Annotated in this window: 54 protein-coding genes and 2 tRNA genes (2 of these 56 only partly in view); 42 read left to right on the plus strand and 14 right to left on the minus strand. The window is 62.4% G+C overall.

Annotated elements, in window-relative coordinates; translation table 11 throughout:
* The 5 genes from rpsA to MacB4_RS10300 form a co-directional block, all read left to right on the plus strand.
* Positions 1-717, plus strand: the final stretch of a protein-coding gene (gene rpsA / locus MacB4_RS10280; protein WP_206863727.1) for a 30S ribosomal protein S1. The gene continues 957 nt to the left of window position 1, outside the view; only the last 717 of its 1,674 coding nucleotides appear in the window; its start codon lies off the left edge, out of view; its stop codon occupies positions 715-717.
* A gap of 168 nt (positions 718-885) precedes the next feature.
* The gene (locus MacB4_RS10285) at positions 886-1,149 is read left to right on the plus strand and encodes a hypothetical protein (RefSeq protein ID WP_206865048.1); all 264 of its coding nucleotides are present in this window, start codon (positions 886-888) and stop codon (positions 1,147-1,149) included.
* Positions 1,150-1,273: 124 nt separating this feature from the next.
* Positions 1,274-1,768 (plus strand): cytochrome c oxidase subunit II, encoded by a 495-nt coding sequence (locus tag MacB4_RS10290; protein WP_206863728.1) that lies wholly within the window; start codon positions 1,274-1,276, stop codon positions 1,766-1,768.
* A 12-nt stretch (positions 1,769-1,780) separates the two neighbouring features.
* Positions 1,781-3,463: a cbb3-type cytochrome c oxidase subunit I gene (locus tag MacB4_RS10295; protein WP_206863729.1), complete on the plus strand. Its 1,683-nt coding sequence runs from the start codon at positions 1,781-1,783 to the stop codon at positions 3,461-3,463.
* A 163-nt stretch (positions 3,464-3,626) separates the two neighbouring features.
* Complete coding sequence (locus MacB4_RS10300) at positions 3,627-4,688, plus strand: hypothetical protein (protein ID WP_206863730.1); 1,062 nt, start codon at positions 3,627-3,629, stop codon at positions 4,686-4,688.
* A 94-nt stretch (positions 4,689-4,782) separates the two neighbouring features.
* On the opposite strand, the gene MacB4_RS10305 is transcribed toward MacB4_RS10300, so the two are convergent.
* The gene (locus MacB4_RS10305; protein ID WP_206863731.1) at positions 4,783-6,069 is read right to left on the minus strand and encodes a sorbosone dehydrogenase family protein; all 1,287 of its coding nucleotides are present in this window, start codon (positions 6,067-6,069) and stop codon (positions 4,783-4,785) included.
* Positions 6,070-6,113: 44 nt separating this feature from the next.
* Positions 6,114-6,560, minus strand: coding sequence for a YbhB/YbcL family Raf kinase inhibitor-like protein (locus MacB4_RS10310; protein WP_206863732.1), 447 nt, complete (start codon positions 6,558-6,560; stop codon positions 6,114-6,116).
* Between the two features lie 563 nt (positions 6,561-7,123).
* Between MacB4_RS10310 and MacB4_RS10315 the strand changes: the two genes are divergently transcribed.
* From MacB4_RS10315 to MacB4_RS10325, 3 genes are all read left to right on the plus strand, one after another.
* On the plus strand, positions 7,124-7,537 hold the full coding sequence (locus tag MacB4_RS10315) for a hypothetical protein (protein WP_206863733.1): 414 nt from the start codon (positions 7,124-7,126) through the stop codon (positions 7,535-7,537).
* A gap of 58 nt (positions 7,538-7,595) precedes the next feature.
* Positions 7,596-8,426, plus strand: a complete 831-nt coding sequence (locus MacB4_RS10320; RefSeq protein WP_206863734.1) for a hypothetical protein — start codon at positions 7,596-7,598, stop codon at positions 8,424-8,426.
* A 247-nt stretch (positions 8,427-8,673) separates the two neighbouring features.
* The gene (locus MacB4_RS10325) at positions 8,674-9,228 is read left to right on the plus strand and encodes a hypothetical protein (protein ID WP_206863735.1); all 555 of its coding nucleotides are present in this window, start codon (positions 8,674-8,676) and stop codon (positions 9,226-9,228) included.
* Here MacB4_RS10325 and MacB4_RS10330 read toward each other — a convergent pair.
* Both MacB4_RS10330 and MacB4_RS10335 read right to left on the minus strand, forming a co-directional pair.
* Positions 9,219-9,512, minus strand: a complete 294-nt coding sequence (locus tag MacB4_RS10330; protein ID WP_206863736.1) for a hypothetical protein — start codon at positions 9,510-9,512, stop codon at positions 9,219-9,221. The two genes, MacB4_RS10325 and MacB4_RS10330, sit on opposite strands and share 10 nt — an antisense overlap.
* 38 nt (positions 9,513-9,550) lie before the next feature.
* The gene (locus tag MacB4_RS10335) at positions 9,551-11,026 is read right to left on the minus strand and encodes a hypothetical protein (RefSeq protein ID WP_206863737.1); all 1,476 of its coding nucleotides are present in this window, start codon (positions 11,024-11,026) and stop codon (positions 9,551-9,553) included.
* On the opposite strand from MacB4_RS10335, the gene MacB4_RS10340 reads away from it, so the two are divergent.
* The 4 genes from MacB4_RS10340 (at position 11,013) to MacB4_RS10355 (ending at position 13,493) form a co-directional block, all read left to right on the plus strand.
* Entirely contained in the window at positions 11,013-11,915 is a 903-nt protein-coding gene (locus MacB4_RS10340; protein ID WP_206863738.1) for an RDD family protein, read from the plus strand. The two genes, MacB4_RS10335 and MacB4_RS10340, sit on opposite strands and share 14 nt — an antisense overlap.
* Positions 11,912-12,256: a hypothetical protein gene (locus MacB4_RS10345; protein ID WP_206863739.1), complete on the plus strand. Its 345-nt coding sequence runs from the start codon at positions 11,912-11,914 to the stop codon at positions 12,254-12,256. The genes MacB4_RS10340 and MacB4_RS10345 overlap by 4 nt, the downstream gene beginning before the upstream one ends.
* A 22-nt stretch (positions 12,257-12,278) precedes the next feature.
* The gene (locus MacB4_RS10350) at positions 12,279-13,061 is read left to right on the plus strand and encodes a hypothetical protein (RefSeq protein WP_206863740.1); all 783 of its coding nucleotides are present in this window, start codon (positions 12,279-12,281) and stop codon (positions 13,059-13,061) included.
* 138 nt (positions 13,062-13,199) lie between these two features.
* Positions 13,200-13,493, plus strand: coding sequence for a hypothetical protein (locus tag MacB4_RS10355; RefSeq protein WP_206863741.1), 294 nt, complete (start codon positions 13,200-13,202; stop codon positions 13,491-13,493).
* Here MacB4_RS10355 and MacB4_RS10360 read toward each other — a convergent pair.
* The gene (locus MacB4_RS10360) at positions 13,465-13,743 is read right to left on the minus strand and encodes a DUF4242 domain-containing protein (protein WP_206863742.1); all 279 of its coding nucleotides are present in this window, start codon (positions 13,741-13,743) and stop codon (positions 13,465-13,467) included. The genes MacB4_RS10355 and MacB4_RS10360 overlap by 29 nt on opposite strands.
* Before the next feature lie 572 nt (positions 13,744-14,315).
* Between MacB4_RS10360 and MacB4_RS10365 the strand changes: the two genes are divergently transcribed.
* The 5 genes from MacB4_RS10365 to MacB4_RS10385 all read left to right on the plus strand — a co-directional run bounded on the left by MacB4_RS10365 (position 14,316) and on the right by MacB4_RS10385 (position 22,112).
* Complete coding sequence (locus MacB4_RS10365) at positions 14,316-15,848, plus strand: ammonium transporter (protein WP_206863743.1); 1,533 nt, start codon at positions 14,316-14,318, stop codon at positions 15,846-15,848.
* A gap of 302 nt (positions 15,849-16,150) precedes the next feature.
* The gene (locus MacB4_RS10370) at positions 16,151-19,006 is read left to right on the plus strand and encodes a ribonucleoside-diphosphate reductase subunit alpha (RefSeq protein ID WP_206863744.1); all 2,856 of its coding nucleotides are present in this window, start codon (positions 16,151-16,153) and stop codon (positions 19,004-19,006) included.
* A 121-nt stretch (positions 19,007-19,127) separates the two neighbouring features.
* Positions 19,128-20,189 (plus strand): ribonucleotide-diphosphate reductase subunit beta, encoded by a 1,062-nt coding sequence (locus tag MacB4_RS10375; protein WP_206863745.1) that lies wholly within the window; start codon positions 19,128-19,130, stop codon positions 20,187-20,189.
* Positions 20,190-20,193: 4 nt separating this feature from the next.
* Positions 20,194-21,582: a diaminopimelate decarboxylase gene (gene lysA / locus MacB4_RS10380; protein WP_206863746.1), complete on the plus strand. Its 1,389-nt coding sequence runs from the start codon at positions 20,194-20,196 to the stop codon at positions 21,580-21,582.
* Positions 21,579-22,112: an isochorismatase family protein gene (locus tag MacB4_RS10385; RefSeq protein ID WP_206863747.1), complete on the plus strand. Its 534-nt coding sequence runs from the start codon at positions 21,579-21,581 to the stop codon at positions 22,110-22,112. Before lysA ends, MacB4_RS10385 begins: the two co-directional genes overlap by 4 nt.
* On the opposite strand, the gene MacB4_RS10390 is transcribed toward MacB4_RS10385, so the two are convergent.
* Entirely contained in the window at positions 22,104-22,544 is a 441-nt protein-coding gene (locus MacB4_RS10390; protein WP_206863748.1) for a P-II family nitrogen regulator, read from the minus strand. The genes MacB4_RS10385 and MacB4_RS10390 overlap by 9 nt on opposite strands.
* A gap of 118 nt (positions 22,545-22,662) precedes the next feature.
* Here MacB4_RS10390 and MacB4_RS10395 point away from each other — a divergent pair, with 118 nt between their 5' ends.
* Positions 22,663-22,893 (plus strand): zinc ribbon domain-containing protein, encoded by a 231-nt coding sequence (locus MacB4_RS10395; RefSeq protein WP_206863749.1) that lies wholly within the window; start codon positions 22,663-22,665, stop codon positions 22,891-22,893.
* An 11-nt stretch (positions 22,894-22,904) separates the two neighbouring features.
* On the opposite strand, the gene MacB4_RS10400 is transcribed toward MacB4_RS10395, so the two are convergent.
* A complete protein-coding gene (locus MacB4_RS10400; RefSeq protein ID WP_206863750.1) occupies positions 22,905-23,354 on the minus strand; it encodes an OsmC family protein in 450 nt (149 codons plus the stop codon).
* Between the two features lie 81 nt (positions 23,355-23,435).
* The gene (locus tag MacB4_RS10405; protein ID WP_206863751.1) at positions 23,436-24,491 is read right to left on the minus strand and encodes a UDP-N-acetylmuramate dehydrogenase; all 1,056 of its coding nucleotides are present in this window, start codon (positions 24,489-24,491) and stop codon (positions 23,436-23,438) included.
* Positions 24,492-24,703: 212 nt separating this feature from the next.
* Between MacB4_RS10405 and MacB4_RS10410 the strand changes: the two genes are divergently transcribed.
* From MacB4_RS10410 to ispD, 4 genes are read left to right on the plus strand one after another with little or no spacing between them, the layout of a single operon-like run.
* Entirely contained in the window at positions 24,704-25,486 is a 783-nt protein-coding gene (locus MacB4_RS10410) for an ABC transporter permease (RefSeq protein WP_206863752.1), read from the plus strand.
* A gap of 50 nt (positions 25,487-25,536) precedes the next feature.
* Positions 25,537-26,235 (plus strand): ABC transporter ATP-binding protein, encoded by a 699-nt coding sequence (locus MacB4_RS10415; protein ID WP_370569369.1) that lies wholly within the window; start codon positions 25,537-25,539, stop codon positions 26,233-26,235.
* A gap of 3 nt (positions 26,236-26,238) precedes the next feature.
* Entirely contained in the window at positions 26,239-27,057 is an 819-nt protein-coding gene (locus tag MacB4_RS10420; protein ID WP_206863754.1) for an MlaD family protein, read from the plus strand.
* Between the two features lie 2 nt (positions 27,058-27,059).
* On the plus strand, positions 27,060-27,779 hold the full coding sequence (gene ispD, locus MacB4_RS10425; protein ID WP_242529240.1) for a 2-C-methyl-D-erythritol 4-phosphate cytidylyltransferase: 720 nt from the start codon (positions 27,060-27,062) through the stop codon (positions 27,777-27,779).
* Positions 27,780-27,823: 44 nt separating this feature from the next.
* Here ispD and rpmG read toward each other — a convergent pair whose 3' ends face one another.
* Positions 27,824-27,991: a 50S ribosomal protein L33 gene (gene rpmG, locus MacB4_RS10430; protein WP_206863755.1), complete on the minus strand. Its 168-nt coding sequence runs from the start codon at positions 27,989-27,991 to the stop codon at positions 27,824-27,826.
* Positions 27,992-28,046: 55 nt separating this feature from the next.
* Between rpmG and MacB4_RS10435 the strand changes: the two genes are divergently transcribed.
* Entirely contained in the window at positions 28,047-28,904 is an 858-nt protein-coding gene (locus MacB4_RS10435; protein WP_206863756.1) for a CHAD domain-containing protein, read from the plus strand.
* A gap of 39 nt (positions 28,905-28,943) precedes the next feature.
* Here the strand turns inward: MacB4_RS10435 and MacB4_RS10440 are convergent, their stop codons facing one another.
* Positions 28,944-30,296: an exo-beta-N-acetylmuramidase NamZ domain-containing protein gene (locus MacB4_RS10440; RefSeq protein WP_206863757.1), complete on the minus strand. Its 1,353-nt coding sequence runs from the start codon at positions 30,294-30,296 to the stop codon at positions 28,944-28,946.
* Positions 30,297-30,506: 210 nt separating this feature from the next.
* On the opposite strand from MacB4_RS10440, the gene glgP reads away from it, so the two are divergent.
* The 17 genes from glgP to rpoC all read left to right on the plus strand — a co-directional run bounded on the left by glgP (position 30,507) and on the right by rpoC (position 50,138).
* Positions 30,507-32,270 (plus strand): alpha-glucan family phosphorylase, encoded by a 1,764-nt coding sequence (gene glgP, locus MacB4_RS10445; RefSeq protein WP_206863758.1) that lies wholly within the window; start codon positions 30,507-30,509, stop codon positions 32,268-32,270.
* A gap of 83 nt (positions 32,271-32,353) precedes the next feature.
* Positions 32,354-33,226, plus strand: a complete 873-nt coding sequence (locus tag MacB4_RS10450; RefSeq protein WP_206863759.1) for a PPK2 family polyphosphate kinase — start codon at positions 32,354-32,356, stop codon at positions 33,224-33,226.
* A gap of 22 nt (positions 33,227-33,248) precedes the next feature.
* On the plus strand, positions 33,249-34,643 hold the full coding sequence (gene fumC, locus MacB4_RS10455) for a class II fumarate hydratase (RefSeq protein WP_206865036.1): 1,395 nt from the start codon (positions 33,249-33,251) through the stop codon (positions 34,641-34,643).
* 2 nt (positions 34,644-34,645) lie between these two features.
* Complete coding sequence (locus MacB4_RS10460; RefSeq protein ID WP_206863760.1) at positions 34,646-35,122, plus strand: adenylyltransferase/cytidyltransferase family protein; 477 nt, start codon at positions 34,646-34,648, stop codon at positions 35,120-35,122.
* Positions 35,119-35,730, plus strand: coding sequence for a phosphoribosylglycinamide formyltransferase (gene purN, locus MacB4_RS10465; protein ID WP_206863761.1), 612 nt, complete (start codon positions 35,119-35,121; stop codon positions 35,728-35,730). The genes MacB4_RS10460 and purN overlap by 4 nt, the downstream gene beginning before the upstream one ends.
* Entirely contained in the window at positions 35,709-37,091 is a 1,383-nt protein-coding gene (xseA, locus tag MacB4_RS10470; protein WP_206863762.1) for an exodeoxyribonuclease VII large subunit, read from the plus strand. The genes purN and xseA overlap by 22 nt, the downstream gene beginning before the upstream one ends.
* Before the next feature lie 112 nt (positions 37,092-37,203).
* Positions 37,204-37,276, plus strand: a tRNA-Thr gene (locus tag MacB4_RS10475).
* Between the two features lie 63 nt (positions 37,277-37,339).
* Positions 37,340-38,524 carry an elongation factor Tu gene (gene tuf / locus MacB4_RS10480; RefSeq protein ID WP_206863763.1) on the plus strand — a complete coding sequence of 395 codons (1,185 nt, stop codon included), beginning with the start codon at positions 37,340-37,342 and terminating at the stop codon, positions 38,522-38,524.
* Between the two features lie 55 nt (positions 38,525-38,579).
* A tRNA-Trp gene (locus MacB4_RS10485) sits at positions 38,580-38,652 on the plus strand.
* A gap of 38 nt (positions 38,653-38,690) precedes the next feature.
* Entirely contained in the window at positions 38,691-38,963 is a 273-nt protein-coding gene (locus tag MacB4_RS10490) for a preprotein translocase subunit SecE (RefSeq protein ID WP_242529241.1), read from the plus strand.
* 8 nt (positions 38,964-38,971) lie between these two features.
* On the plus strand, positions 38,972-39,601 hold the full coding sequence (gene nusG, locus MacB4_RS10495; protein ID WP_206863765.1) for a transcription termination/antitermination protein NusG: 630 nt from the start codon (positions 38,972-38,974) through the stop codon (positions 39,599-39,601).
* A gap of 62 nt (positions 39,602-39,663) precedes the next feature.
* Positions 39,664-40,089: a 50S ribosomal protein L11 gene (rplK, locus tag MacB4_RS10500; protein ID WP_206863766.1), complete on the plus strand. Its 426-nt coding sequence runs from the start codon at positions 39,664-39,666 to the stop codon at positions 40,087-40,089.
* A 51-nt stretch (positions 40,090-40,140) separates the two neighbouring features.
* The gene (gene rplA, locus MacB4_RS10505) at positions 40,141-40,854 is read left to right on the plus strand and encodes a 50S ribosomal protein L1 (RefSeq protein WP_206863767.1); all 714 of its coding nucleotides are present in this window, start codon (positions 40,141-40,143) and stop codon (positions 40,852-40,854) included.
* Between the two features lie 4 nt (positions 40,855-40,858).
* The gene (rplJ, locus tag MacB4_RS10510; RefSeq protein ID WP_206863768.1) at positions 40,859-41,386 is read left to right on the plus strand and encodes a 50S ribosomal protein L10; all 528 of its coding nucleotides are present in this window, start codon (positions 40,859-40,861) and stop codon (positions 41,384-41,386) included.
* Positions 41,387-41,573: 187 nt separating this feature from the next.
* Positions 41,574-41,960, plus strand: coding sequence for a 50S ribosomal protein L7/L12 (gene rplL, locus MacB4_RS10515; protein ID WP_206863769.1), 387 nt, complete (start codon positions 41,574-41,576; stop codon positions 41,958-41,960).
* A gap of 93 nt (positions 41,961-42,053) precedes the next feature.
* Positions 42,054-45,887, plus strand: a complete 3,834-nt coding sequence (gene rpoB / locus MacB4_RS10520) for a DNA-directed RNA polymerase subunit beta (protein WP_206863770.1) — start codon at positions 42,054-42,056, stop codon at positions 45,885-45,887.
* A 66-nt stretch (positions 45,888-45,953) separates the two neighbouring features.
* Positions 45,954-50,138, plus strand: coding sequence for a DNA-directed RNA polymerase subunit beta' (rpoC, locus tag MacB4_RS10525; protein WP_206863771.1), 4,185 nt, complete (start codon positions 45,954-45,956; stop codon positions 50,136-50,138).
* 74 nt (positions 50,139-50,212) lie between these two features.
* On the opposite strand, the gene MacB4_RS10530 is transcribed toward rpoC, so the two are convergent.
* Entirely contained in the window at positions 50,213-51,100 is an 888-nt protein-coding gene (locus tag MacB4_RS10530; RefSeq protein WP_206863772.1) for a bifunctional 5,10-methylenetetrahydrofolate dehydrogenase/5,10-methenyltetrahydrofolate cyclohydrolase, read from the minus strand.
* An 11-nt stretch (positions 51,101-51,111) separates the two neighbouring features.
* Positions 51,112-51,993 (minus strand): NAD-dependent epimerase/dehydratase family protein, encoded by an 882-nt coding sequence (locus MacB4_RS10535; RefSeq protein WP_206863773.1) that lies wholly within the window; start codon positions 51,991-51,993, stop codon positions 51,112-51,114.
* Between the two features lie 241 nt (positions 51,994-52,234).
* On the opposite strand from MacB4_RS10535, the gene proB reads away from it, so the two are divergent.
* Positions 52,235-53,044, plus strand: a complete 810-nt coding sequence (gene proB / locus MacB4_RS10540) for a glutamate 5-kinase (RefSeq protein WP_206863774.1) — start codon at positions 52,235-52,237, stop codon at positions 53,042-53,044.
* Positions 53,041-54,303 carry a glutamate-5-semialdehyde dehydrogenase gene (locus MacB4_RS10545; protein ID WP_206863775.1) on the plus strand — a complete coding sequence of 421 codons (1,263 nt, stop codon included), beginning with the start codon at positions 53,041-53,043 and terminating at the stop codon, positions 54,301-54,303. The genes proB and MacB4_RS10545 overlap by 4 nt, the downstream gene beginning before the upstream one ends.
* 1 nt (position 54,304) lies before the next feature.
* On the opposite strand, the gene MacB4_RS10550 is transcribed toward MacB4_RS10545, so the two are convergent.
* The gene (locus MacB4_RS10550; protein ID WP_206863776.1) at positions 54,305-54,931 is read right to left on the minus strand and encodes a YrhA family protein; all 627 of its coding nucleotides are present in this window, start codon (positions 54,929-54,931) and stop codon (positions 54,305-54,307) included.
* A 129-nt stretch (positions 54,932-55,060) separates the two neighbouring features.
* Positions 55,061-55,684 carry the 3' portion of a hypothetical protein gene (locus MacB4_RS10555; RefSeq protein WP_206863777.1) on the minus strand. It continues 501 nt past the right edge of the window, so only the last 624 of its 1,125 coding nucleotides appear in the window; its start codon lies beyond the right edge, outside the window — the gene reads right to left on this strand; it ends in the stop codon at positions 55,061-55,063.

Raw genomic sequence — 55,684 nt, forward strand, 5'->3', positions numbered from 1 at the left:
GTCGTCGTCCTGGACGTCAATCGGGAGGAGCAGAAGATTTCCTTGAGCCTGCGGGCCTTGGAGACCAATCCCTGGGAGAAGATTGCCGATCAATATCCGGTCGGATCGACGGTGAAGGGGACCGTTCGCACCTTCACGGCGTACGGGATCTTCGTCGAGCTCCAGGAAGGAATCGACGGATTCGTCCATGTCAATGACCTCTCCTGGACGCGAAAGATCAATCACCCTTCCGAGGTCTACAAGAAGGGGGATCCGGTCGAGGCGAAGGTGCTGGAGATCGACTGGCCGAATCAAAAGATCCTTCTCGGGGTCAAGCAGCTCTCCGAAGATCCCTGGAAGAGCCTCGCCTCCCGATACAAGGTCGGGGAGGTCGTCACCGGAAAGGTGAGCAAGATCGCCAGCTTTGGCGCTTTCGTCCAATTGGATGGCGAGATCGACGGCCTGGTTCACATTTCGCAGATCAGCAACGACCGGATCGCCAAGGTGAAGGATGTCCTGAAGGTGGGGCAGGAGGTCCAGGCCCGCATCATCAAGATCGAGCAGGAGGAAAGGCGGATCGGTCTTTCCATCAAGGCGCTGGCCTATTCGGATGAGCAGCTCGAGAAGGAGCGGGAGAGAATGGATCTTTCTCGTTCTGGTGAGGAGCTCGGTTCGATGGAGGATGCTTTCTCGCGCGCCGAGGAGGACTATCGCCCCGGCGATTCCCGGCGAAGCTGAAGCGTTCCGGGAAGCGTTCGCCCGGAGCCAGTGAGCCCTGAGGTCGGAGATTCTCATCGCGGAGGATGCTCCCGCGTCCGGCCGCAAGCGAAGCGCCAGAGCAAGCTGTAGCGGGGGTGGGTAATCTTTGTGCTTGTTCACTCTTCCCGGTTGTACTAACATGCCTTCATGCCGGAGCACGCGGTGCGCGAAGGGCAGAAGGAGGGCAGGCTCGTCGGGGTCTTGGTCCTGTTTTTGCTGGTAACGGCGCCCGTCGTGTTCTGGGGATGGGGATTTCTCAACGCCTTTCTGGAAGCCCGGGGCGGGCTTGGCACCGGGATCGGCTCGCTTCTCTGCTTGGGATTTTTCCTCCTTTTGGCCGGCCTCTTCGGCCGGTTCCTTCTTCGATACTCGGAGGCCAGCGATGAACCAGGACGAAGCGGAGAAGGCTAAGGCGATGCCAGAGGAGGTCCCGCCTCCCCTGGGTACCATGTTCGTTCTCATTCTCTTTCTAGTAGTGCTCGCAGGCATGTGGGCCTACCTCTACAAGGAAATGGTGACGCGCTAGGAGGGCCGCATGGAGACGCTCGCCCAGAGGCTGGAAAAAGGATACATCTGGCTGTCAGTCATCGTGCTCGTCTCGTTCATTGCAGCCATCGCCTATTCCTCGGTGGTCCTGGCGATCGTGGTGCCGGGCAATGATGGGCAGATCGTCCCCAAGAAGGGGGAGACGCTCTTTGCCGCCGTCGCCCGGACCAAGCCGTTCGACCAGCCAGGCGTGCGCCAGACGGGGCCCAACCGCTACGACGTGGTGCTGCTGGGGCAGGCCTGGATGTTCAATCCGGGTGCGATCGAGCTGCCGGTCGGCGCGGAGGTCACCTTTTGGGGAACCTCGATCGATATCGACCATGGCCTCTACATCCCCGGGACGACCGTCAACCTCATGCTCCTGCCCGGCCAGATCGGGAAGCAGCAGTACCGATTCTCCCGCCCGGGGGAGTATCGAATGATCTGCCATGAGTATTGCGGAATGCTCCACCACCAGATGACTGGGACGCTCACAGTCAAGTAAGGAGAGATCGCCATGCCCCTGACCGAGGCCAGAGTAACGATTGTGGAGGACCCTTCGGGATACACCCTGCCGGAGAGTCATCGGCGGTACCTCCTGTGGAGCATCCTCTTCGGTTTCGCGGCACTCGCGGTGGGCGTCTTCCAGGGTTTCGTCCAGGGACTCAATTACGGGGGGATCAACATCTTCAGCAACCTTCCCGGGATGCGTACCTACTATCAAGGGCTCACCCTTCACGCGGTGCTCAACGTCTTTGTCTTCCCCTTCGCGGCGGCAAACAGCTGGCTCGCTCTGACGGTCGCCCGCAGCTTGGGAAGGCACCTGAACGGCTTCTTGCTGGCGCTCTCCTTCTGGCTGCTTGTGGCGGGCAGCGTCCTGGGTGGGTACTCGATCCTCGCCGGGAAGGCGAGCGTGCTCTACACCTTCTATCCTCCGCTTCGGGCAGAGTGGACCTTCTACGCTGGGGCGGTGCTGCTCGTCTTGAGCACCTGGGTGATCTCGGCCGCGCAGCTTCTGGCTCTTTCGGCGTGGAAGAAGGAGCACCGGGGAGAGCGGATTCCCCTGCTGGCCTTCGTCTCGATTGCCACCTACGTGATGTGGGACATCGCCTCCATGGGGGTCGCAATCGAGGTGCTCGGCCTCCTCCTCCCGTGGTCCCTCAACCTTCTTCCGGGATCCGACCCGCTGTTGAGCCGCGCCCTCTTCTGGTTCACCGGCCACCAGATCGTCTACTACTGGCTCCTCCCGCTCTACGTTTCCTGGTACACGATGATCCCCCGGCAAGTCGGCGGGAAGCTCTTCAGCGACACGCTTGCGCGGATCGCGTTCATTCTGTTTATCGTGCTGATGCCGGTCGGCTTCCATCACCAGTATGTCGATCCCGGCATCTCCGGATATTTCAAATGGAGTGCCGGTATTCTCACCTTCGCGATCTTTTTTCCCAGCCTGCTGACGGCTTTCTCGGTAATGTACGCCTTGGAGATCGGCGGGCGGGCGCGAGGGGGGAAAGGGATGCTCGGCTGGCTCTGGCACCTGCCGTGGGGAGATCCGTCGGTGAGTGCCCAGGTGCTTGCGATGATCACCTTCCTGCCGGGCGGGATCACCGGGCTCATGAATGCGAGCGTGGACATGAACCGGATGATCCACAATACGACCTTCGTTCCTGGCCATTTCCACATGACCGTCGGGAGTGCCGTCGCCCTCTCCTATTTCGGGCTCGCCTACTGGCTCATCCCCTACCTGACCGGTCGGGAGCTCTGGGGCAGGAAGCTGGCTATCGGGCAATCCTGGCTCTATTTCGTCGGAGTGCTGATCTTTGCGCGAGGAGAAATTTCAGGGGGGTTGCTGGGAATGCCCCGGCGGACGGCGATCTCGCTGATCAACTACGCCCCCTTGCCCGGATGGAAGCTCGCGGGGGCCTTGACGGCGATCGGCGGCACCCTGATGTTCGTGGCCGCCGCTCTCTTCTTCGTTGTTCTGGGGATGACCCTGCTGACCGGCCGGAAGACTCGCTCGGTGATCGATCTGCCGTTCACCTCGACCGTGCAAGGCGCCGCCCCCATGGGAAATCAGCTCATCCTCGACAAGATCTCCTATTGGGTGTTTCTCTCGCTGGTCCTGGTAGCGCTCGTCTACGGGCCGTTCCTCCTGACCCATTTCCCCCCCACGCTCAGCGCTCCCCCCTTTATGGGGTATTGATCGCGAGACTGCCGGAGGCTGGTGCGTGCTCCTGTTGAGTCAGAAAAAGCACCGTCACAGAAATGTCACAGAGTCCCCGCTTGTCTTACCCTGCGCAGAACCGCTAAAGTGCGCGCGGTTTTCTTAGGTTAGGGGACGAGCAGGCAAGGAAAGGAGGAGGGAGATGACTCAAGTTCGAGGGACCGGAACCGAGAGTTCTGCGGAGAGCACGAGACGAAGGAAGGCGTGGGTTGGCTCGCTGGCGATGTTTGGCCTTTTCGGGCTCTGGTGGAATGGGCCGATCGCGGCATGGGCGGACGAACCTGCGTCGCCCGAATCGGAGCTGGCCCAGGCAGGTGACACCCAAGCAGAGCCGTCGGGGAGCGCCACCGCGCAAGCGGAAGGGGCCCTCGCATCCGCTTCGTCGGAGCCCGCCGCCTCGGGAGCTTCGACCGGCGCTTCGCCCACGGCGGCGGCTCCCGCCGGGCAAAAGGACGGGGAGACCGGGACCGAAGAGATTGGCGGCAAGGAAGGGATGAAGGAGGCGATGGGACCGTCGGCGAAGGAAGCGCTCGGGCCCAAGACCGGCCTCTACTTCGGAATCTTCGGCGGTGCGGCCTTCGGCATGAGCAACGGCGTGAGTGCCCTCGATTCGCCGCCGCTCTTCTCCGCGGGCGGACGGGCTACTCCCGGGACGGCTGCCGTGGGGGGTCTGGAAGTGGGCTACAACTTTCGCAGCTACGCCCTTGATTCCGGGAAGAGCTACTGGCTCCAGCCCGCGGCTCAGTTCGAAGCGTTTTATCTCGGCCAGGCGACGGAAAGCGGCAGCTTGACCGGAGGAGTGGCGGGAACGCCCGGCATCTCTTCCTACCAGTTCGGGTCGAACCTGAACATGGGGGTGTTCCTCGTCGATGGAGTGGCGAAGCTTGTGACCCCGATCGGCCTCGTTCCCTACATCGGGGGTGGGATTGGCGGCGCCTACCTGGCTTCGTCTGGAACGAGCTTCGTAGGACCCGCGGGCAATCTGCTCTCGTCTGGCAGCTATGCCCAAGGGGCCTTTGCGGGCCAAGGGCTGGCTGGGCTGCAGTATAACCTGAACGAGCACTGGAGCATTTTTGCGGAGTACAAGATCCTCTACATCAAAGAGACCCAGTTTTCCTACGGGATGACCACTGGCAATACGATGCTGATCAAGTACCCGGAGTACTACAACATCGCGATTGCGGGCCTCCGCTTCAATTTCTAGCCGCTTTGCTCGAGAATCAAAGGTTGGAGGCAGTCCAGTCCTGGGAAGAGGCTTCCGGCTGTCGGTGAAGGAATCGTCTGGCCGCTCCCCCTGCTCAACGCTCGGCGTCTCTTTCGTAGGTGATCCGATAGAGAAAGCCGTTGGCGTCGTCAGAGAAGAGAAGGCTCCCATCCGGTAGGAAGAGGAGGCCAACTGGCCGCCCCCACGTCTTGGGGTGCTCTCCCTCGCTCAGGAAACCGGTCAGGAAGTCTTCGTAGAAGCCTTGGGGGCGGTGGTCGTTCCCAAAGGGAACGAAGACGATCTTGTAGCCGGTGGGCTCACTACGATTCCAGGAGCCGTGCAAGGCTACGAAAGCTCCGTGAAGGTATCGTTCCGGAAATTGCGGCCGGCCCGAGGGGAAAGCCAGCCCTAGCGGAGCCGAATGCGCCTGGAAGAGCACGTCCGGAGTGCGCGTGGTATCGACCAAGTTGGGCTTTTGCACATGATGATGGACAAGAAGCCTGGGGTCAAGGAGATGAGGGGAAAGATAGGCATACGGCCAACCGAAGAAGTCCCCTTGTCGGACTCGCGCCAGATAGTCAGGCACTAGGTCATCGCCGAGTTGGTCGCGTTCATTGACGACCGTGTAGAGGATGCCCGTATTCGGCTCGAAGGCGAGGCCGACCGGGTTGCGCAGGCCCGATGCAAAGGGTTCCACTTTCCCTTTCGGCAGGGGAATCCGCACGATCGAAGCTCGCGGAGCCGGCTCGACGTCAGCATTGGTCCGGGAGCCGATCGAGACATACAACCGACGCTCGTCGGGGGAGAGGGCGAGAGCCCGGGTCCAGTGTCCGCCTCCCGGGAGCGGGGCGATGCGTTCGCCACGGCCTCCCAACCGGCGCTGGCCCCTCTGGTAGGAGAAGGCGAGGATCGCATCGGTGTTCGCCACGAAAAACCGGCCCTGGGCAAAAGCCATCCCGAAGGGGAGATTGAGGCCATTCTCCGGAGTGGCGAAAACCGAGCCGCGTTCGGCGCTCCCATCCTCGCGCAATCCTTCCAGGAGGCGGATTCGGCCGGCTGCGGATTCGGTCACGAGGATTCCTCCTTCCGGGGTCAGGGCAAGCCACCTCGGCTCCTCCAGGTCACGAGCAAACACGGAAACCTGAAAGCCCGCCGGCAGGCGGAGCGAAGGTTGTGCCGGTGGGGGCACCACGGGAGGTTCGTAGCTGGCGCTGGGTGTGGAGAAGGGCTTGGGGAGATCGGCCAGGTTGATGGAAATCGGGGTGGGCGTGAAGGCTTCCGTAAAGATTTCCGTGGCCCGAGCCGGAAGGGCGACGGGGATCGAAAGGCAGACGGCCGCGGTGAAGAGCCAGTGGAGGGGTCGGGAAGGGATGCGGATCATCGGGACGATCGGGGCGCGCACGTGCGGGGGAGGGGCGTGCCACTTCAGTGGCCGCAGGCCGCGAAGGTGCCCATCAAGTCGGCTTCCGCGAGAAGGTGTCCTCTCATTGCCTGTTCCAAGGCTCGGCGCTCCACGCCCGCAGGAAGGGCGAGCGGCTGGTCAAGGGCGAAGCACCGAAAGAAGTAGTGGTGGGTGCCGCTCGGGGGCGCTGGCCCGTCATAGCGGTCGTTCCCAAACTGGTTGCGTCCGACGCGGGCTCCTGGTGGCAGCTTGCCCGGAAGGAGCTTCGCAGTGGACGGAGGAAGATTCCAGACCAGCCAGTGAACGAAAGAGCCCCCGGGGGCATCGGGATCGTCCATGATGAGGGAGAGCGAACGTGTGCCGGCGGGGATCTCTGCGATGAGCAGCTCGGGATTCCGATTCCCCTGGCGATAGCCGCAGTCGCGAGGGAGCGGCTGACCGTTGGCAAAGGAAGGCGAGGTGATTTTCATTGAGAATGCAGCGAAGGGGCAGAGGGCAAGCAGCACAAGAAGAGCGATGAGAAGCCGAGCGGACATCGCACAGACCATCTTGGAGGAAACGGTCTCGGAAGGCAATGGGCGATCACGATCCCGGGGGGGGGGCACCTTCTCCGTGCCGGGCAGAGCAAAGCTCGATTTTGATCCTTGTGCCGCTCCCTCGATGGACGATACTCTGGCGAACCTTCCTTGGAGCAGAGAGATGCGATGCTATGGATGCGTGATTCTTCTCTTGGCCCTGGCGTGCTCACCGGAGCTTCTCGCAGGGATCATCCAGACTTCGAAGGGAACGCGGCTCTCCATCCTGGCTCCGTCGTCCGCGGAAGATCCGAAACAGGACGCCCGCGATCGAGCGGTTGCGGAGAAGAGCGCGAAGGAGAAGGCAAAGCCCGGACTCCTCGCAAAGAAGGAGGCTCCGAAGGGTAAGGTCAAGGTCCGATCGGTCGCCAGCAGCAGGGCGAAAAAGACGGATCGGCCGGCGCCGCACGTGAGCCCGGAGACCGCACGCAAATAGTCGGCATTCCCGCTTGAGGCGGATGCCTCTTCCAGGCAAAGGGACCCTCGAGGCGGGAGCGGCTCGCTCCCCGCAAGCGAGAAGCCCGGCGGAGTTCTACTGGCACCCGGCCTCGGTGATCGGGCCCAGGTCGGCTGCCAACGAGCAGGGGTGGCCCAGCTCGGAAATTCCGTTCTCGATGCAGGCTCTGGCCCGATCCATTGGGCGGCGCGGCCTGCCGCAGGCTCCGGCGAGGAACGGACTCATGCCGGAGCCGGCGAACTCGGTGGCGGCCAGGGAGAGGGGGCTTCGGTCGTCGCCGGAAATCAGCCATCGCGACCCGCAGCCCAAAAAGGCGTCTGGATCGGAGGCGAAAAGGAAGGCCCTATCCAAGAAGGAGCAGGAAGCTCGCAAGAGGAAGGCCGCCCAGAGGAAGAAGCACGGCTTCTGGTGGTGAGAGCGCCGCTGGCTCACGAGCCGTTGCGCAAGCGCGCGAGTCGACGCATACTGATGACATGAGCGTTGAGATCCGATCCACCGACGACATCCTGGCCGCCCTGGACAGTCATCCGGACTGGGCGGACGCCGTCATCGACTCCATCCTGGCCGATGAGCGGCGAGTGGAGAGGATTCGACGGAGGATCCTGACCGACGATCTTGTGCGCCTGCCGGAGGAATTCCAAAAGGCAAGGGATGAGTGGCGGGAGGACCGGCAAGCGACATGGGAGGCGATCGAAAAACTAACCAATGGGATTGGCGAGCTTCGGGAACAGGTATCCAAGCTCACCATGGAGATGAGCGAGCTTCGGGGGCAGGTCTCCAAGCTCACCGATGAAATGGGCGAGCTTCGGGGACAGGTCTCCAAGCTCACCGGTGTGGTCGGGAGGCACGATGGGCACATTGCCCGGCTTCGCGGCACGGCTCTAGAGCAACTGATAGCCAACGATCCGGAGAAGTACGTCGGCGACATCGCGGACGATGTGGAGCGCGTTTCGACGGGCGACCTCAAGGCCATTCTCGCCAAGGCGTCCAACGCGCTGACGCCGAGCGAGGCCAGGATGGTGAGGCGGCTGGATTTCTGCCTCAGGGGAAGGCGCGGGGACAGGGCTGTCTTCCTCGCGGTCGAGGCTTCCTGCGCGGTTGGCGTGGACGACGTGGAGCGAGTCATGCAACGGTCCGGCTATTTGGCGAGGGCGATGGCCGCTGACGCCAAGCTGCGGCGCGTGCCCGTGCTTCCCGTCGTCGTCGGTGACGAGATTTCCAGCGACGCCATGGATCTCGCGCTAGCCAACAAGGTGCTGACTGTGGTGGACGAGCGCCTGGAAACGCATCTGGAAGGCCGATGATCCATGCCCAAGCCAGGGAATGGCCTTCGCGGCCGGTCCGTGGCCCAGCCTTGCGGCCTCAAAGCGAGCGCGGATGACGCGGCGGATCCACGGAGATGACCCGTCGATGCGGAGAAGCGTAATTGTGTGGAGCAGGCTTTCCGCATCGTCGTGTTTGCGTGCGCTTGCATCGTTCCCGGCGCGGAATCGGCTTGACGATCGCGGGCCAGGGAGCGCGCAATACTTTCCGCAATAGGAGGCCACGACCATGCGAATCCTGATGCTTCCCATACTGCTCGCCGTTGGTCTGCCGACCTGCTCATCGAACTGGAACGGAGTGGTCAACGCGCCGCGGCAACAGCAGGGCGGTCAATCGGCCGCGCCGCCAGCCGGGACGGCAAGCGGCGGGCTATTCGGGTTTATTCCGGGCGGCTGTCCCCCAATCACCGAGCAGACGAGGGTGGAGGTCGCAAACCTGATCTATGCCGCACTGCACGAAAAGGGCATCAACACGAGCCCTGGCGCGGACTCTAGCATCGTGCCGAACGTCCTCTTGACGTCACTCGCAGTCGCGCCTGGGCGCGACTGCTCCATCGCCGCAACCTGGACTGCGAGTTTCCGATTCGACCGTTTCACGCAGTCTATCCCCGGTGCCACGTCGCTTAGGCAACTCCCTGGCGGAGCCGTTGACATGAACTACCTTGCGGGCCTCCAGGCCTGGGCGCAGATCGTGGACACGGACTATTGGTCGCGCGACCTCGCTCAGCTCAACGCCGAGCGATGGGCTGAAATTCAGTCAGCAATGCGTCGCGGTCATCCGTGACCGCGCCGCGAGCTTTCGCGCAGCCGCGACCTGAGCGACTCATCGAACCCAAGAAGCAGCGCGACAAGCTTCTCCCGCAGCCACCACGCAGCTATTAGCACAGCTGTCACGGCGAGCAGCGACACAATATCAGCCGCAACCCGCGAGCCCGTAGCCCGGCAGACGGTACTTGGCAGCGCCGCCAGCGCGGCTTGCCACCGCTCAGCGTGAGCAGGATCAACGAACGCCCAGTAGTCCAGCCCGATCACAAGGAAAGGCACCGCCAGCAACATCAGCGCGGGCATGCCGCCGCCCGGGCGCACCCCATTCGCCCTCCCCGCACTCATCGCCGCCTCCAGTTGCTCAGGAAGTCGCCCACCTGTTGCGTCAGCCCTCCGGCGACGTGCCCGACCCCGCTGCCGATCGAGCTCCCGATGCGATCAATCGAATCGCGATGCGCTCCGATCCACGCCGCCGCAGCGTCCGAAAACGCCCTAGTCCACGAGAACGCGATCTGCACAGACGTCACTGCAACCGTCGTCGCAAGCGCGACGAACGCCGCAACCATGGCGACGCCAGCGGTATACCGCAAGAAAAAGCCCGACCAATGAAAGGTCCACAAAAGGAACTGGGTCAGGTTGAAGCCTCCTCCAGATGTCGGGCCTTGGCCCGGGCTCGGGAGCTGAAGCCCCTGTAGGTTCAGTATGGAATTAATCACCTGCCATATCTGGCTATACATGCCATTCGTCGCCCACACGACCGCACCACGCACGAAATTGCCCACGCTCCCGCCAGCCGGATTTGCGAACACGCTCTGATAGAGCCCCGCCGTGAGTGCAATCCCGATCCCGGACATTAACCAGAAAAGGGAGGGCATGATCGCCAGCGCGACGAGCGTCGTGAGATAATGACGCCAGTAATCCCTTCCGATTCCAAGATAGATCAATGGGACCAGCAGCATGCCGAGCGGAATGTACAAGTTCCACGCCAGCTCCCCTCCTCCTAGAACGAAAAGCTGCGTCAGCCCGAACCCGAGCACGGACACGATTGCCGTTAAGTACACAAACAGAAGAGTCGCGAATAATGAGCCAAGGCCAAATAAGAAGCCCGTCCACATCCCTATCGCCCATGACAACCCGGAGTCAGCCGCTTTTTGGAGATCTTGCGTGACCGTATGACTCTCCGCGCTCAGCGTCCCCCAGTCCGGTACGTGCCATAGAACATTCTCAATGTAATACATAGAGAACTTACAGCTCGAATTGTTGCCGAACACATCAAGCCCTCCGCTCGCGGGCACAACCCCGCCATTGAGCCAACTCATGAGCCATTGCGTTGGCGTCGTTCCGCCCACGCCCGGGCCGAGATGTGCGATCTGATTCCCCAGTTGAGTCGCCGACGGAAGCAGCGACGAGCGCAGCGTGCCGAGGAGCGTTTGCGGCCACATTGCCACGCAAAAAACCCAGACGATCGCGGACAGAACGCAGACCTCAACGAACACGGTGGCGAGCGGCCTTCCCCGACTGCCGAATGCCAAGCCGAGGCCGCCTACGGCGAGCATGCATTCGAGGGCGTAGGAGCCGACGACCCGCAAGCACGGCACGATCGCGTTGTAGATTGCCGTCCCGATCTGGCCGAACATCGCTTGCAATTGCGCAAGCTCGACGGTCGGATCCGGGAGGGGGAGCGTCGCCCCTCCGCTGGCGCCGGGCATCGCCGCGCTTCCTCCGCTAGCAGGTGGCGAAGCGGCCAACGCCGACGAGGCGAAAAAGCAGAGCGGCAACAGGACAAGGCACGCGGCCACGAAGATGCGGATGCGCATGCGACGGCATGCGCCGATCCGATCGACGCACCATCCGCGCATGGCCGAGGAACCATCCGCCGACGTCGATCTCGCGCTCTGGAAGCGACTTGTGGTTGGCCTGGTCGACATGGCGGTCGCTTGCGCGTTATTGCCGCCAGCGTTCTTCCTGTGCGCGGAGATCTTGCTGCTGGCCATCCCGGAGATGGCCGGAGCATCCAGTTCCGCAATGCGGTCGGCCTGCTCCCTGTTCAGCGTGGCGGTCCTGGCTCTGTGGGCCGTGGTCGCTGCGGTCTATTACGGCCAGCCGGACACCATCGGCTGCCGCGCGATGCGCGTCGCATGGTTGGATTTCGGCTTTCCGGACCAAAGGCGGGAACGGACGATCCGCGGCGCGGCGCTCGCGCTGGCGCTTCCATTTGCGTTCTTTCTCAACTGCGTTCTCGTGGAGCGCGTCCTGGATGAAAGGCTGGCGCCGGTAGCGGAAGGCTGGAGATGGCCGCGGCGCGCTCCGCATTGGAGGCGGATCGCGGCCGGATTGGCGGATGGCGTTCTGCTGTTCGGCGGATTGGCGATGGCGTCCTCCGCCTTAAATCCGGGAACGAAGGCCGCCTGGAGGCTCTTGTGCCTGATTCCGTTCGCGTGGTTGGCCTACGGAGCGTGCGCCGAGCGCTGGCTTGGAGGCTCCCTCGGCCATTTCCTCTTTGGCCTGCGCGTCGTCGAGGCGCAAACCGGCGATCCCATCGGCCTGGCACGGGCGATCAAGCGGAACGCCTCCAAGATGCTCGGCTTGAGCATCGCCGTGGCGGATTCCTGCGACGCGGCCGTGGTCACCCGGCGGCAGATGGCGGCAATGCGGGAATCCGCCAGGGAGCCAAGCCAACCGGATGGGCGCATAGCCAAGGCATGAGACGCTTGGCCATCCTTCCCTTGATCATCGCCTTTGTCGGCTGCGCCCATGCTCCGGATCCGGTCCAGTACACGAGCGAAAACCCGGCCGTTCCGCCGTATGACCATCCGGAGTGCGATCCAAAGGTCGCAAAGTACCGGAAGTGGATCGAGATGGGCCGTAACGAGGCGAGGAGCGGACTCCTCAACGAGGGATGGGACAAGATCGCCAAGAACGGCAACGGTTCGACCGCGCAGCAGCCGGGACAGATCCAGTGGCGCACCAGCTACGTGCCGAAGTACACGATCGGCGGAGTCGAGTACGGCGGCCAATACGAGTCAATTCCAGTGGCGAGCCCCTGAGCGTTCGGCTAATGTTAGGTGCATGAGCGTAGTCATTAAATCCACGGACGACATTCTGGCGGCGCTGCGGGGGCAGCCGGAGTGGAGGGAAGCGGTCCGCCGGGAGATCCTGACGGAGGAACTCCTGGGTTTGCCCGCGCTCGTTGCCGAGAACGGCCGTCAGATCGCCAAATTGGTTGAGCGAGTTGATAAGCTGACGACCGACGTCGCCCAATTGGTTGACCAAGTGGGTCAGCTGACCGCTGCACAGGAAAGAACCAATAGCCAGATCGCCAAGCTTACGGAATCCGTTGATAAAATACACGTGAAAATGGCGGAGCACGAGGGCAAGATCATAGAACGGGACGCGAGGGAGAAGCTGGACAACTACATCAACCACTCGGTCGGCGGTCTGGAGGTTCTGGAGCGTCGGTTGGTCAGCAAGCTTCTGGACACGGCGAAAAACGCGCGGCAATTGTCCGATGAGGAGCGAGCTGACGTGGGTGAGGCCGACGCATTGGCGGTCGGTGAGGACAACCAGACTGGGAATCCGGCGTGCGTGGCGGCGGAGATTGCGGCGAAGGTTGACATTGAGGATGTGAAACGGGCGCGCAGGCGCTCAGACCTATTCCTCAAGGCGGCCAAGGCGACCGTTGGCAAAAAGCCCGAGCAATGGAGGAAGCTTTTCCCCACCGCTCCGCTAAAGGCTTATGCAATTGTGATCGGCCGCGAAATCACGAACGACGCCAAGCGCGAGGCGGAAGCCAAGGACGTGATCTTCGCCATGTTCCACAACGGGCGTGGCATCGACATCGACGGTCCCTAGATCGAATCCTCGCCTGCCCGCTTGCCCGCTAGCCGCCATGAAGGCGAGATCTGGGCGTTGGATGCCAGCCAGGATCGGGTGCAAAGGCCGATTGCGTTCTTCACATCCGAGGCGTAAACTTAGCCGCAAGGGCGAAAAATGAGAAAGCTAGTGACCGCACTTGCGCTCGCCTTGGCCATCGGGCTTCCGGGGGCCGTCGCCGAGGTATCGGTGATGAACACCACGAAGGGGATGCGGTTGACCATCCTTCCTGTGATGGGAGCGACTCGGGAGGAGGCACCGGCGCCGAAGGGCAAGGTTCGCGTCGAATCGGTAGCAGTTCACAAGGCCATCCCAGGAAAGCCGGTCGCTCATGGCGCCAAGGGCTCGAAGACGCGTCAGACGTCTACGCGGAGCAAGGCGGCTAAGCCGAGCGGGCGGAATAAGGGCTGATCAGATCCCGAATTTCGCAGATGCGATTCGCGGGGAAGCCCCCCTTTTGGGCATGTTCGCGGATCGCCTGCTCGTTGGGGGCCAGATAGACGCAATAGATCTTGTCGTCGGTGACGTAACTGTGCAGCCACTGGATTTGCGGGCCCATCGCATCCAGGACCGAGCATGATTTTTCGGAAATTCCGGCGAGTTCCCGGGGAGAGAGTTTTCCGGCCCCGGGGATCTCTCGCTCAATGATATAACGTGGCATGATGTCGCAATCCCCTGTTGAGTCTTTCCCGCCTTCGTCCGAAGGTCGTGGGCCTACACTGTAGCGCCCCGGTGCCGTTGCTGGGCAAGCGCATTCTTGGCAGGGCGAAGGAAAGCGGAGCTCCGGATCGTCCATATGGGAGCGAGCTCCCGTGCCTGGGCCGCCCGAGGATGTCCCCGGAGTTGCTTCCTCGGGATCTCCCCACCACCTCCCGCGCGTGAGTGGCGCGCATGAAAAAATCCATTCGTTCTGGCACGCCGTTTGCTTTGAATGGAGCCGCAGGAGGAAACGGGATGAGGGGTTCGAGCAGGGGAGGAGTTGAGACTTTCTTGGCCCGACCAACCGAGGGCGTTCGTGGAGCCGCCCATTCGGCTGGACGGGTAGACCGAGAGGTCCCCATCGCATGGAAAAAGGGACGTCGTGCTTTCGCTTGGCGCGAGCCGCGCTTCCTTCGGATTGGCTTTGGGACTTCCCCGCATCCGTCCGGCAGGAAGAGAAAACCGCATGCGGGCCTGGCCCCCGGGATCGCACCGCAGAAGGCGTAGCTCCCACAAGCAAAGGAGATGATCAGAATGGTTGTCACTCGATTCAAACGCTGGTTGCTCATGCTCATTGCCTGTCTGGCGATGGGCGGTGCTCTGCAGTCCGAAGCAAGAGCGGCGATGCCCATGATGGGTGGCGAGATCCTCAATTGGGCGTCATGGCAAGGAACGCCCTTCTTCGCTGCCGAAGAGCCCAGCATGGAAGCGCGGGTTGCGGGGCTCGAGGCCTACATCCTCAACGGGGATCCTTCGGGAAGCAAGGTGAGTGGGGTGCCGGGACCGGGGCACAACGCCTGGCTGATGACTTCCTCAGCGTTGGTGCTCTTCATGACCCTGCCGGGCCTCGCCCTCTTTTACGGGGGTCTCGTTCGCTCCCGGAATGTGCTGTCGGTCCTGGCGCAATGCTTGGGGATCGCGGGGCTGGTAACGATTCTCTGGTGGGCGGTGGGCTATAGCCTTGTCTTCGGCACGAGCTTTGGCTCAAGCGCACTCGGGCCCTTTTTGGGGGGGAGCGAGTTCTTCTTCCTCAAGGGGGTGGACTCGGTTCCCAACGCTGGCTATTCAATCTGGGTTTCGCAGAACGTCTACTGCATGTTCCAGCTGATGTTCGCCATCATTACCCCGGCCCTGATCCTGGGAGCGATCGCGGAGAGGATGAATTACGGGGCGTTGCTGCTTTTTCTCACGTTTTGGATGCTCTTCGTCTACTTTCCCCTCGCCCATATGGTCTGGGGAGGCACCGGCTTGATGAACGGCGCCTTCAACGCGGCGGCTCGGATCCCCGCAGTGGACTTCGCCGGCGGCACCGTGGTGCACATGTCGTCGGGTTGGTCGGGATTGATTCTCTGCCTGCTGCTCGGCCGGAGGATCGGGTACGGGAAGGAGCCGATCCTGCCGCATAGCATGGTCCTCTGCATGGTAGGGGCCAGCATGCTCTGGATCGGCTGGTACGGCTTCAATGCGGGAAGCGCCGGAGCCGCGGACGTAATCGCCGCCAACGCGTTCACTACGACGACGCTGGCCACCGCAGTGGCTTCGTTCACCTGGGGGATGCTCGAATACGCCCTGAAAGGGAAGCCAAGTGTGCTGGGGTTCAGCACCGGAGCGGTCGCGGGCTTAGTCTGCATTACGCCGGCCTGCGGATTCGTCGATTCGACGGGATCGGTGATCATCGGGGTGCTGGCTGCTGTGGTCCCCTACTTGGCTTGCGTGAAGCTCAAGAAGGCTTTGGGGTATGACGACGCGCTCGATACCTTCGGAGTGCACGGGGTAGGGGGGACGCTGGGGGCGTTTCTGACCGGAGTCCTGGCCACGGCCAAGGTCAACGGCAACCTGAGCAACGGAGCCGTGGCCGGAAAGAACGGACTAGCAGCACTCGTTAGTCATCACACGCTCTACTGGGCACAGCTCAAGGCGATCGTCATCACGATCGGGTTGTCGGTGAGCGTGACCGTAGTCCTGGCTCTGCTCGTGAAGCTCTTTGTCAGCTTGCGGGTGCCGGCCGAGGTGGAAACGCAGGGCCTCGATACGGTACAGCACGGCGAGGAAGGTTACGCAATCTAATCCGCGCAGGACCGCGCTGCGAAGAAGAAGCCGCCGGGTCGATCCCGGCGGTTTTTTTTTGAAGGGATCCGCTCGGATTGGCAGGACAGAGGCAGCTTCCCCCTCGGGCGTATTCCTTGATAAAGGGGATTGCGAAAGGCGCTGGGATTGTGATTATACTTATGGATATATATGGAGCCCTCTCTCGCGCGAAAAAGATTGCGAAAGAGATTGACTCGGCAGGGTCAGAATCGGCTTAATCGCACAATATCTTGTGTCCTGTTCTCATTTGGACACAACATCTAGAACATCAGGAGAGAACCATGATTTCCCTGGAAGATGCTCGACAGATGGAGCTTGTCGGCATGGATCCGCTTTCGACCAAGACCTTTACGGTCCAGAAGCGGAATGGCACGGTCGTCGGGTTTGAGCCGAAACGAATCTCCTGGGCCGTCGAACGAGCGTTTCGGGCCGAGCACGGGGTCCCGATGGAGATGGCGCTTGCCGAGGATCTCGGCAGGGCGGTCGAGGAGGTAACGCGAGCCGTGGTGCGGCGGGCCGTTGGCGCGGCTGTCGGCGGAGAGGCGCTCGAAGTCGAGCGCATCCAGGATTGGGTGGAAACCGCACTGATGGAAGCGGGCTACCACTCGGTCGCCCGGCGCTACATCCTCTACCGGGCGGAGCGTCGGCGGGCGCGGACATTGCGCGCCGCGACCCGGTCCGGAACGGCTCCCCTCTCCTTCGTGCTGCGATGCGGGGAACGGGTTCCGCTCGATCCGGAAGGACTCGGGCGGGAGATCGAGGAGGCGTGCCGCGGCCTTGAGGATCGCTGCTCGTGGAGGAGCTTGGCCGAAGAGACCTTGCGGAGCCTTTACGACGGTGTCGCCGAGGAGGAGATCGACCAGGCGATGATCCTTGCGGCCCGTTCGCGGGTGGAGAAGGAGCCGGCCTACAGCTATGTCGCGGCGCGGATCCTTTTAGCCAAGCTCTACCGTGAAGTGCTGCCCGAGATTCGCGGACGGGAAGAGCTCGGAACGGTGCATCGGAACTTTTTTCCGATCTCCATTCGCCACGGCGTAGATGTCGGGCGCCTTTCGCCCGATCTATTGAGCTTCGATCTCGAGAAGCTCGCTGACGCCCTCCAGTTCGAGAGAGATCGAGATTTTACCTACATGGGCCTGCAGACCGTCTACGATCGTTACCTGCTCCACCATGAAGAGCGAAGAATCGAGACGCCCCAATACTTCTGGATGCGGGTGGCGATGGGCTTGGCCCTCGCAGAGAAGGAGAATCGAGAAGCGCATGCCATCGAGTTTTACGAGCTTCTCTCCTCGTTTTTCTTCCTCTGCTCGACTCCGACCCTCTTCAATTCGGGAACAAGGCATCCCCAGCTTTCTTCCTGCTATTTGCTGACCGTGTCGGACGATCTTGACGGAATCTTTCAGGTGATCTCCGATAATGCCCGGCTTTCGAAGTGGGCCGGAGGGTTGGGAAACGACTGGACCAACGTCCGGGCCACCGGCTCCCTGATTCGGGGGACCAACGGGAGGAGTCAGGGGGTCATTCCCTTCTTGAAGGTCGCCAACGACACGGCGGTCGCCGTCAATCAAGGCGGGAAGAGGAAAGGGGCGCTCTGTGCCTACCTGGAAACCTGGCATCTCGACATCGAGGACTTCCTCGAGCTCCGAAGGAACACGGGCGATGAGCGGCGCCGAACGCCCGACATGAATACGGCCAACTGGATTCCTGACCTGTTCATGAAGCGTGTCATCGAAGGAGGGAACTGGACGCTCTTCAGCCCGAGTGACGTTCCGGATCTTCACGATCTCTATGGCAGGGCCTTCGAGCGCCGCTATTGCGAGTATGAGGCGATGGCGGATCGGGGGGAGATTCGCAACTTCCGGCGCGTTGCGGCATCGACTCTCTGGAGGAAGATGCTCACGATGCTCTTCGAGACCGGCCATCCCTGGATCACTTTCAAGGATCCGTCCAATGTCCGGTCTCCGCAGGATCACGTCGGCGTGATTCACAACTCCAATCTTTGCACCGAGATCACGTTAAATACCTCGACGGAGGAAACCGCGGTCTGCAACCTGGGCTCGATCAATCTGGCTGCCCATGTGAGGGACGGAGTTCTCGACGAGGAGCGGCTGGCGAGGACGATTCGGGTAGCGGTCCGGATGCTCGACAACGTCGTCGACATCAATTTCTATCCGACTCCGGCAGCCAGGAACGCCAACTTGCGGCATCGCCCGATCGGTCTCGGACTGATGGGCTTCCAGGACGCGCTCTACCGCCTGAAGATCTCCTACGGGAGCCGGGAGGCGGTAGAATTCGCGGATCGGACGATGGAGAGCATTGCCTACTACGCGCTGCTGGCTTCCTCGGACCTGGCGGAGGAACGAGGCGCCTATTCCACCTTCCGCGGCTCGAAATGGGATCGGGGCCTCCTGCCCATCGACACCCTCTCGCTGCTGGAGGAGGAGCGCGGGGGAAATCTCGAAGTGGATCGAACGGTAAGGAAGGATTGGGAGGTGGTCCGAAAGGCGATTCGGCGGCACGGCTTGAGGAACAGCAACCTGCTCGCGATCGCTCCTACCGCAACGATTTCGAACATCAGCGGAGTCTCTCAATCGATCGAGCCGACCTATAAGAACCTTTTCGTGAAATCAAACCTCTCTGGCGACTTCACGACGGTCAACAGCTACCTGGTCGAGGAGTTGAAGCAGGCAGGGCTGTGGGACCAGGAGATGGTCGATGATCTTAAGTTCTACGATGGTTCGGTTCTTTCCATCGAGCGGATTCCCCGGGAGATCAAGGAGAGATATGTCAGCGCCTTTGAGCTCGATCCGCACTGGTTGATCGAGTGCGCCAGCCGCCGGCAGAAATGGATCGATATGGCGCAGTCGCTCAATCTCTACATCGCCGAGCCCAACGGGAAGAAGCTTTCCGATATGTACCTTCTGGCTTGGCGAAAAGGTCTCAAGACGACCTACTACCTTCGGGCCGTGGCGGCGACCTCCGTGGAAAAATCGACCCTGGACATCAATGCCAGAGGGCTCCAGCCGCGGTGGATGAAAAGTGTGAGCCCCTCGTCGCGCGTCCGTGTCGATCGGCCCGAGGAGCGGAACGGGAGCAGTTGCTCTCTCGATAATCCGGAATGCGAGAGTTGCCAATGACCGGTGGCCGTTTCCGACTCTCTCGGCCACGCAGTGCCTGACCCCGTTCGATCAGACCGGCTCCAGGGACGAAGGCCGGTGGGTCGGCGGAAGAAAAGGAAACAGAAAGAAAGGAGAGACCATGTCCTGCTGCACCTTCCCGGAGACGGGATGCCAACCCTATGACCTCACCAAGAGGTTCAACGCGGAAGATAAACGGCTGATCAACTGTCGGACGGTAGACGTCAATCAGCTCATGCCCCTCAAATACAAATGGGCATGGGAGCACTACCTGAACGGTTGCGCGAACAACTGGCTTCCCTCCGAAGTGCCGATGCAGAGGGACATCGAGCTTTGGAAATCCGACAAGCTGAGCCCGGCGGAGCGGCGGGTGATCCTGAGGAACCTCGGATTTTTTGCGACCGGCGAAAGCCTGGTCGGCAATAACATCGTGCTTGCGATCTTCAAGCACATCACCAATCCCGAGGCGCGCCAATACCTCTTGCGCCAGGCATTCGAGGAGGCGGTGCATACGCACGCCTTCCTGTACATCGTCGAGAGTCTCGCTCTCGACGAGCGCGAGGTGTTCAACATGTATCACGAGGTCAACTCGATCCGGAACAAGGACGCCTTCGAGATGATCCTGACGGCGGACATCCTGCGCGAGGGCTTTTCGACCGAGACCGACGAGGGGATTCGGCAATTTCTCAAGAACCTGGTCGGTTTCTATGTGATCATGGAGGGAATCTTTTTCTACAGCGGGTTTGTCATGATCCTCTCCTTCCATCGACAGAACCGGATGACCGGAATCGGCGAGCAGTTCCAGTACATCCTGCGGGATGAGACGATCCATTTGAACTTCGGCATCGACCTGATCAACGGGATCAAGGAAGAGAATCCCGGTGTCTGGACGCCGGAATTTCAGGAGGAGATCGGCGCGATGATCGCGCACGCCGTCGAGCTCGAATCACTCTACGCGCAGGACTGCTTGCCGAGCGGGATTCTCGGATTGAACGCCGATCTCTTCCGGGACTATGTTCAGTACATCGGGGACCGGAGGTTGGAGCGGATCGGCTTGAAGGCGCGGTACGGATCGCGCAATCCTTTCCCCTGGATGAGCGAAGCCATGGACCTTCTCAAGGAGAAGAACTTCTTCGAGACCCGGGTGACCGAGTATCAGCACGGGGCGCTGCTGCAGTGGTAGGCTAATGCACCGCTTCCGCTATCAGGGGGACGCCCTTTACGTCGAGGAGGTATCGGCTGCTGTCCTGGCCGAAACCTATGGCACCCCGCTCTATGTCTATTCGGCCGGCACCATCCTCGATCACTACGAGCGGCTCTCTTCGGCGCTGCGGCCCCTCGACCCGCTGGTCTGCTATGCCGTCAAAGCCAATTCCAATCTGGCTCTCCTTCGCCTGCTTGCGTCCCGTGGCTGTGGCTTCGATCTGGTGAGCGGGGGCGAGCTTTATCGAGTGCTTCGGGCCGGTGGGGATCCCGCCCGGTCTACGTTTGCCGGTGTGGCCAAGACGACCCGGGAAATCGAGGAAGCCTTGGAAGCGGGCATTTACAGCTTCGTCGCGGAGAGCCGGGAAGAGCTGGGGACCATCGATGGCGTGGCTGCTCGCTTGGGCAAGCGGGCTCCGATCGCACTCCGGATCAATCCCGATGTGGGCGCGCAGACTCATGCCAAGGTGAAGACAGGGGTAGCGGAGAGCAAATTCGGCATCCCGGCTGAGGAGATCGAGGATCTCTATCAGGCGCTTCCCCGCTTTTCCCACCTCTGGCTACGAGGAATGCAAATCCATATCGGCTCGCAGATCCGGGACGTCGAGCCCTTCGAAGAGGCGGTCCGCCGGGTGATTCCCTTGGTGAGGATTGCGCGTGACCGGTTCGGTGCGGAGTTCTTCGACATCGGGGGAGGATTGGGAATCGCTTATGAGGAGGCCCTGCAGAGCGGCGATCCCGGCTGGTGGGAGAGCAAGGGCGGGTGGGCTACGCCCGCCCGCTATGCGGAGCGGCTGCTTCCCTTGCTGGGTCCGCTCGGGCTCCGCATCGTCGTGGAGCCAGGGAGGCTGCTCGTCGGAAATGCGGGGATTCTTCTCACGAAGGTCCTCTATCGGAAGGATCGGCCGAAGAAGAAGTTCGTGATCGTCGACGCGGGGATGAACGACCTCATCCGCCCGGCGCTCTATGGATCCTTTCACCAGATCGTGCCACTAGCTCGTCGCGAGGGGGAGCTGATCGAGGCGGATGTCGTCGGACCCGTCTGCGAGTCGGGCGACTGCTTCGCTAGCTCGCGGCGGATGCCTTCGGTAGGGGCGGGGGATCTGCTGGCGATCTTCAGCGCCGGGGCGTATGGATTCTCCATGGCTTCGCAATACAACTCTCGCCCGAGGCCGGCCGAGGTCCTGGTCGAAGGAGCCAACCACCGGCTCATTCGACGGCGGGAACGCTACGAGGATCTGGTGCGCGGCGAGTCGACCGGCGGGGGAGAAAGAGGCTTGGAGGACGCAGAAGAAGCGGCGGGAGATCAAAGGCGGACGGGTGAGGGCGAGAATGGGAAACGCGACCCAGCGGGTCGGAAGGAGGAGTCATGAGCTGGCGAATCAATGGTCAGAAGACGGCAATTGTTCTGGTGGATGTTCAAGAGCGGCTGTGCGCCGCCGTCGCCGGTGCGGAGAGGATCCTTGCCAGGATCGATCGCCTTCTCGAAATCGGAAAGCTCTTCTCGATTCCGGTTCACCTGACGGAGCTGGCTCCGCAGAGATTCGGCCCTATCTCCTCGCCCATTCTTCAAAAGCTCGGGGAGGGTGGCTCGCGCTCTGCGCGAAATGTCCTTTCGGCGGGCTCCGCGTTGCCGAAAGAGCTGCCGCAATTTCTCCTCGTCGCGGGAATGGAAACGCATGCGGCGGTCCGACAAGCAATCTACGATCTCCGGGAGCGAGGGCATGCGGTTTATCTGCTGGCCGATGCCGTCGGCTCGCGCAATGCTTGCGATCACCAAGTCGCCCTGGACGAGATGCGACAAGACCGCATCGTGGTGACGACGCTCGAAGCGGCGGCTTACGAGCTCGGAGCCGAGGCGGATGAGCCGCTTTGGGACAGGCTGCTTCCTCCGCTATCGTAGCGATTGCGCGGCCTCCGCCCGCAGTTTCAGCGGTCCATCCGAGAGCTCGGCTGCCCTGGCCGACTTTTCGCGGGGAGGGTCGATCGAGATGACGCGAAGAACGGGGCTGAGAAGAATCCGATCCTGCGGGTCTCGGACGCGGGCTTTCCGGAGAATCGTCTTTACCGCCGCAGGGACCAGATCGACCGGAAGGATCAGCTCGATCTTCGTTTGAGGCAAGAAGTCCGGGAGATAATCCTTGCCGAGGTAGCGTTCTACCTCCTCCGGCGCCTTTTCGAACCGTTTCACGCGACTCACCAGGGCTCCTTCGATCCCCCGATCGGCGAGCGCATCGCGGAGGTCGCCGAGGCAAAACCGGGGAATGACGGCCTCCACCTTTTGAAACAGTCGGGTGGAAAGGACCGGACCGTGCGTCGTGGGCTGATCCTCCATGCTTCTTTCGAGCAAGCAGCTTGCGTGCCATTCCCGCAAGCGGGGAAGGACCGGCTTCGTCGACCTTGCGGAGCCGCCGGTTTTCGGGCAAGCTTGAGGGTATCCAAGTCGATTTCCTATGATTACCTATCTGTACGAGACGGTTCCCACCCGCAATGGGGAAGAGCCCAAGGTCTACGAAATCCGGCAGCCCATGGGGGCGCCGGCACTGACGCATCATCCGGAAAGTGGAGAGCCGCTACGCCGCATCATCTCGGGTGGAGTCGGAGTTCAGACGTCTCGGAAGGGGGCCTCCTCTCCGCCCCCCAGCTCCTGCGGTTGCGGGCATGGCGGCTGCGGTTGCCATTGAGCGCAACGCGCTCAGGAAGCCGATCCGTCCGCAAACTCAAGGGAAGCCGAAAGGCTGACGCTGCTGGAAAGCGATGCCGTGATCAGGCAATGCTCCTCTGCCTTATGGAGGAGATGCTCGGCCTTTTTTGCGTCGGCCCCCTTGGGCAGCTGGAGGGTAGGACGCAAGAAGAAGCGCGTGAAGCGACGTTTCCCGTCTGCGAGCTCGAGGATGCCTTCGGTGGGGCAGGCGATCTCAATCCAAGGCAGGCGGGAGAGCTCGGCAATGGTATCGAAGGTGAGGATGAAGCAGCTCGCCACCGCGGCCACCAGGAGAGCCTCGGGGGACCAGACATTTCCCGGGCCACCGAATTGAGGCGGAGCCGTTGCTTCCAGGGTTGGGAGGTTCGCGGCCTCGATCGAGAGAAGACCGGTCGGCCCTCCGCGGGCGACCACGTCGTACCGGTGCGGAAGAGGGTGCATGGCACCGACCACTACCCTTTTCGGTATGTTATGACAAGAGAGATCACCATCTCCGGATCTCCGGCTTGAAAGATGAAGCGGTCATGGAGTGTCGAATCCGACGAACACCGGTTCCGGCTGGAGTCGGATCGCAAAGGTCGCCTCGACGGTGCGCTTGATCTCTTCCATGAAGGCGACGATTTCCCCGGCGGTCGCCCCACCGCGATTGACGATCGCAAGCGCATGCCGCCGGGAGATTCCCACAGAACCTCGATGCAGCCCCTTCGGAAACCCGGAATTTTCGAGAAGCCAGGCGGCCGGGACCTTCCGCTGCCCATCATCCGCCGGGTAGGATGGAGGAACGAGTCCCAGCTTTTCCGCGCGCCTCTGCAGCTCGACCCATGCCGCGGGCTCGAGAACGGGATTCTTGAAGAAGGAGCCGGCGCTTCGCGAGTCTTCCTCGTCCGCCAGGACGACCATCGCCTTCGCTCGGCGAATCCGGAGAACCTCCTCCCGAATCTCGGGCAGGGATGGCGGACCTCCTCTTCGGGAAAAGAAGGAGCGCAGGTCGGGATAGCCAAGCTCCGGATTTTCCTCTTTGGAAAGCGAGTAGCAGACGGCCAGGAGAAGATAGCGTCCGTTCTTCTCCGTATTGAAGATGCTCCTTCGATAGCCGAACGAGCAGGCTGCGGCGGGAATCTCGACGATGCAGCCATCCCGCCGATCGATCGCGCGGACCGCCCGGATCGAGGTCGCGACCTCGGCTCCATAAGCCCCTACGTTCTGGATCGGTGTGCCGCCGACCGTTCCTGGGATTCCGCTCAGGAGGACCAAGCCAGCGAAGCCCTCGGCAACGGTCCGCGCGACGAAGGGATCCCAGGGTTCTCCGGCCCCGACCCAAAAAAGGCGATCTCCCTTCTCCCACTCCTCTTCGAGGCCGCGGATCGACATCTTGAGGACGAGGCCCGCGAAGCCCCGATCTCCGATCACGACGTTGCTGCCTCCTCCCAGGATGAAAAGAGGGAGGTTTCGTTCGGAGGCCAGGGAGAGCGCTTCGCGCGCCTCCGGCTCTGACCGCACCTCAACAAGGTATCGGGCATTTCCCCCGACTCCGAGCGTGGTCAGCGGAGCCAGGGGGACGTTTTCCTGAATCTGCATGGGAGGAGCATTCTATCCAATCCGACGGGGAAAGGGAGTCGCATGACGGGAGCCGGATTGCGAGGAATGGATCGGTCGGCGAGGAAAGGCGCCGGGGGGCGTTCCGCTGCGCGGAAAAGGTTTGCTTGTTGCCGGAGCCATTGGTTTTGATGTGGGCGGTCGACCCTGGGGTCTGCGGGGATCTTCCCTGTGCTTCCCGAGATCAGATCCGCATGAATCTTCTTCGGCATTTCGCAAAAGGGTGGGTGGGGATGTTCGAAACCGCCGGTGCCATCTACTATTTGTTCGCGGACGTCGTCTATAGTATTTTCCGCTATCGCCTCCGTTGGGAGCTCTTTTTGGAGCAGATCGTTCGCATCGGAATCCGTTCCCAAGGGATCGTCCTGATCACCGGGGCCTTTACCGGTGCGGTCTTCGCCGCGCAGACTCAATTCCGCTTCGGCAAGTTCGGACTCTCCTCGGCCACGGGGCCGGTCGTTTCGATTGCCATGCTGCGGGAGCTCGGACCGGTGCTCTGCGCGCTCATGCTTTCGGGACGGGTCGGGTCCGCAATGGCCGCGGAGCTCTCGACGATGCGGGTCACCGAGCAGATCGACGCGCTCCGGGCGCTTGCGGTCTACCCGACCCAATATCTGGTCGTGCCCCGGTTCCTTGGAATGCTGGTTTCGATGCCCTTTCTGGTCGCATTGACGAGCGGAACCGGCATTCTCCTGGGCTATGGCGTCTCGGTCTTCCTGCTGGGCGTCGATCCGACGTTCTACTGGGAAAACACGATCAAGTTTACGGGGGCAAAGGATATCTGGATGGGAGAGATCAAAGCTCTCTTTTTTGCCATCATCATCGTCTTGATCAGCTGCCATCGCGGCCTTCGTTGCCAGATGAACGCCGAAGGGGTGGGCATCGCCGCGACGGAAGCCATGGTCTTCTCGGCGATCACTGTATTGATTTCGAACTTCTTTTTTAGTTTTCTCATGAACCTCATCTTGTCTTCGTAATGGTGCTCCGCCTCGTTGAACTGACCAAAGCGCTCGGGAACCAGCGGGTATTGGAAGGAGTATCGCTGGAAGTCGAGCCGCACGAGCGCCTCTGCATTGTGGGGCGGAGCGGAGCGGGGAAGAGCGTCCTCTTGCGATTGATCCTGGGCCTGATCAAGCCCGATTCCGGGGAAATCTGGTATGGAGAGACCAACTTGGTCCCGCTCTCGGAGCGCGATCTGGCGCCGCTGCGGAGCGAGATGGGAATGGTCTTTCAGAACGGAGCGCTTTTTGATTTCATGACCGTCGAGGAGAACGTGGCCTTCGTCTTGCGGGAGAGGAGGCTTCCAGAAAATGAAATCCGCCAGCGGGTCTCGCGCATTCTTGAGCGACTCTTCCTCCAGGGGCACGAAAAGAAGATGCCGGCGGAGCTTAGCGGCGGGATGCGGAAACGGGTAGCGCTGGCGCGAGCGATCATCTGCCGGCCGAAGCTCGTTCTTTACGATGAGCCCACCGCCGGGCTCGATCCGATCGGCTCCACGGAGATCACGGACTTGATCCGGTGCCTGAACGAGGAATTTGGCGCGACGACGGTCGTCGTCACGCACGACATGCGGAGTGTCGAGCAGATCGCGCATCAGGTCGCCTTTCTCCATGCGGGGCGGATCTACAAGATATGCTCCCCGGAAGAGTTCCTCTCCTCGAAGGAGCCGGTGGTAAGGGCGTTTGTCCATGGGCTGGTCGAGGAGCCCGCCGTCGGGACTTGTTAAACTATGGCGACCAAACATGCGGAGTTCCAGGTCGGCGTCTTTCTTCTCACGGGGCTGGCCGTGATCGGCGTCCTCGTCGTCCTGCTCGGACGGTATGGGGAAAAATTTCGGTCGGCCTATGAGATCACCGTCGAATTTCCCAACGCCTACGGGCTCGTGAAGGGGGCACCGGTTCAATTTGCGGGAGCGCCTGTCGGCCGGGTGGCCAATAGCCCCTATCCGATTCGCGAGGGGAAAGCGGTCGAGGTGCCTCTCAAGATGTACGCAGACACCAAGATCCGAAAGGATGCCCTCTTTCAGATCGTCGATGTCGGCATGCTCGGCGACAAGACGATCGAGATTACGCCCCGGGGAACCTCGGCGCCCTTCCTCAAAGGGGGCGATCATGTTCGCGGGAGTCGTCAGACGACGATTGTCGATCTGGCCGGTGAGTTTCGGCCGGTGGCCGAATCGGCGGGCAAGGTGGCGGACGAGATCGGAATCCTGATCGGACGGGTCAACGAGGAGGTTCTCACGGCGGATGTGGCGGCGGAGATCCGCGCGACGATCAAGGATCTCCATAGCGTCATCCTGCGAACCGACCACATTCTGGAAGAGGCGCAATATGGCCGAGGCCCGATCTCCCGCCTGTTGAACGATCCTGCGCTCGCGACCGATCTGCGGGACTTCATCTACAACCTTCGGAGAAAGGGGGTTCTCTTCTATTCGGATGTGGCGGCCCATCAGGAACAGGAGGGCAAGCCGTTGCCAGCCCCGGTCGCGCGGCCGGTCAGTGCCGAGAGGGTAGTTCCGCGAGCGCCCGCTCCGCAGAAGCATCCCTGAGCATGCGCGAGCGAGAGTCAAGCGGGGGGGAGGTGCGAATCGTCGGAGCGATACTCGTCGCGGCAGGGCAGAGCCGGAGGATGGGCTTTGACAAGATTTTCCGTCCCTTGACCACGCGAAGCGCGCTCGAGCTCTGCCTGGAAAGGGTCTCGGCATTCCCACGCATCCGAGAGATCGTGGTCGTCGTCGCTCGCGAGCGCCTCGAAGACGCTTCTCGACTCCTCTCTGGATGCGCGCTTCCCGTGCCTGTCCGGATTGTGGAAGGGGGGGCGGAGCGGCAGGACTCGGTCGCGGCGGGCCTCGAGGTGCTCGCTCCGAGATCAGAATTTGCGCTCGTTCATGATGCGGCACGTCCCTTTGCGACCGGAGAGTTGATGGAAGCGATCTTTCAGGTGGCTCAGCGGGAAGGTGCGGCGGCCTGCGGAAATCCGAGCTCGGACACCGTGAAGGAGGCGGACGAGCAAGGGAAGGTGGTGGCGACGCTCGACCGGCGGAGGGTCTGGAATGTGCAGACGCCCCAGATTTTTCGGCGAGAGCTGCTGCGGGAGGCCTATCGAAAGTTGCGGGAAGGCGGAAAGATCGCCACCGATGATGCCGCCGCGGTAGAAGCGATCGGCCATCCGGTCCGCCTGGTTGCCTACAGCGGTTTCAACGGGAAGATGACTCGGCCGGACGACTGGGAGCTGGCACGCCAGCTCTTGCTCGGGAAGCGGGACTTGTAAGGGGAGAACCGAACGCGGCCGGAGCGAGCGGTCGGGACGAAGGCCTACTTGATCTCCCGATGGAGAGTGTACCGGCGCAGGAACGGGTTGAACTTCCGAAGCTCCACGCGGCTCGGTTGGAGCTTCTTGTTCCTGGTTCCGAAGTAGCGCGACGCAGGCTTCTTTTCCGCTTTGGCTTCCGTGCACTCCAAAATGACTTGTTCCCTGGGCATTGTCGGAAAAGATTAGGGGCGGAGTGGATGCCTGTCAATGCGGTTCCACGGCGCCATGAGAAAGCCGACCGGCAGACCGAGGAGAGGGAGGGGGGCGGAGAAGGAGGCCTCCGGGCGAAGGTGGGAAGCGGCGGTGCGGAGCCGGACCCGCGTCGCGGACAGCGCCTCCTTGGTCGAGGAGGTTCACCAGATTCGCGTGCTCGCCAAGAAGCTTCGCGCCTATCTCCGGCTCCTTCGAGGAACCTTGCCGGAAAAGCTTCTCGAACGCGAGGAGAGGCGCATCCAGCGGATCGCGGCCGGCCTCAGCCCGGCTCGGGATGCGGCGATCTGTCGCCAGATCCTGCGCTGGCTGGTGGCAAAGGAGGGGAAGGAGATTCGTCGGGAACGGCTACGGGCCGCGCTGGCGCATTTTCCCGAGGCCGTCGGTGGGAATGTGGACCCGAGGGCGATCGCGCGGGCAAGAGCGGGGATCGAGGCCAGGCGGCGGCGGCTTCTGAAGCTGATCGACGAGCATCCGCCGCAAGAGCAGAAGCTCGAAAAGCTCCTGCGCAGCGAGTACGGGAAGAGTCGGCAACGGATGCGGGAAGCGCTCCGGGAAGGCAGCCCGGATGCCTTTCATCAATGGAGGAAGCGTGTGAAGCGGCTCGGCTACCAGACCGAAATTTTTTGCACCTCCTCCCGGCGAAGCCTCGCCCGCCTGGAAGCGAAGTTGGTCCGGCTCGGCAAGCTCCTGGGGAAGCTCCAGGATCTGCGCGTTTTAAAAAATCGGATCGAAGCGCATGCCGCGTCCGCAGAGCAAAAGCTCCTTCCGCTCCTCGAGGACTGGATGGCCCACTACCGGAAAGAGGTCGAGCGGGAAGGAGAGGACTGCTTTCGCCTGGGAAAGGGGAAGTTTCGCACGCTCCTGGAATAGGCGCCGGACCGCAGCAGCCGCGGTCCCTCCCCTGATCTCCTATTCGTCGCCCGCCGATACCGGTGTTGCGCGCGGATAGTGCGGCCCGCGCTCGGCCGGTGGGAGGTCCGGATAGAGGAGATCGGGCTGGCGCGCCAGGGCAAAGGCCCGCTCGGAACCACGCCACTGCGCGGCGATTTGCCTCACGCTCTGATGCCGATTCAGCTCCGTCAGGATCGAGGAGCTTCCATAGAGCTTGCAGAGCATCTCCTTGCCATTTGCCGACGCTTTGCGCAAGAGCGGCGGATGGGAGGCTTGGTTCAGCCGGGAGGCCAGATAGATCGCCAGAGCGGTGAGATTGGCGCTCGTCCGCGGGTTGATCTCCAAGCGCACCACCCCACCGTGTCCACCCTCGGGGACGGCCTGAACGCCGGCGAAGCCGAGCCGATCGATCTCCTGAGCCAGCGCAAAGGCGTCCAAGCCGCGGCCGGACACATATTGGAAGGGGTAGGGGGACCAGCCGATTCCCGCGTCGGCACCGAGATCTCCCAGGAAACCGGTCACCACGTAGTAGAGCGGGGAGGTCGCCCAAGGGATGTTGGGCGAAGTGCGAATCCAAGGCAGATCGGTATCTTCCCAAACCATGTCCCGCCGCCAGCCTTCCATCGCGACGACCTGAAGGGCGCAGGGATGGCGGACCCAGCCTCTCCGGTTGGCCATCCGAGCGATCTCGCCCGCGGTCATTCCATGGACATAGGGGACCGGGATGCGTCCGACGAAGGACTGCCAGGCCGGTTGGACGAGCGGCCCTTCGATCCTGCGGCCTCCCAGCGGATTGGGCCGATCGAGGACGAAGAAGGGGATGCCGAGCTCGCCCGCCGCGTCCATGGCCTCCACCATCGTGCTGATGTAGGTATAGCTGCGGCAGCCAATATCCTGGAGCTCGAAGACGAGCGCGTCGAGCCCCGCGAGCATGGATCGAGTCGGGTGGCGTGTCTCCCCATAGAGGGGATGGACGGGAAGGCCGGTCAGCCGGTCATGAAGGAAGGAGACGTGCTTTCCCGCGCCGATCTCTCCGGAAATGCCATGCTCCGGAGCAAAGAGGGCGACGAGCCGGACGCCGGAGGCGTGCTTGAGAACGAGCCGGGTCGGTCTCCCGGCCGAGTCGACGCTCGCCTGATTGGTGATGAGGCCGACGCGTTTCCCTTTCAAGGCGGCGAACTGCGTGCGTTCGAGCACGTCGATCCCGAGCAGGACCGATCGGGCCTGCGCCCGCGCGAGCCAGGAGCCGATGAGGAAGAGGACCAGGAGGAGCCCCGCAGGCTTGACAGAGGAGGAGAGGGCGCGATAGGCTCGCCGCGCTTCTGCTTGCGGGAAGCGCGCACGATGATTGCTCCCGGGAAGCCGTCTCATCGAGGACATCTTCTGTTCGTTCGGCCGCCTCCGCAAAGGACGATCGGGGAGCAAAACGCGCCGCCTTCTCGCCGGGGTGTCGGCGAATGGAGCCATCCTACCTCGTAAGGTCCCAGTGAGCCAGCGCAACTTTGGTCTTTCCCAGAACGACCGGACCGAACCCCGCTCTCCGTCGAAATCCGATCCCTTGGCGGCCGCGGATTCCGTCCGATGACGACAATCCCACCCCCCAAGCCGGATGGACCGCCGGTGCCGGCTGGCGCACCACTTCGAGGGAAGCTCTCTGCCAAGGTCGCCTACTTTTCGATGGAGATCGCGGTGGACGAGAAGATTCCCAGCTACAGCGGAGGGCTGGGCGTTTTGGCGGCCGACACGCTCCGTGCGGCTGCCGGCTCGCTTCTTCCCATGGTCGGCGTCACCCTGCTCTATCGGCGGGGTTATTTCTTTCAACGGTTCGACGCCCAAGGGTGGCAGCGGGAAGAAGGGGTCGTCTGGTCTCCGGATAGGGTCTTATGCGAGCTCGGCGAGCGCGTGTCGGTCCTTCTCGAGGGGAGGACCGTGCAGCTGCGCTCGTGGCTCTTTTGGATTCGCGACGCAGGCGAAGGAAGGACTCCAATCCTCTTTCTCGACAGCGATCTCCCCGAGAACTCCGAATGGGATCGCACCCTTTCGCATTATCTCTATGGGGGGGATAGCCGCTACCGGCTCTGCCAGGAGGCGATCCTGGGCATCGGCGGGGTCCGCATGCTGCGCAAGCTCGGGTTTGCTCAGGTCGAGCTCTTTCACATGAACGAGGGGCACTCGAGCCTCCTCATCCTGGAACTTTTGGAGGAGGAGGCGAGGCGCTCCGGACGAACGGAGCCTGTGGCGGAAGACGTGGAAGCGGTGCGGCGCAAATGCGCGTTCACGACCCACACGCCGGTCTCAGCGGGGCACGACCGCTTTCCACTGGAAATGGTGCGGAGGACGATCCGTCTGCCTGCGATCGCCGATAGCGAATACCGGGGCCGATTCTGCTGCGCGGGTGAGGTGAACCTCACCCATCTCGCCTTTCAATTCAGCCATTACATCAATGGGGTTGCCAAGCGGCACTCCGAGGTCTCGAGGGCTCTCTTCTACCCTGCACGAATCGATTCGATCACCAACGGCATCCATGTTCCCTACTGGACGAGCCCTCCCATGCAGGAGCTCTTCGATCGGCATATCCCCGGCTGGCGCGCCGATGCCTTCAGCATCCGGTATGCCATTGCGATTTCCCTGGAGGAGATTCGGCGAGCGCACGAGGCGAGCAAGGCCGCCCTTCTGGAGCATGTGAACCGGGAGACCAACGCCGGGATGAGCATGGAAGCCCTGACCATCGGGTTTGCTCGCCGGGCGACCGCGTATAAGAGAGCGGAGCTGATTCTGACTGACATCGAGCGGCTCAAGCGGATGGCTCGGGAGAAGGGGCCGATTCAGCTCCTCTTCGCCGGCAAGGCCCATCCGCAAGACGACGAAGGGAAGCGGACGATCCAAAGGATCATCCAAGCCCAACCCCTCCTTCTGCCGGATATCCGGATGGTCTATCTCGCCGAGTACGACCTGGCGCTCGCCCGCCTTCTCGTTGCCGGAGTCGATCTCTGGCTCAACACTCCGCAGCCCCCAATGGAGGCTTCCGGCACGAGCGGAATGAAAGCAGCCGTCAATGGAGTGCCGAGCCTCTCGGTCCTCGACGGCTGGTGGATTGAAGGATGCATCGAGGGGGTTACGGGCTGGTCGGTCGGGCCGGACCATTATCAACGCAACGAAAGCTCCGATGTCCGGCGGGATGCCGCCGATCTCTACGCCAAGCTCGAAGGCGTGATCGTGCCGCTCTTCTACGGGGACGCGGACGGCTTTGCGCGCGTCATGCGGCAGGGAATTGCGCTCAACGCTTCCTTCTTTAACGCGCAGAGAATGTTGCAGCAGTACGTGCTCAAGGCCTATTTTGCGTAGGCGCCCCATCGCAAGACCCGGAGCCGCGACCCATTCGTATGGGTTGTTCCGATTCCGGGAAGAGAGAGCAGGCGCGGACGAAGATGCGTGCTTCGGATTTTGCAGTCGCCGGGAAAGAGGCGAATCCATTGCGTGGGAGGGATCCCAGCGACACGGCGGGATTCCGTTCGAAGGAAGAGGCCAGGGAGAAGCTCGAATCGGATGTCAGCAAGCTCGCAGAGCGGCAAGAGGTCTTCTTTGCCGCTCGGTCGTTCGCTCTGTTGGTCGTCCTCCAAGGCATGGACTCTTCGGGCAAGGACAGTCTGATCCGGCATGTTCTCTCGGGGCTCAATCCGCAAGGGGTCGAGGTAGCGAGCTTTCGCCAGCCGACCGACGAAGAGGTGGCTCATGACTACCTTTGGCGCTGCCAGAGACGGCTTCCAGAAAGGGGCAGGATCGGGATCTTCAATCGTTCCTACTATGAGGAGGTGCTCGTCGTCCGGGTCCATCCGGACCTTTTGCCGACCGAGGGCATGCGAAAGCGGGCGACCAGCCCGGCCTTCTGGTCCGAACGGTACGAGGACATCCTGTCCTTTGAGCGGCATCTCTTTCGCTCGAGCACGATCCTCGTCAAATTTTTTCTCCATCTTTCCCGAAGAGAGCAGGCCAAGCGTCTCCTTGACCGAATCGACCGACCCGAGAAGCGGTGGAAGTTTTCCCTGGCGGACGTCCAGGAACGAGAACGCTGGCCCGAGTATGAAAGGGCCTACGAAGAGATGCTTGCGGCCACGAGCGTGGCGCACGCTCCTTGGTACGTCCTTCCCGCGGATCACAAGTGGGTTACGCAGCTGGCGGCGGCGAGCATCCTGCTCGAACGGTTGGAGGAGCTGAAGCTGCGCTATCCGGAGCCACGATCGGAGATCGAGGCGGAGGCGAGCCAGGCAAAGGAGATCTTGAAGCGTGAGCTCGACCAGTGAGCGTGCAGTGACGGAAGCTCCGATGCGGCAGGAGACGGACAGCCTGGGATCGATCGCCGTTCCGGCCGATCGCTATTACGGGGCGCAGACGGCGCGCTCGCTCGTTCATTTTGCGATCGGGGCGGAGCGGATGCCGATCGAGGTGATTCGGGCGCTTGCGATGCTGAAGAAGGCGGCGGCACTGGTCAACCAGGGTCTGGGAGTCCTTTCCGGGGAGAGAGCCAGATGGATCGTCGCGGCCGCAGAGGAGGTGCTGGCGGGAAAGTTTGACGACGAGTTTCCCCTGCGGGTCTGGCAGACCGGGAGCGGCACGCAATCGAACATGAATTGCAACGAGGTGATCGCGGGCCGCGCCAATGAGTTGGCCGCAGGGAGACGGGGAGGGAAGGCTCCGATCCACCCCAACGACGATGTCAATCGGTCGCAGTCCTCCAACGATGCTTTCCCTTCTGCCATGCATCTGGCGGTCGGTCTTGCGCTCCACCAGCGACTCTGTCCGGAATTGGAGCGGATGGTCGATTGCCTGCGGCGGCGGAGTCGGGAGTTCTCGGGGATCGTAAAGATCGGCCGGACCCACCTGATGGATGCGGTGCCGCTCACGCTCGGGCAGGAGTTCGGGGGGTACGTGGGGCAGCTCGAGCTGGCGCTAGCCGACCTCCGCGGCCGGATGCCTCCTCTTTACGGGTTGGCGATCGGCGGCACGGCTGTGGGGACGGGGCTCAACGCGCCCGCCGGCTTTGCGGAGGGAGTCTGCGCCAAGCTGGCGGAGTGGACGGGATTGCCCTTCTTCTCCGCTCCCAACAAGTTTGCCGCCTTGGCTTCCCATGAGCCTCTTTTGGCCGTCAGCTCTTCCCTGCGCAATCTGGCGGCTGCGCTTCTCAAGCTGGCCAACGACATCCGCTGGATGGGCTCGGGTCCGCGCTGCGGCCTCTCCGAGCTCCACCTGCCGGAAAACGAGCCGGGATCGTCCATCATGCCGGGAAAGGTCAATCCGACGCAATCGGAGGCGCTGGCCATGGTCTGCATCCAGGTCATGGGCGCAGATGCGGCGGTCGGGTTTGCGGGCTCGCAGGGGAATTTCGAGCTCAACGTGTTCAAGCCGATGATCGTGTTCAACGTCCTGAGCGCGATTCGCCTTTTGGGCGATTCCTGCCGGTCTTTCCGGGTCTTTTGCCTCGAAGGGCTGCAGCCGAATTCAGACGTGCTCCGCAGCGAGGTGGAGCGGTCGCTGATGCTCGTGACCGCACTCACCCCGCGGCTGGGTTACGACCGGGCGGCGAAGATCGCGCAGCGGGCTTATCACGAGCGGAAGACCATTCGGGAGGTTTGCCTAGGGGAGGGGTATCTGTCCATGGAGGAGTTTGATGCGCTGATCCGGCCGGAAGCAATGGTCGGCAACGGAGGAGCAGGGGGGTGAGGATGGGTACGTCTCGATTCGTCCCGATGACCGAGGTTCCTCACAGGCGAACGGAGCTCGAGGGGAAAAGGATCGTGGTGACCAATGGGTGCTTCGACCTGCTGCACGTTGGCCATCTCCGCTGCCTCGCCTTCGCTCGATCGCTCGGCGACCTGCTCTGGGTCGGGATCAACGACGACCAATCGGTGCGATCGCAGAAAGGGGAGCATCGGCCGATTCATCCGGCGTCGGAAAGAGCGGAGCTCCTTGCCGGTCTGCGTCCAGTCGATCTCGTGACGGTCTTCTCGGGCAGGCGGGCGACCCCGTTTCTCCAGGCGGCTCGGCCGTCGGTCTACGTCAAAGGGGGCGACTACCGGCGGGAGACACTCGATGCCGAGGAGCGGCAAGCCTTGGAAAGCATGGAGGTCGAGATTCAATTTTTCCCCCTGGTCGAGGGAAGGTCGACCAGTGCGGCCTGGGAGGCGTGGCAAAAGGGATGAGTTCCGAGCGCAAGGTGACGCTGGGTGTCCTCGGCTCGGGGCGCGGAACCAACTTTGCCGCGATCCGGGACGCCATTGCCGCGGGACGGCTTGCCGCATCGATTTCCGTCGTGATCAGCGATCGTGAGGATGCCCCGATCCTGGAGCTGGCGCGTGAAGGGAAGATCCCAACGGCGGTCTTGCGGAAGGGAAGTTTCCGCACCTGGCTCGAGCCGGACATTGAAGAAGAGCTCGCCCAGTGTCTTCGGCGGTTCCGGGTCGACCTGGTGGTTCTCGCCGGGTTCATGCGGGTTCTCAAGGGACCGCTCCTGGCTGCGTATCGGGGCAGAATCCTCAATATTCATCCTTCGCTTCTCCCAGCCTTCAAAGGGAAGGAGGCCTGGAGGCAGGCCCTGGAGGCGGGAGCCACCGAGGCGGGATGTACGGTCCACTGGGTGGAACCCGAGGTCGACAGCGGGCCGATCCTCGGCCAGGCGCGGGTTCCCATCCTGTCCGGAGATACGCCCGAACGCTTGCACGCGCGCATTCAGGAGGCCGAGCACCGCCTCTACCCGGAGGTCATTCAGAGCGTGATCGATCGAAAGTTATGGCTGGGGATCCACTCATAGAAGAGCAGGAGCTCGACTTCTGGGGGCAGACGAGGGCGGAGAGCGCAGCCGCCGGGGAGAGCGCCCAGAAGCCTCTTTCGGTCAGCGAGCTCAACCGGCGGGTACGCTCCCTTCTGGAGGCGGGCTTTCCCCAAGTATGGGTGGAGGGGGAGGTCTCGAACCTTCGGAGCCCGAGCTCAGGCCATGTCTATTTCACCCTCAAGGACGAGCAGGCGGTCATCCAGATCGTCCTTTTCCGCTCCGACGCGACCCGTTTGTCGATTCGGTTGCGGGAGGGCGCTGCCGTCATCGTCCGAGGGCGGCTGACCGTGTTCGAGGCTCGAGGCCAATACCAGATTATCGCCGCGGAGGTTCAGGCGCGAGGGGAAGGGGCTCTGCTTGAGCGGCTGGAGGCGCTCAAGAGAAAGCTGGCCGCCGAGGGGCTCTTTGACCCTGCCCGCAAGAAGAGTCTCCCCGCCTTCCCCGAGAAGGTCGGCCTGGTTACCTCCCTGAAGGGTGCGGTGATTCAAGACTTCCTGCGCATCTTGGAGAGAAGAGCGCCGGGGCTCGAGATTTGCGTGCGCGACGTTCCGGTGCAGGGAGCCCTGGCGGCTCGCGCGATTGCCGCGGCGATCCGGGCCTTTAGCGGGCCGCCGGCGGTCGACGTTTTGGTCGTCGCTCGCGGCGGGGGCAGCCTCGAGGATCTTTGGCCCTTCAACGAGGAGGTCGTCGCCCGTGCTCTCGCCGAGTGTCCCGTGCCGACCGTCTCGGGGGTCGGTCATGAAACCGATTTTACCATTGCCGATTTGGCCGCTGATCTGAGAGCGCCCACCCCCTCCGCCGCGGCGGAGCTGATCGCCCGCGATTGGAGCGACTGGCGGGCGGAGGTGGCGCAGCTCCGAACCAGGGGGGAGCGGGCCGTGGCGCGTGTGCTGGAGCTCGCTCGGGAACGGCTCGCACGACTGGCCGGCAGCCCATTCTTCCATGAGCCCCGTCGTCTGATCCTGCGTTGGCAGCAGACGCTCGATGAGGAGGAAGAGGAGCTTGGGCGCTCGCTGCAGCGAGCGGTCACGATCAAGAGGGAGCGGTGGGAATATCTGGTGCGCCATTGGAAGTCCCTCCGATGCGAGGAGCAGATCCGCCGCCGCTCGGAGCAGGTCGGCCAATGGGCGGCGCGGCTGGCCGCTCTGAGCCCGGAGGCGACCTTGCAGCGGGGATATGCGATTGCTTTCGACGAAGAAGGCTCTATTCTGCGAGTAGCCTCTCCCGATCTGATCGGCAGAGAGGTAGGGGTTCGCCTCGCCTCCGGGCGCTTCGACGCGCGGGTCCTCCGCCTCCCCCCGGGGGATTCGCAGGCGAGCGGGGAGGGGGAACCCGGCTGAGAATCTTTATCTTTCGGGGCAATGGCAAGCTTGACATTCACGGTCCGGTTGGCAATGGTTATCGTTCTCTCAAGGACGGGGTCTTGTCCCAAAAGAAGGGGAAGCGGCGATTGCCCATGTAGCTCAGTTGGCAGAGCACGTCCTTGGTAAGGACGAGGTCACCGGTTCAAGCCCGGTCATGGGCTCGGCCGCAAGGAAGGCAGTTTGATGAATCGGAAGGATTAAGAAGAAGGGAGCGAGGAGTATTCATGGCGAAAGAGAGTTTCGTACGTTCGAAGCCGCATGTGAATGTAGGCACCATCGGGCATGTGGATCATGGGAAAACCACGCTGACTGCGGCGATTACCTCTGTCCTTGCCAAGAAGGGTCTTGCGGAGAAGAAGGGTTACGATCAGATCGACAACGCTCCGGAAGAGCGCGAGCGCGGCATTACGATCAGCACCACGCACGTCGAATACCAGTCGGACCATCGACACTACGCTCATGTCGACTGCCCGGGACATGCCGACTACATCAAGAACATGATCACCGGTGCGGCTCAGATGGACGGGGCCATTCTCGTGGTCAGCGCTCCGGACGGCCCGATGCCGCAGACCCGTGAGCACATCCTTCTCGCTCGCCAGGTCGGGGTTCCTGCGATCGTCGTCTTTCTCAACAAGGTCGACATGGTCGACGACCAGGAGCTGATCGATCTGGTCGAGCTAGAGGTCCGCGAGCTGCTGAGCAAGTACGAGTTTCCCGGCGACAAGATCCCGATCGTACGGGGAAGTGCGCTCAAGGCCTTGGAGGGCGATCCCGAGCACGAGAAGAACATCATGGCGCTGATCGCCGCGATGGATGAGTATATTCCGATCCCGGAACGTCCGAAGGACCTGCCCTTCCTCATGCCGGTCGAGGATGTCTTCAATATCGAGGGTCGCGGAACGGTGGTGACCGGCCGCGTCGAGCGGGGGATCCTCAAGCGGATGGAAGAGGTCGAGATCGTCGGGATCCGGCCTACGGTGAAGACCGTGGTGACCGATATCGAAATGTTTCGCAAGATCCTGGAATCGGCCGAAGCTGGGGACAATGTCGGCGTTCTGCTCCGGGGCACCAAGAAGGAAGATGTCGAGCGGGGCCAGGTCGTTGCCAAGCCCGGGAGCATCACTCCTCACACGAGGTTCAAGGCCCAGGTCTACGTACTGACCAAGGAAGAAGGTGGACGCCATACGCCCTTCTTTGCGGGATATCGGCCTCAATTCTATTTCCGGACCACCGATGTCACGGGCAACGTGAAGTTGAAGGAAGGGGTCGAGATGGTGATGCCCGGAGACAATGTGGAGGTAGAAGTCGAGTTGATCACTCCCATCGCGATGGAGAAGGCGATGCGGTTTGCCATCCGGGAAGGCGGGAAGACCGTAGGAGCCGGGAGGGTAGTGGAGATCCTCGCCTAGCGAAGGGGTTGAATCCGGGCGCGAATCTGCTTATCTACTATCAGACCCGAAAAACAGGGCAGTAGCTCAATTGGTAGAGTAGCGGTCTCCAAAACCGTCGGTTGGGGGTTCGAGTCCCTCCTGCCCTGCGGCTATGCTTACTATTTCTTTATCAACGTGGATTGCGTTGGCGCTCGCGGTTGCGGGCGCCGCTGCCCTCGGCTGGTTGTGGGTGCGGCAGCGAAAACGGGTGGAGACCTTTCTGGCCGAGGTCTCCGGAGAGCTCAAAAAGTGTGCATGGCCATGGGAGCCCCAAGAAAAGGGGGTGCGCCGATACCGGGAGTTGATCGACTCGACCGTGGTCGTGGCGATTTCCTCGGTCTTGTTGGCCGCGGTGGTGACGCTGGCAGATTTCTTGCTGGTTAGGGTGGTCGGGTTTGTCACCAGGTTGCACTTGTAGGACGCTGGATGAAACCGCTGGAAGAAGCGCACGGGACCGGGTTGACCAAGGAGCAGGGCCGCGAGGACCATGCGCAGCCCTCGGAGGAGCAGGGGCAGTGGTATGTCCTTCATGTGCTCTCTTCCCACGAAGGGCGGGTCAAGAAGAGCATCGAGAAGCGGATCCAGACCGAGGAGATGGGAGATCTGATCGGGCAAGTGGTCATCCCGGTGGAACGGGTTTCGGAGATTCGCCGGGGTAAGCGCGTCCAGATGGACCGGAAGATCTACCCCGGCTACGTCTTTGTCCGGATGCGCCTCCGCGATGCCCGGGACAAGCTGATCGAAAAGAGCTGGTACTTCATTCGCGAGACGCCGGGGGTGATCGGATTTGCTGGCGGGGAGAACCCGTTGCCGATGCCCTCCGACCAGGTGAGCGACATCTTGCGCCAGATGGAAGAGGGCCAGGAGCGACCCACGCCCAAGACCTCCTTTACCGTTGGTGATCGGGTGAAGGTGGGTGACGGGCCCTTCTTGAACTCGGAAGGTGTGGTGGAAGAGGTGGACCTGGAGCGCGGCAAGCTCTGGATTTCCGTCAACATGTTCGGTCGCTCGACGCCGGTAGAGCTCGAGTTCTGGCAAGTGGAAAAAGCAACATAAGAGGATCTTAGGCAGAAGCTTGCTCTTGATTCTGATAGACGGGTGAGGGAGGCAGGAAGACAATGGCCAAGGAAGTGCATGCGATCGTCAGGCTCCAGATACCGGCCGGGCAAGCGAATCCCGCTCCGCCGGTAGGTCCGGCACTCGGACAGCACGGTGTCAACATCATGGGGTTTTGCAAGGAGTTCAACGCGAAGACGCAGAAGGAGGCGGGGATGCTGCTTCCGGTCGTCATCACGATCTACAAGGACAAGTCGTTCACCTTCATCACCAAATCCCCTCCGGCGGCGGTCCTGCTGAAAAAGGCGGCCAACATCGCCACCGCATCGAAGGAGCCCAATCGCGTCAAGGTGGCGAAGGTGGCGAAGGCGCAGGTGATGGAGATCGTTCGGCAGAAGAAGAAGGATTTGAATGCGAGCTCCGATGAAGCCGCTTTCCGCATCATTGCCGGTACGGCGCGCAGCATGGGAATTGACATCGAAGGGTAGCGTAAAGGTGACGGGTCCGATGGATCGCTCGGAAAACGAAGGGAGAAAGACGTGAGTTCGAGACGAAGCAAGCGCTATCGCGAGGCGGCGAAGCAGCTCGAGTCGGGTAAGTCTTACGAGATCGGCCAAGCCCTTGAGGCCTTGGCGAAGATGCCCAAGGCCCGCTTCGACGAGTCGGTGGAGCTGTCGATGCATCTGGGGGTCGATCCGAAGCAAGGCGATCAGATGGTGCGTGGCAGCCTTCGGCTCCCGCACGGCTCAGGCAAGAAGGTCCGCATCGCCGTCTTCGCCCGGGGTTCGGCGGCCGAGGCGGCCAAGGCGGCTGGAGCCGATTTTGTCGGCTTTGAGGATCTGATCAAAAGGGTCTCCGAGGGGTTTACCGACTTTGATGTCGCCGTCGCGACGCCGGATGCCATGCAGGAGGTCCGCAAGCTTGGTCGGGTTCTCGGTCCGCGGGGCCTGATGCCCAATCCTCGCACCGGAACGGTCACCGACGATGTGGCCGGCGCGGTCGCCGAATGTCAGGCGGGCCGGGTCGAGTTCAAAATGGATAAGAGTGCCAATGTGCATGTCGTCATCGGGCGTCGATCGTTCTCCGTTGTCGCTTTGCAAGAAAATGCCGTGCAGGCGATGGATGCGGTCCAAAAGGCGAAACCGGCAACGGCGAAGGGGCGCTACCTCGAGTCGCTGACCCTGTCGGCGACGGTGAGCCCGAGCATTCCGCTCGATCCGAGTGCCTGGCAGCGCAAGGAGAAGAAGGGATGAGATCATGAGGCCGGAAAAAGAATTTCTCTCGAATGAGATCCAGGATTGGCTCGAAGGGTCGGCCTATGTCCTGTTCGTCGACTATACCGGTCTTCGCGCGGAGGAGTTCCGCGAGCTGCGGCAGCGGCTGGCTGCCGCCGGGGCGCGCTGCCGTGTGGCGAAGAACCAGGCGTTGACACGGATCCTCCGGAAAGGGCGGCAGCTGCCGGAGGAGTGGACGCTCAAGGGGCAGGTCGCGGCGATCGCGCACGGCGATCTGATTGCCGCCGCGAAAGTCCTCCGGAATTTCACGGCGGAATTCACTCGTCCGAAGCTGGCGGGTGGTCTGCTGGATCAGGCGCTTCTCGGCACCTCCGAGGCGATCGCGCTGGCGGACCTCCCGGGACGAGAGGAGCTGCTGGCGAAGCTGCTCGGGCTCCTGCAGGCGCCGGCCAGCCGGTTGCTCTGCGTGCTGGCGGAACCCTCCCGGGCGTTGGCGCGAGCCGTGGCCGCTCATGAAACGCAGTTGGGGGGCAAGCCGCCAGAGGCGTGAGCGGGAGGCGGGGGGATTGGCAACGGCGAGCACGACAGCAGATACAATACCGAGCTTCGGAGAATGGGCCGAAGGGGGCGATCCGGCATCGCCCGCAGTGAAGGGACAAGGATCCTGCTAGCCTCGGAGCCCTCCGAGGAGAATCGTCGACGCGGGCGCGTGGCGCTACGGGATCGGAAAGGAAATCATGGCAGACTTGAATGCGGTAGTGGAGCAGCTGAGCAACCTTACGGTTCTCGAAGTAGCACAATTGGTCAAGCAGCTGGAGGAGAAGTGGGGTGTCAGCGCTGCGGCACCTGTGGCGGTAGCGGCCGCCGCTCCGGCGGCTGGAGGCGAAGGCCAGAAGCCAGCGGAAGAGAAGACGGCCTTCAACGTCATCCTGAAGGCGGTGGGCGGCAACAAGATTGCGGTCATCAAGGAAGTGCGGGCCGCGGTTTCGGGACTCGGTCTGGCCGAAGCAAAGGCCTTGGTGGAAAGCGCTCCCAAGCCCGTCAAGGAGGGAGTCACCAAGGAAGAAGCAGAAGCCATCAAGAAGAAGATCGAGGCGGCCGGCGCGCAGGTCGAGATTGAGTAGGCGGGCCGGACGGCGTCAGGAAAGGGAGCATCGGAGCCCGGTGGGGAAACCGGCCGGGCTGGCCGAATCGGTCGGGATATTGCGGACAATGGCATGAGCACAAGAGCTTGGCAGCGAGTAAACTTCGGAAAGATCGTAGAATCGGTACCCTTGCCGAACCTGATCGCGCATCAGATTCGCTCCTATGAGGAGTTTCTCCAGCTGGGCGTGCCCACGGGCGAGCGGAAGCCCGAAGGGCTCCACGGGGTCTTCCTGGAAGTCTTCCCGATCGAGAGCTATGATGGCAAGGTCCGCCTGGAATACCTCTCCTACGACGCGACACCGCCCAAGTTCTCGCCTCTCCACTGCCTGCAAAACGGCGAGACCTATGCCGCCGCCTTGTATGTGACCTTTCGTCTGCGCGACGAGAACGGGATCAAGGAAGAGCGCGTCTACATGGGCGAGCTTCCCTTGATGACCGAGCACGGAAGCTTCGTGATCAACGGGGCTGAGCGAGTCATCGTCAGTCAGCTCCACCGTTCTCCCGGGATCTGCTTCGAGTCGAGCCTCCATATGAACGGGAAGATGCTCTACTCCTTCCGCGTGATTCCGGATCGGGGCACCTGGCTCGAGGTCGCCTTCGACACGAGCGACCTTCTCCATGTCCACCTGGACCGGAGGAAGAAGCGGAGGAAGTTCCTCGTGACGACGCTGCTGCGGGCTCTCGGGCATGGGAGCGATGAGGAGATCCTGAGCCTCTTTTACCCGGTGGAAGACCTCGATCTCGAAGCGGCTCCGCCGAGCGACGAAGACCTGCCCCACAAGGTCTTGGTCTGCGAGGCGCGCGACCCGCGCGATGCGGACAAGGTGCTGGTGAGGGGGCTGGAGCCGCTCACGAAGACGGCCGTCCGCCTTCTCCTGGAGGCTGACGTCAAGGTTGTCCGCGTCGTCGACATCCGGGAAGACGACACGATCGTCAAATGCCTGCGCCGTGATGCGGCTCGCGATCAGACCGAGGCGCTCAAGGAGATCTATCGGCGGCTGCGACCTGGGGATCCGCCGACCGAGGCGAATGCGAAGCTCCTGCTCAAGAGGCTCCTCTTCGATCCGAAGCGGTACGACGTGGGACGGGTCGGGAGATACAAGCTCAATCAGAAGCTGGGGATCGAAGCGAGCCCGGACACTCGTACGCTCACACCCGAGGATATCGTAGCGGCCACCCGCTACTTGATCTCCCTCCAACATGGGGAAGGGACAACGGACGATATCGACCATTTGGGCAACCGGCGCGTGCGGAGCGTCGGCGAGCTCGTAGCGAGTCAGTGCCGGATCGGCCTGGCTCGGACCGAGCGGCTCGTCAAGGAGCGGATGACCCTCTTCGATGTGAACGCAGAGGGAATGACACCGCAGAAGCTCATCAATCCGAAGGCGCTTTCGGCAACGATCCGCGACTTCTTCGCCCGCAGCCAGCTCTCCCAGTTGATGGATCAGATCAATCCGCTCTCCGAGCTTACGCACAAGCGGCGTCTTTCAGCCCTTGGGCCTGGCGGTCTTTCTCGCGAGCGGGCGGGCTTCGAGGTGCGCGACGTTCATCCCTCCCACTATGGGCGCATCTGCCCGATCGAGACTCCGGAGGGACCGAACATCGGCTTGATCGCCTCGATGTCCTGCTTCAGCCGCTTCAACGACTATGGTTTTCTGGAGACGCCCTACCGGAAGGTGGTGAACGGCAGGGCGACGAACGAGATCGCCTATCTGTCGGCCGATCAGGAAGAGAACGTCATCATCGGCATGGCCAGCACTCCCGTCGCAGAGAGCGGGCTCATCCAGGGAAAGCGTGTCGCCGTCCGCTTTCGCGGGGAGTTCATGGAGGTCGATCGGGAGAAGGTCAACTACCTCGACGTCTCGTCCAAGCATATGGTCTCGGTCGCAACGGCGCTCATCCCGTTCCTGGAGCATGACGACGCCAACCGCGCGCTGATGGGATCGAACATGCAGCGGCAGGCGGTTCCGCTCCTGAGCCCCGAAGCGCCGATCGTCGGGACCGGGATGGAACGCCGCGTCGTGGAAGACGTGGGTGCGGTCCTCCTCAGCGATGTCGAGGGAAAGGTCGTCTCGGTGACCGGTACCGAGATCGTGATCGAGCCTACGGCGGGCGAGGTCGAGAAGCGGAAGAGGGGCAAGCACGAGAGCGGGCTGCGCACCCTTTCACTCCGAAAGTTCATGCGTTCGAACGCGGGAACCTGCATCAACCAGAAACCGATCGTTCGAGTGGGGGAGATGGTCAAGCGGGGGGATCCGCTGGCCGACGGGCCGTCCACCGCGAATGGCGAGCTGGCCCTCGGGCAAAATCTGGTTGTCGCCTTCATGCCGTGGAATGGATATAACTTCGAGGACGCGATCGTCCTTTCCGAGCGGCTGGTCAAGGAGGATCTGTTTACGAGCGTCCATGTCGACGAATTCGAGATCGTCGCCCGCGACACGAAGCTGGGACCCGAGGAGATTACCCGGGACATTCCGAATGTCGGGGATGATGCGCTCAAGAATCTCGGGAGCGACGGCATTGTCCGGATCGGCGCCGAGGTCAAGCCGGGCGACATCCTCGTTGGCAAGATCAGTCCAGTGAGCGAGACCGAGCTCGCTCCGGAGGAGCGGCTGTTGCGCGCGATCTTCGGCGACAAGGCGGCCGACGTGAAGGACTCGTCGTTGCGGGTTCCCTCCGGGACGAGCGGCATCGTCATGGATGTCCGGGTGAGCAGCCATCAGTCGAAGGCGGAGAAGGAAAAGCTCGGCATGAGCGAAGCCAAGCAGAAGATCAAGGAGATCGAAGGCCGCTACGAGCAGAAGGAAAACGAGCTCAAGGAAGAGCTGACCCAGGCGCTCTCCAACATCCTGCTCAACGAGAAGATTCCCCTCGATGTCGTAGACGCGGAAACCGGAGAGATCCTGATTCCGGCAAACCGCAAGATCACCAAGACCCTCCTGCGGAAGATGGCCGCTTGCTGCGACCACATCGAGATCGATCCCAGCCCGATTCGAACCAAGATCTTCGAGATCATCGGGAGCTTCGAGTCGAAGTTCGAGCAGTTGCGCAACGATAAGGAAGGCGAGCTCGATCAAGTGGAGAGCCGGGAGGAGATCGAGCCCGGAATCGTCAAGCAGGTCAAGGTCTACATCGCCAGCAAGAGGAAGATCTCGATCGGCGACAAGATGGCCGGACGGCATGGGAACAAGGGGGTCGTCTCCCGCATCGTTCCCGTCGAGGATATGCCATTCCTGCCGGATGGCACACCCGTCGACATCGTGCTCAATCCGCTGGGCGTCCCATCCCGGATGAATGTAGGACAGGTGCTCGAGACGCACCTGGGCATTGCCGCCAGGAAGTTGGGCTTCGCGGTCGCAACCCCCGTCTTCGATGGGGTGAAGGAGGAAGAGATCCGCAAATTCCTGCGGGAGGCTGGACTCGACGAGGACGGAAAGACCTATCTCTACGACGGCCGCACTGGAGATCGCTTTGACCAGCGGGTGGTCGTGGGCGTCATCTACATGATGAAGCTCAACCACATGGTGGCCGACAAGATTCACGCCCGCGCGGTCGGTCCGTACGCCCTGGTGACCCAGCAGCCGCTCGGCGGGAAGGCGCAATACGGCGGGCAGCGTTTCGGCGAGATGGAAGTCTGGGCCATGGAGGCCTATGGCGCAGCCTACACGCTTCAGGAAATGCTTACCGTAAAATCGGACGACGTTTCGGGAAGGACGAGGATCTACGAGACAATCGTGAAAGGGGAGAACTTCCTGGAACCCGGTCGGCCGGAATCGTTCAACGTTCTGGTCAAGGAGCTGCAAGGGCTCTGCCTGGATCCGAAGATCGGCGTTCGGGGTGCATCCGAGCTCGATCTGGCGGATGGCGAAGCGCGAAGGGCTCCTGCTGGTCCGGAAGCGGCATGACGGGCTTGGGTGGTTTTGTGGAAGGGGAAGGCGGCCGCAAAAAGCGGAGCGCCCGGGAGGGATAGTATGGTTACCGAAAGCATGACGGCTCGAGAAATCCTAGGGTTGGAACGATCGAGCGATTTCAGCGAAGCGTGCATTACGATCGCCTCGCCCGAAACCGTGGAATCGTGGAGCAAAGGCGAGGTCAAGAACCCCGAAACGATTAACTACCGCACCTTCAAGCCCGAAAAAGGGGGGCTCTTCTGCGAGCGCATCTTCGGCCCGACCAAGGACTGGGAGTGCGCTTGCGGGAAGTATAAGCGAATCAAGTACAAGGGGGTCGTTTGCGATCGATGTGGCGTCGAGGTGACCCTTTCCCGCGTCCGGCGGCAGCGGATGGGGCACATCCGGCTCGCCGTGCCCGTCGCGCACATCTGGTTCCTCAAATGCATGCCGAGCCGTCTCGGGCTCATGATGGACATGACCGCCCGCGACCTCGAGCGGGTGATCTACTACGAGGATTATCTCGTCATCGATCCGGGCCAGACTCCGCTGCGCCCGAAGCAGCTTCTGACCGAGCAGGAGCACCGGGATGCGGTGGCTCAGTATGGGGAGGCCTCCTTCGTCGCCAAGATGGGAGCCGAGGCCATCCGGGACTGCCTGCAGCAGCTCGACCTGGGCGAGCTCGTGACCCAGCTCACGCAGAGCATGGATCAGACCCGGAGCAAGCAGCTCCGGAAGAAGATGGCGAAGCGGCTCAAGCTGGTCCAAGGGTTCCTGAGCGTTGGTACGCATCCCGAGTGGATGATCCTGGAAATCCTTCCGGTCATCCCGCCCGACCTCCGACCGCTCGTTCCCTTGGAAGGAGGGCGCTTTGCCACATCCGATCTCAACGATCTCTACCGGAGGGTGATCAACCGGAACAACCGTCTTCGCACCCTGTTGCAGCTCAAAACGCCGGAGGTGATCATCCGGAACGAGAAGCGGATGCTCCAGGAGGCCGTCGACGCGCTGCTGGATAACGGCAGGCACGGCAGGGCCGTGACCGGCGTGGGGAACCGGCCTCTCAAGTCGCTTTCGGACATGCTCCGCGGGAAGACGGGGCGTTTCCGCATGAACCTCTTGGGGAAGCGGGTGGATTACAGCGGCCGGTCGGTGATCGTGGTCGGGCCGGAGCTGAAGCTCAACCAGTGTGGCTTGCCCAAGAAGATGGCTCTGGTGCTTTTCGAGCCGTTCATGATCCGGAGGCTCCGGGAGCTGGGACATGTCCACACGGTGCGCAGCGCCAAGAAGATGATCGAAAAGCAGGATCCCCTCGTCTGGGACATTCTCGATCAGGTTACCCAGGGGCACCCGGTGCTCCTGAACCGGGCTCCGACGCTTCACCGTCTCTCGGTGCAAGCTTTCGAGCCGGTTCTGATCGAAGGGGACGCCATCCGGATCCATCCGCTGGTCTGCACCGCCTACAATGCGGACTTCGACGGCGACCAGATGGCGGTTCACGTGCCTCTTTCGATCGAGGCGCAGATGGAGGCGCGGCTGCTCATGCTCGCCTCCCAGAACATCTTTTCCCCTTCGAGCGGACGGCCGATCATGACGCCCACGCAGGACATCACCCTCGGCTGCTACTACCTCACGCAGGCACCGCACCGCCTTCCGCCGGGATCGCCGCAGCCGAGGCGTCCCATCTTTTCGGACGCGGACGAGGTGCTCTTCGCCCTGGCCGAGGGGGTGATCAAGACCCATGACCTCATTCTCTTCGCGAATCCGGACTTCGGCCGGAATACGCTGCTCGGAGACAAGGAGAAGAAGTTTCTCGAAACGACCCCCGGGAGAGTGATCTTTCACCAGATTTGGCCGAAGGACATGGGCTTCTTCAACAAGCCTGCGGGAAAGAAGCAGCTGGGCGAGCTCATTCTCCGTTGCTATCAGCTCGTGGGCCGGGAAGAGACCGCAGCCTGTCTCGACCGGCTGAAACGGGTAGGTTTCCAGGAGGCGACGCGGGCGGGGATTTCCATCGGGATGAGCGACATGATCATTCCGGAGGAGAAGGCTCGGGTCGTGGCGAAGGCGCAAGACCGCGTGAGCGTCGTGGAGCGCCAGTACCGTTCGGGTGCCATCACCGACGGAGAGAGATACAACAAGATCGTCGACATCTGGACCCAGGCCACCGACGAGATCTCCGGCCTGATCTTCCGAACGCTGGAAAGCAGCCGGGAGCGCACCGAGTTCAATCCGCTCTTCCTGATGGTTGATTCGGGGGCCCGAGGGAATCGCCAGCAGGTGCGTCAGCTGGCGGGGATCCGGGGCCTGATGGCGAAGCCGTCCGGAGAAATCATCGAGCGCCCCATTACCTCCAACTTCCGCGAAGGGCTTTCGGTCCTCGAATATTTCATTAGCACCCATGGAGCGCGGAAGGGCTTGGCGGATACCGCGCTCAAGACGGCCGACGCAGGCTATATGACCCGAAAGCTCCATGACGTGGCGCAGGACGTGGTGATCACCGAAGAGGATTGCGGAACGACCAACGGGTTGATCGCCCAGGCGATCTATGAGGGCGACGAGGAGATCGTCAAGCTGAGCGACCGGATTTACGGCCGGGTCTCGTGCGAGGACATCACCGATCCGGTCACTCGGAAGAAGCTGGTGGCGAACGGGGATCTCTTCGACGACGCGAAGGCGCGCGCCATTGAGCAGCTGGGCGTTGAGAAGGTGCGCATCCGCTCGGCCCTCACCTGCGAAAGCAAGTGGGGAGTTTGTGCCAAGTGCTATGGGCTCAACCTTGCGACCAACCGGATGGCGAAGCTCGGCGAGTCAGTCGGGGTGATCGCCGCTCAATCGATCGGCGAGCCGGGTACTCAGCTGACGATGCGGACATTCCACATCGGGGGGACCGCATCACAGATCTTCAAGCAGCCGCAGATCCGAGCCAAGAATGACGGGATTGTCCAATACGTGGACCTGCGCGTGGTCCGGTCGCTGGACGGCAACTTTGTCGTCCTGAACAAATCCGGATTCCTTTCCGTCGTCGATCCGTCCGGCCGCGAGCTCGAGCGCCATACGATCGTCATGGGCAGCCTCGTCTCGGTGGCGGACGGGGGCGAGGTGAAGAAGGGGCAGGTATTCGTTCAGTGGGATCCGTACAACGTGCCGGTGCTGACGGAGAAGGCGGGTGTAGTGGAGTTCCACGACATCATTGAGGGAGTCACGGTCAAGAAGGAGCTCGACGAGGCGACCAAGCAGATTGGAACGGTCGTGATCGAGCATAAGCACGATCTCCACCCGCAAATCGTGATTCGGGATCCAAAGAGCGGAGAGGTGCTCGCCTTCTACGGCATCCCGGCCGGAGCCCGAATCGAGGTCAAGCCGAAAGAGGAGGTCGCTGCCGGGCAGCGAATCGCTCGGACGCCGCGGAAGCTCGTCAAGACCAAGGACATCACCGGGGGCCTGCCGCGCGTGGCCGAGCTCTTCGAGGCGCGGCGCCCGAAAGATTCGGCGGAAATCGCCCGGATCGATGGAGTCATCGAGGACGGGGGCATCGTCCGCGGCAAGCGTCGCCTCCTGATTCAGGATCCGCAATCGGGGCAGGAAGAGGAGCATCTGATCCCGCTCTCCAAGCACCTGATCGTCTTCAAGGGCGACGTCGTCCGCAAAGGCCAGCAGCTCACCGAGGGCCCGATCGTCCCGCAGGAGATCCTGGAGGTCGGCGGGGTGCAGGAGCTTCAGGAATATCTGCTCAACGAAGTGCAGGAGGTCTATCGTCTCCAGGGAGTCGAGATCAACGACAAGCATGTCGAGATCATCATCCGGCAGATGTTGCGCAAGGTGAAGATCCTCGATGCGGGGGATACCGCGTTCCTTTGGGGAGAGCAGATCGACCGGCTGGAGTTCGAGCGAGCGAACCGCGAAGTAGAGGCCAAAGGAGGCAAGCCCGCCGAGGGGGTCCCCGTACTGCTCGGCATCACCAAGGCCTCGGTGGAGACCGAGAGCTTTATCGCCGCGGCGAGCTTCCAGGATACCACGCGGGTCCTCACCGAGGCCGCGACGCTCGGGAAGGTCGACAAGCTCCGAGGCTTCAAGGAAAACATCATCATGGGCCACTTGATCCCGGCGGGTACGGGATTCCGCACCTATCGCCATCTCCGGCTGGTGGAGCACGGCGAGCCGCCCGCGCAGCAACCCTTGGGCGAGGAGGAGGCTCCTTCCGGGAAGCCGCAGTGGAGCCAGCTGCTCCAAAGGGCCTCTGCCGGTAGCTCGAGCAGCGAGTAGCCGATGGCTGGCCTTGCGTCGGCGCCGGGAAGACCGGCGTCAGCGGAGGAAAGGGAAGGGTCGTCTTCGCGGGCTCAGGCGGCGAGCCGCTCTGCGGCCTCCACCGTATTTGCCAGGAGCATGGCGATGGTCATGGGGCCGACTCCTCCCGGATTCGGGGTGAGCCAGGCGGCGGTCCGAAGCGCTTCGGAGAAGTGAACGTCACCGACGATCCGGCTTCCTCCCGGAAGAGAGGGATCCGGCAGACGGGAGACGCCCACATCGACGACGACCGCTCCCGGCTTGATCATCGGGCCGCGAACGAATTCGGCCTTCCCGAGTGCGGCGATCAGAAAGTCGGCTCGCCGGCAATGTTCCGGAATGTGCCGGCTCTGCGAGTGGAGAACCGTGACCGTCGCATCGCCTTGCGCTCCCTTGCCCAGCAGCAGAGCCGCAAGAGGCTTTCCCACGATGTTGCTCCTTCCCAGGATCACGACTTCTGCTCCGGCCGTTACGAGGCCATAGTGCCGGAAGATCGCGCAGATTCCCGCCGGGGTGCACGGAGGGAAGCCGGAAGGGTCGCCCAAGAGCAACTTGCCGGCATTGACGGGATGAAAGCCGTCGATGTCCTTCGAAGGATCGATCGCTTGGCAGACGACCTCCGCCCGAATCTGTCGGGGAAGGGGCATCTGCACCAAGACGCCGTGGGTCCCGGGGTCGCGGTTCTTCTCCTCGAGCCGACCGAGGAGCTCCTGCTCTGCGGCCGCGGCCGGCAGGACCACCACTTCGGAACGGATGCCCACCTCCCTCGCCCGTTTCTCCTTCATGCGAACGTAGAGCTCCGAGGCGGGATCCTCGCCGACCCGAAAGAACGCGACGGAGGGTTCGACCCCCTGCTGCCGCAGCTTCTCGACTCGAGCCCTGGTCCGCTCATGGACAGCGGCGGCCACCACCCGACCGTCGAGCAATTTGGCCTGATGCATCACTTTTCTCCTCAGGATACCGCTGGCGGCACCTGCTCCGGCAAGAGGGAAAGAAGACCCTCTCGAAATGACGGATAGAATGGCCTCCAGCCCAAGGCACGGGCCTTGGCGTTGGAGATCCGCTTGTGCGTCCGCTTCCTCTTTCGCTCCGGGAGGCCGGATTCTCCCCCTTGTGGCGGGAGGGGCATGTCGAACCGTTGCGCCAGCCAACCGTAAAATCGACTTTCCCTTACTGGCTCGTCATCCACGATGTTGACCGTTTCCCGACGGAGGCCCAGGGCGAGGGAGTGGAGGATCGCGGAGACCACATCCTCTCGATGGATCTGGTTGATCCATCGGTCCAGGATCGAGATCGTCGCCTCGCCGCGCAAGAACCGGTCGAGGAGATGGGTCCGACCCGGGCCGTAGATCCCCGCGATCCGGAGGACGACCCCACCCGCGTCGAGCGCCATCCGCTCGGCTTCGCGAAGGATGCGGCCGGTTTCCGAATCGGGTTGCGCAAGCGAGTCCTCGTCGACGGCCTCGCCCGTCCACTGGCCGTATACCGAGGTCGAGGAGAGAAAAAGGAGCGGCAGCCCCGGAAAGCGACGAAGCGCATGGGAGAGCCCGGTAATGAAGACATTTTCGTACTCCTTGGTTCCGCCGCGAGAAGAAGAGGGGCCGTAGATCAGGAAGTCGGGACGAGCCGTCAGGCTTTCCCAGGCCTCGCGGGAGCCGATGTCCCCGGCCAGTGCCGGAATACCCAGATCGGCGAGCCGGGCTCGGCTCGCTTCGCTTCGGACCCAGGCCCGAAATTCGATCTGCCGATCCTGGAGGCCCTGGGCGACCCGGGTGCCGACATAGCCGCAGCCGACCAAGAGGATTCGTGCCGGCAAGCCCGCGGCGTGCTCCATGGAGCCAATCTGCGTTCCTTTCGCCAGGAAGCCAAGGCGCTTTTTTCTCCGCCTGCCCTTGGATCGGGAAGGTCGACCCGCGCTCACCCTCGCCGAGGGGAACGCGCACAAGGAAAAAGCCGTTGCGGGACGGCGGGCGAGCCTCCATATAAGTAGCCATGCGACCGGTCTTGCCCTCAGGCGTATTTTTCCCGTGGAAGGGGGTTCTGCCGAAGGGGCGCTTACGCCAAGGAAGTCACGCATGAGGGCAAGGGGCGGGGACTTGCGGGCGGGGCGACCACATCCGCGATGGGTGATCAAGCTGGGCACGGGGACCTTGAGCACTCCCGAGGGCGAGCTCGATTTGCCGCAGATTCGTCGCCTGGTCGAGCAGGTCTCCGCGCTCAAGGGAGAGGGTTGGGAGATCGTTCTGGTCAGCTCCGGGGCCATCGGAAGCGGCATGGGTCTCTTGGGATATCAGAGGCGGCCTGCGGCGATCGAGGAGTTGCAAGCCTGCGCGGCGGTCGGGCAGCCCCAGCTCATGCGCCTGTATGAGGAGCTTTTCGCGGAATGCGGCTATCATGTCGCGCAGCTCTTGCTGACCTACCTCGATCTCGACAGCCGTACCCTCTACGAGAATGCCCGCAAGACGATGGAGCATCTCCTCTCCCGGAAAATCTTCATTCCCGTCATCAATGAAAATGACGTAGTTTCCTACGAGGAGATCAAGTTCGGGGACAACGACCGGCTCTCCGCGCACGTCGCCTCGATGGTGGAGGCGGATAAGCTGATCATTCTCTCGAACGTCCCCGGATTGCGGGAACGAGACGATGGGGGGGGGAGGATCATCCCGCTGGTGGAGGAGATCACAGAAGAGATCGAGGCGATGGCGGGGAAGACCAGGAGCGAGCGCTCCGTGGGCGGAATGGTGACCAAGATCGAGGCGGCTCGGATCGTGGGGAGCGCGGGCATCCCCATGCAGATCGCCGACGGCCGGGAGAAGGGGGTTCTCCGGAAGATCGCCGACGGCGAGCGGGTGGGGACGCTCTTTCTCGCGAGCGGGCAACGATGATTTCCTTGGAAGAGCAGATCGAGGCCATTTGCCGAGAGGCCAAGGCGGCTTCCCGGGGGCTTGCTCGGGTCTACGCCGAGAGGATCGACGCGGCGCTCGAGGCGATCGGTGCGGTCCTGGAAGAATCGCAGGCGCGAATCGAAGCCGCCAACCGGCTCGATGTCGAGCTCGGCCGCAAGCAGGGGCTGGCGGCGGCCCTGCTCGATCGCCTGACCCTTTCACCGAAGGCGTTCTCCTCCATGTTGCGCGGAATCGAGGAGGTCCGGAGGCTGCCCAGCCCTCTGGGACGGATTCTCGAGGAGCGGGCCCGCCCAAACGGGCTCCTGATTCGGAAAGTGCGCGTTCCCATCGGGGTCATCGGCGTGATCTACGAAAGCCGTCCCAACGTGACCGTCGATGTAGCGGCTCTCTGCTTGAAGGCGGGTAATGCGGTGGTCCTCCGCGGCGGCAGCGAGGCCTTCCATTCCAATACGGCCCTTGCGCATGCCTTGCGCGAGGGACTCGATCGGGTGGGGCTTCCTCCGGCGGCGGTCCATCTCCTTCCCACAGTCGACCGGGCCTCCATTCCCATCCTCTGCCGGCAGCGCCGGTATCTCGATCTTCTGATTCCCCGCGGGGGATACGGCCTCATCGAGGCGGTCGTAACGCACGCTCAAGTTCCCGTCATCAAGCATTTTCAAGGCATCTGCCATGTTTTCGTCGAAGCGCGGGCCGACATGGAGATGGCGCGAAAGATCGTGGTGAACGCAAAATGCCAGCGACCCGCAGTCTGTAACGCGATGGAAACCTTGCTGGTCGACCGGAAGATTGCGCCCGCGTTTCTTCCCGGGATGGTGCGGGAGTTGCGCGAACGCGGGGTCGAGATCCGCGGCGACGAGGAGACCCGCTTCCTCGGCGGTCCTGAGGTGGTTCCGGCGACTGCGGAGGATTGGGCGACCGAGTACCTCGACTTGATTCTCTCCGTGCGGGTCGTCGACGGCTTGCCCGAAGCCCTGGCCCACATCGGACAGTTCGGTTCAAGCCATTCGGACGCCATCGTCACCGAAGATCGGGAGACCGCGGAGGAGTTTCTCCGCTCAGTCGATTCGGCGGTCGTCTACTGGAACAGCTCCACTCGCTTCACCGACGGCGGGGAGTTCGGCCTGGGAGCCGAGGTCGGGATCAGCACCGACAAGATCCATGCGCGCGGCCCGATGGGGGTCGACGAGCTCACTTCGTACAAGTACGTCGTGGTCGGCTCCGGCCAGATCCGGGAGTAGCCTATCCTTGCCCCGTGGGAGGATCTCGCCTCTCCCGCTTCGACTCCCCCTCGGAGCTCGATCCTTCCGGGAACGGCGGCTCGGAAGTCGCGTCATCCTCTTCCACAAATCCTTCTTCCTCATCCGGATCGGAAAAGTCATCTCCCCGGGTCTCCTGGATTTCCTCGTCTTCGTCGAAGAGGCCCAGGGCTTCATGCTTGAGCACGTTGACCATCAAGTCGTTGAAGCTCGAGAACTCCGCAGCCGGCTCGAGGGTGTCGGCATGGAGGGCGAAATACTTTCGTTCCGGAAACGAGTAGGCGTAGCGGAAGAGGTCGGAATGGCCGAGCAAGAGATACTCCGGCCTCGTCTGGAAGCCCTGTACAGCCAGATTCTCCGCGATCAGGCCCGGGAGGAACTGATCCTCCTCTTCCTCCTGGTCCATCGCGTAGAAGACGACCCCGTTGTGGGCGAGGCCGTCGGCGAGCAGCAGGAGATCGAGATAGTCGGGCGGAATCGCGATTCCGTACCTCTCCTGCACCTCTCCCGCGTAGGCCTCCACCCGCGCCGGTGGACGACCGACGAAGGGTTGAAAGCCTGCCGCCTGCTCTTCTTCGTTCACCAGCGCTACATACGTTTTGTAATTCATGGGAAAATCGAGAAAGTCAGCCTCAAGCTCAAGTCGTCTCCGAAGAGGGAGGGCGTGGGCTCATGCGGGCCGATGGCTTGTTCCAGTGCCTCTTGGGCCGAGGTGGGGAAGATAGGAGGAATCCGCCGCTTAGCGATGGAGGGATGGGCCGCTTTGGCTTGGGTAAGATCGACCGATCGCAGAGTGTGGGGTTGACGGCTCGTCGGGAAGCTTGCCTTGCTCGGGAAGAATTGGCAATCGAAATCGAGGGGTGTGATCGTGAGGAAGGACTTCTCCATCGACTCGGGCCCCGGCCGGTAGAAACTGGCGGGCGAGCCCCGCCCCCTCCGCAGCCGCCTCCTTCCGGGCTTTCTGCTCTTGCTCCGGTTGCCGATTTTCCGGACGGTAATAGATGTCCTGGTAGCTTCGGACCGCCGCGCGACATTCTTCGGGAACTTCGTAGGGCAGCTTGCCTGCCGCACGGCAGAACGTGACCAGGCGCCTCTGCCAGCTTGGCGGCAGCTCCGCCTTGGGATCGAGGCTCCTCAGCTCCCGCCGGACTTCGTCCACGTCCGCGAAGGCCTTGCGGGTCGGAGGGTAAAACGGGAAGAGCGGCCGGGGAATGTACGCATCGGTCACCGAGCCCGGAGGAAGGTGAAGCTGCGGATGAAGCATGGCGGCGTGGAGAAAGTGGTGGGCATTCTCCCGGTTGTTCCCGCTGGTGAAGGTCGAGATCACCACAAGGTTGCTCGGGTCGTTCGGACTCTCGCCGTC

Origin of the sequence: Methylacidimicrobium sp. B4, from assembly GCF_017310545.1 — a bacterium.
GTDB lineage: Bacteria > Verrucomicrobiota > Verrucomicrobiia > Methylacidiphilales > Methylacidiphilaceae > Methylacidimicrobium.

Bases quoted from the DNA above. Each gene is read 5' to 3' on its own strand.
- MacB4_RS10310 (WP_206863732.1), bottom strand. From the start codon at position 6,560: ATGAAAATCACCTCGCCTTCCTTTGCCAACGGTCAGCCGCTCCCTCGC.
- proB (WP_206863774.1), top strand. From the start codon at position 52,235: ATGAGGGCAAGGGGCGGGGACTTGCGGGCGGGGCGACCACATCCGCGA.
- MacB4_RS10315 (WP_206863733.1), top strand. From the start codon at position 7,124: ATGCCTCTTCCAGGCAAAGGGACCCTCGAGGCGGGAGCGGCTCGCTCC.
- MacB4_RS10535 (WP_206863773.1), bottom strand. From the start codon at position 51,993: ATGGAGCACGCCGCGGGCTTGCCGGCACGAATCCTCTTGGTCGGCTGC.
- MacB4_RS10325 (WP_206863735.1), top strand. From the start codon at position 8,674: ATGCGAATCCTGATGCTTCCCATACTGCTCGCCGTTGGTCTGCCGACC.
- MacB4_RS10410 (WP_206863752.1), top strand. From the start codon at position 24,704: ATGAATCTTCTTCGGCATTTCGCAAAAGGGTGGGTGGGGATGTTCGAA.
- MacB4_RS10340 (WP_206863738.1), top strand. From the start codon at position 11,013: ATGCGGATGCGCATGCGACGGCATGCGCCGATCCGATCGACGCACCAT.
- purN (WP_206863761.1), top strand. From the start codon at position 35,119: ATGAGTTCCGAGCGCAAGGTGACGCTGGGTGTCCTCGGCTCGGGGCGC.
- MacB4_RS10550 (WP_206863776.1), bottom strand. From the start codon at position 54,931: ATGAATTACAAAACGTATGTAGCGCTGGTGAACGAAGAAGAGCAGGCG.
- MacB4_RS10320 (WP_206863734.1), top strand. From the start codon at position 7,596: ATGAGCGTTGAGATCCGATCCACCGACGACATCCTGGCCGCCCTGGAC.
- MacB4_RS10295 (WP_206863729.1), top strand. From the start codon at position 1,781: ATGCCCCTGACCGAGGCCAGAGTAACGATTGTGGAGGACCCTTCGGGA.
- lysA (WP_206863746.1), top strand. From the start codon at position 20,194: ATGCACCGCTTCCGCTATCAGGGGGACGCCCTTTACGTCGAGGAGGTA.
- MacB4_RS10305 (WP_206863731.1), bottom strand. From the start codon at position 6,069: ATGATCCGCATCCCTTCCCGACCCCTCCACTGGCTCTTCACCGCGGCC.
- MacB4_RS10285 (WP_206865048.1), top strand. From the start codon at position 886: ATGCCGGAGCACGCGGTGCGCGAAGGGCAGAAGGAGGGCAGGCTCGTC.
- MacB4_RS10390 (WP_206863748.1), bottom strand. From the start codon at position 22,544: ATGGAGGATCAGCCCACGACGCACGGTCCGGTCCTTTCCACCCGACTG.
- MacB4_RS10355 (WP_206863741.1), top strand. From the start codon at position 13,200: ATGAGAAAGCTAGTGACCGCACTTGCGCTCGCCTTGGCCATCGGGCTT.
- MacB4_RS10460 (WP_206863760.1), top strand. From the start codon at position 34,646: ATGGGTACGTCTCGATTCGTCCCGATGACCGAGGTTCCTCACAGGCGA.
- MacB4_RS10360 (WP_206863742.1), bottom strand. From the start codon at position 13,743: ATGCCACGTTATATCATTGAGCGAGAGATCCCCGGGGCCGGAAAACTC.
- rpoB (WP_206863770.1), top strand. From the start codon at position 42,054: ATGAGCACAAGAGCTTGGCAGCGAGTAAACTTCGGAAAGATCGTAGAA.
- MacB4_RS10335 (WP_206863737.1), bottom strand. From the start codon at position 11,026: ATGCGCATCCGCATCTTCGTGGCCGCGTGCCTTGTCCTGTTGCCGCTC.
- MacB4_RS10330 (WP_206863736.1), bottom strand. From the start codon at position 9,512: ATGCCCGCGCTGATGTTGCTGGCGGTGCCTTTCCTTGTGATCGGGCTG.
- rplK (WP_206863766.1), top strand. From the start codon at position 39,664: ATGGCCAAGGAAGTGCATGCGATCGTCAGGCTCCAGATACCGGCCGGG.
- MacB4_RS10375 (WP_206863745.1), top strand. From the start codon at position 19,128: ATGTCCTGCTGCACCTTCCCGGAGACGGGATGCCAACCCTATGACCTC.
- MacB4_RS10440 (WP_206863757.1), bottom strand. From the start codon at position 30,296: ATGAGACGGCTTCCCGGGAGCAATCATCGTGCGCGCTTCCCGCAAGCA.
- MacB4_RS10345 (WP_206863739.1), top strand. From the start codon at position 11,912: ATGAGACGCTTGGCCATCCTTCCCTTGATCATCGCCTTTGTCGGCTGC.
- MacB4_RS10370 (WP_206863744.1), top strand. From the start codon at position 16,151: ATGATTTCCCTGGAAGATGCTCGACAGATGGAGCTTGTCGGCATGGAT.
- MacB4_RS10530 (WP_206863772.1), bottom strand. From the start codon at position 51,100: ATGCATCAGGCCAAATTGCTCGACGGTCGGGTGGTGGCCGCCGCTGTC.
- rpoC (WP_206863771.1), top strand. From the start codon at position 45,954: ATGGTTACCGAAAGCATGACGGCTCGAGAAATCCTAGGGTTGGAACGA.
- MacB4_RS10405 (WP_206863751.1), bottom strand. From the start codon at position 24,491: ATGCAGATTCAGGAAAACGTCCCCCTGGCTCCGCTGACCACGCTCGGA.
- MacB4_RS10350 (WP_206863740.1), top strand. From the start codon at position 12,279: ATGAGCGTAGTCATTAAATCCACGGACGACATTCTGGCGGCGCTGCGG.
- fumC (WP_206865036.1), top strand. From the start codon at position 33,249: ATGCGGCAGGAGACGGACAGCCTGGGATCGATCGCCGTTCCGGCCGAT.
- glgP (WP_206863758.1), top strand. From the start codon at position 30,507: ATGACGACAATCCCACCCCCCAAGCCGGATGGACCGCCGGTGCCGGCT.
- rplL (WP_206863769.1), top strand. From the start codon at position 41,574: ATGGCAGACTTGAATGCGGTAGTGGAGCAGCTGAGCAACCTTACGGTT.
- rpmG (WP_206863755.1), bottom strand. From the start codon at position 27,991: ATGCCCAGGGAACAAGTCATTTTGGAGTGCACGGAAGCCAAAGCGGAA.
- tuf (WP_206863763.1), top strand. From the start codon at position 37,340: ATGGCGAAAGAGAGTTTCGTACGTTCGAAGCCGCATGTGAATGTAGGC.
- MacB4_RS10435 (WP_206863756.1), top strand. From the start codon at position 28,047: ATGAGAAAGCCGACCGGCAGACCGAGGAGAGGGAGGGGGGCGGAGAAG.
- MacB4_RS10420 (WP_206863754.1), top strand. From the start codon at position 26,239: ATGGCGACCAAACATGCGGAGTTCCAGGTCGGCGTCTTTCTTCTCACG.
- MacB4_RS10365 (WP_206863743.1), top strand. From the start codon at position 14,316: ATGGTTGTCACTCGATTCAAACGCTGGTTGCTCATGCTCATTGCCTGT.
- MacB4_RS10300 (WP_206863730.1), top strand. From the start codon at position 3,627: ATGACTCAAGTTCGAGGGACCGGAACCGAGAGTTCTGCGGAGAGCACG.
- ispD (WP_242529240.1), top strand. From the start codon at position 27,060: ATGCGCGAGCGAGAGTCAAGCGGGGGGGAGGTGCGAATCGTCGGAGCG.
- MacB4_RS10450 (WP_206863759.1), top strand. From the start codon at position 32,354: ATGCGTGCTTCGGATTTTGCAGTCGCCGGGAAAGAGGCGAATCCATTG.
- MacB4_RS10290 (WP_206863728.1), top strand. From the start codon at position 1,274: ATGGAGACGCTCGCCCAGAGGCTGGAAAAAGGATACATCTGGCTGTCA.
- rplJ (WP_206863768.1), top strand. From the start codon at position 40,859: ATGAGGCCGGAAAAAGAATTTCTCTCGAATGAGATCCAGGATTGGCTC.
- xseA (WP_206863762.1), top strand. From the start codon at position 35,709: ATGGCTGGGGATCCACTCATAGAAGAGCAGGAGCTCGACTTCTGGGGG.
- MacB4_RS10385 (WP_206863747.1), top strand. From the start codon at position 21,579: ATGAGCTGGCGAATCAATGGTCAGAAGACGGCAATTGTTCTGGTGGAT.
- MacB4_RS10400 (WP_206863750.1), bottom strand. From the start codon at position 23,354: ATGCACCCTCTTCCGCACCGGTACGACGTGGTCGCCCGCGGAGGGCCG.
- MacB4_RS10545 (WP_206863775.1), top strand. From the start codon at position 53,041: ATGATTTCCTTGGAAGAGCAGATCGAGGCCATTTGCCGAGAGGCCAAG.
- MacB4_RS10395 (WP_206863749.1), top strand. From the start codon at position 22,663: ATGATTACCTATCTGTACGAGACGGTTCCCACCCGCAATGGGGAAGAG.
- nusG (WP_206863765.1), top strand. From the start codon at position 38,972: ATGAAACCGCTGGAAGAAGCGCACGGGACCGGGTTGACCAAGGAGCAG.